Source organism: Streptosporangium sp. NPDC000509 (assembly GCF_042898365.1).
GTDB lineage: Bacteria > Actinomycetota > Actinomycetes > Streptosporangiales > Streptosporangiaceae > Streptosporangium.
Map to the genome: position 1 here is coordinate 1 of NZ_JBIAYX010000011.1, position 57,671 is coordinate 57,671.

Below are 57,671 nucleotides of genomic sequence, written 5' to 3' on the forward strand. Positions count from 1 at the left end.
CGGGGGGTCCCTGGTAACGGTGGTCCGCGGGCCGCCCCGGGGGGTGGGGGGCGGTTGTGGCCCCCCTGTGAAGGGGGTCCCCCACGGGGCGCCGGGGGGGGGGTGGGGGGGGGGGGGGGGCGCGGCCCCCCCACGGCCCGCGCCCGGTTCCGGGCGCGGGCCGTGGACGTCCGGGTGGACGAGGGCCGTACGGTACGGGCAGCGCGGCCCCTGCCGATGCGGGGCCGCCTCCGGGTGGACGAGGGCCGTACGGGCCGCTCGGTGGGCGCGGGCCGTGCCCGCTTCTCGGTAGGTTGGACGCCGTGAGCACGCCGAGCCTTCCCGCCGCGCCCAAGCCCCTGCCAGCAGAGGTGTTCGACAGCCACTGCCACCTGGACATCATGGTGGGCAACCGCCAGGCGTCCTCCGGTGACCCGGTGGCCCAGGCCGCGCAGGCGGCTCGGGCGAGCGTCGAGGGCATCCTCGACGAGGCCCGCGCCGTCGGCGTGACGCGGCTCGTCACCATCGGCTACGACCTGCCGTCCTCGCGCTGGAACGCCGAGACGGCCGCCCTCCACGCGGACGTCTACGCCGGGGTGGCCATCCACCCCAACGAGGCGCACGCCTCGACGCCGGAGACCCTCGCGGAGATCGAGCGGTTGGCCCGCCTGCCGCACGTCAGGGCGGTGGGGGAGACCGGGCTCGACTACTACCGAGACTGGGCGTCAAAGGAGGACCAGCACGCCAGCTTCCGCGCGCACATCGAGATCGCCAAGCGGACCGGCAAGGCCCTGGTGATCCACGATCGCGAGGCCCACGACGACGTGCTGCGGGTGCTGGCCGAGGAGAGCGCTCCCGAGGTCGTGGTGTTCCACAGCTTCTCCGGTGACGCCGGGATGGCGAAGCAGTGCGTCGATGCCGGATATTTCATGTCTTTTTCCGGTCCGGTGACCTACAAGAACGCGGCCTACCTCCGTGAGGCCGCGCGGGTCGCACCGCGAGAGCTGATCCTCGTCGAGACCGACGCGCCCTATCTGCCGCCCACCCCTCACCGGGGCAAACCCAACGCTCCCTACCTCATACCGCTCACGCTGCGCTGCCTCGCCGAGGTGAAGGGGGCCGACCTCGCCGAGCTGGCCACCGCCGTCAGCGCCAACGGGGAGACCGTCTTCGGCTCCTGGTGACCAAGGCTCGGACCCCGCCGACAGCGGGTTCGGAACCTGCCCTTTCCCGGCCCGGGGCGGGCCCGTAACCCTTGTGCTCTTCCTCGCGGGTCCGGAACCCGTCCGTTCCCGGCTGAGGGCGGGTGCGGAACCCGTCCGCACCGGGTCCTCACGGGTCCCGAGCACGTTCCTCCCGGCCGCCGGAGACGGGCCCGAGCCCGCCTGCTTCGGCCCACGGGGCGCCCGAGCCGGGAGTCTCAGCCCACGGAGGCGCCGAAGTCGACGGAGGCGGCACCTTCGAGGGCCGGAATCCCGCCGGTGCCCGGCGAGAGCGGGACTCCCTCGGTGTCGTTGCGGCCCAGCAGGACGACCGCTCCCGCGCCTCCCCTGTCGGGCGCCCCCGCGACCAGCCTGTTTCCGCTGAACCCGACCGACCAGCCGAAGTGGTCACCCGCCCCGTTCTGGGTGATCAGCCTGCCCGGTCCCTGTTCGCCCATCGTGATCAGACGCACGCCACCCTGGCCGTCGGCGTCGAAGGGTACGCCGACCGCGAGCCTGACCTCCCCGCCGCCTCCCTCGCCGGTGAACGCGAGCGAGAATCCGTAGCCCTCGCCCGGAGCCCCTTCCGAACCCTGGTGAAGGGTGGCGAGAGGGGTGATCGCCTGGGTGCCCGATGACTGGAACAGCTGGACGAGGCCGGAGTCCTTCACCGCCCCGCCGTCGCCGAGCGGTGCGCTCACCGCGAGGTAGCCGACGTCGTCCCGCTCGGCGTAGGCCATCGCGTAGCCGAACCGGTCGCCCGTCTCGGACCTGGCCACCTCACGAAGGTCCCACTTCCTGCTTCCGTACTCGTCCTTGGGCTCCCGCACGTCGTAGATCACCGTGATCGACCCCGAGTCTCGTTTGCCCGCGTCGACCTGGCGGCCCGCCCCGTCGTCGTTCTCGTACGGCACCCCGACCGCGAGATCCGGCTCGTCCGCGGCGCCGCCGAGCCTGCCGATCGCGAGTGACCAGCCGAACATGTCGCCGGCCTCGCCGTTGCCCGTCACGCCCTCGGTCTCCTGGGAGATCCGCCGGCCCGTGCCGAGCGTCGCGGTGTCGAAGAGGTAGACCGCGCCGGAGTCGGCCGTACCGTCGGCGTCCTCGTGCGGGGCCCCGACCGCCACCATCGTCCCGCCGGAGGTGAGGGACCAGCCGAAGTGGGCGTCGGCCTCCGGCTTGGGAGCGACCAGGCGGACTGTCCTGCCCCCTGGGCCGCCGTACACCACGTAGACCGCGCCCGCGTCCTCGACGCCCGCCACGTCCGCGTACGGGGCGCCGACGAGCAGGTCCGCGCAGCCGTCACCGTCGATCTTGGCCAGCCGCACCGACCACCCGAAGCCGTCTCCGGCCTTCGTCTCGGGGACGGTCACGATCTTCCCGCTCTCTCCCCGGCCGAAGAGCACGTGGGCGGCCCCCGCCCCGGCCAGCCCGCCGGGGTTGGCGAACAGATCGCCGACCGCCACGTCCTCCAGGCCGTCGCCGTTGAAGTCGCTCACGCCCGCCCCGGCGCAGTCGGCGGGCGAGGCGGCGGCGGATCCGGTCGCGAGGATCCCGCCGGGCGCGGTGAGCGCCTCGGCGGCCCCAGCGGAGGCGGCCCCAGCGGAGGCGGCCCCAGCGGAGGCGGCCCCAGCGGAGGCGGCCCCAGCGGAGGCGAGCCCGGTGGAGGCGAGCCCGGTGGAGGCGAGCGCGATCGCGGCCGTCGCCGCGAAGGGGAGCAGCAGTCTCACGACAACCTCACCTCGATGTTCCTGCCTCCCTTGATCACCACACCGGTCAGCTTCGCGGGCTTGCGGGCCGGTGGCAGGTCGAAGACGAGGACGCCGTCCACTTTCGCCCCGGGGGCCAGGGCGGCGGGCACGGCCGTCGACGTCTCCTCGGAGGTGTGCGTCGCGCCGCGATCGTCGACCAGCGTGACCGGGGTGCCGTCGAGCTGGACAGACTCCCCACCGGTGTTGATCAGTGTGAACGGGATCGTGCAGAACCGGCCGCGCGCCGGGGTGGCGCCCCGGTACGAGGTGAGCCCGCAGGTCGGGGTCCGCGGGATGATCAGCCGCGGGTCCTCGATGAGGGAGCCGGTCGTGATCATGCGGCCCACGTCGGTGTCGCCGGTGCCCGCGAGGTCACCGGTGTCGCCGGTCTCGCCGGTGGCGCCCTGCGACGCCCGCCCCGCGCCGTTGGTCGCGTTTCCCCCACCGGTGTTCAGCAGGACGACGACCGTGACGGCGAGCGCCGCGAGCACGGCCAGTCCGGCGAACAACCAGCGCCGCCGGGGGGCCGACCGCCCGGTGTCCGGCTCGCCCGATTCCGGTGGGGTCTGGAAGCCGGTGGAGGGCGACGGCGGCGACGAGGGCAGGGCGACGGCGGGTGCCTGTCCCGGCGTCCGGTCCGGTGCGGCGCCCGGTTCCGGCCCGGACGGCCGGGCCTGAAGCGGGCTGGTGAACGGGGGCGACGGCGATGTCGTGGACTCGGTCCGCATGGGGTACGGGAGCGGATTCGACTCCGGTGCCGTCCGGGAGTCCGGTGACGCGGTCGCCGCCGTGCGGGGCGCCGGTGTCGTCCGGGACCCGGGCGCCGGCGGTGTCGCGGACGGATCGGCCGCGGTGAACGGACCGGACGCCGAGGCTCCCGGTGCCTCCGGGGGCGCCGAGGGGAAAGCCGCGCCGGGCGCGGACGGGGCCGATCCCGGGAACGGGTCCGCGGGACGCCGGGCGGGAATCGGGCCGGGGATGGGAGTCGGTGCCGTCGCCGGGTCGGCGAACCCCGTCCCCAGGTTCAGCGCGCCGAGGGTCTGGGTGGAGTCGGGTTCCACGTTGGAAGGCGGCTCCCACGACTCGTTCAGCAGGTCGGTCGCGATCAGCGTGGGCGGGTCGGCCCGCACGGGCGCGGGAGCGGACGGTGCCGCGATCCCGCCGCCGACCAGGGCGATCAGCAGGTCCTGGGCGCTGGGCCGCTGGTAGGGGTCCATCTCGGTCGCGCGGCGGACCAGGTCGTTCAGCGGGGCGGGAAGCGCGCCCAGGTCGGGTGGGGTGGTGAGCAGCCGGGTCGCCATGGTCATCATGTCGCCCCGCCCGTAGGGGTGGCGGCCGTTGCCCGCGTACGCGACCATGCAGCCCCAGGCGAAGACGTCGGCGGCCGGGGTGATCTCCAGGCCGCGCACCTGCTCGGGGGCCCACCAGCCGGGGCTGCCGAGCACCTCGCCCGAGCGGGTGAAGCTGTGCGTGGAGTCGAGGGCTCTGGCGATGCCGAAGTCGATCACGCGGGGTCCCGACATGGACAGGATCACGTTGGCGGGCTTGAGGTCCCGGTGTACGAGACCGGCGACGTGGATCGCGGCCAGAGCGGCCGCCACCCCCAGGGCCACGCCGTGCAGGGTTCCCTGTTCCAGGGCGCCGTGCTCGATGATCTGGCGGGACAGCGGCGTGCCCGCGATGTACTCGGTGACCATGTAGGGGCGGCCGTCGTCGTCGTTGCCGTTGTCCAGCACCTGCGCGGTGCAGAACGAGGCCACCCTGCGGGCGTTCTCGACCTCCGTGTGAAACCTCGCCGCGAAGCCGTCCTCGATCGCGAACTCCGCCTTCACCACCTTGAGCGCGACCGGCCGTCCCGTCGGTGCCAGCGCCAGATACACGGTTCCCATCCCGCCCTCGCCGAGACGTCCGAGCAGGCGGTAACTCCCGATCCGCTCGGGGTCGGCGGGGCGCAGCCCTTCGACACCGGGCTGGTTCACGTCCTCTTCACCGGGAAGATTCCCTTTCTCACCGTCGGGCCCCCGTACGGCAACGTTATCCACAACGGAACCTCTCGCGCTTCAACGAACGTCCTCGCATCGCCTTCTGTGCGGGAAACTGGTCGGATGGCATGGGAGAACAACCTTGAGTAATCGCGGCGAACGGGCCAAAGACCCCAGCGGGCCGATGGGTGCCGGCCGTGAGCGGGCGTACGGGGAACCAGCATGAGCCTTCTCGGTCCAGCGGAAATACGTATTTTGGCGAACAAGCTCAACATTCGTCCCACGAAGAAGCTCGGCCAGAACTTCGTGATCGACGGGGGTACGGTCCGCAAGATCGTGCGGGTGGCCGGGCTTGAGCCGGACGACGTCGTCATCGAGGTCGGTCCGGGGCTGGGATCGCTCACGCTCGCGCTGCTTCCCGAGGTCCGCCGCGTGATCGCCGTGGAGATCGACCCCGTCCTCGCGGCCCAGCTGCCGCTCACCGTCGCCGAGCACGCCCCCGAGCTCGCCGACCGCCTCACCGTGGTGCTCGCCGACGCCATGCGCGTCCTGCCCGCGGACCTGCCCGAGGAGAGGCCGACCGCGCTGGTGGCGAACCTCCCCTACAACGTGTCCGTGCCGGTGGTGCTGCACCTGCTGGAGACGCAGCCGTCGCTGGGCAAGGTCCTGATCATGGTGCAGGCCGAGGTCGCCGACCGGCTCGCCGCCGCCCCCGGTTCCAAGGTGTACGGCATCCCCTCGGTCAAGGCCGCCTGGTACGCCGACGTCCGCCGGGCGGGTCCCGTCGGCCGCACGGTCTTCTGGCCGGCCCCCAACGTCGACTCCGGCCTGGTCGCGATGGTCAGGCGGGAGCCGCCCACGACCGTGGCGACCCGCGAGGAGGTCTTCGCGGTGGTGGACGCCGCCTTCGCCCAGCGTCGCAAGACCCTCCGCGCAGCCCTCGCCTCCTGGGCGGGTACGGCCTCCGCCGCCGAGCGGGCGCTGCGGGCCGCGGGGATCGACCCCTCCGAGCGCGGCGAGCAGCTCACCGTCGAGGACTTCGCGCGGATCGCCGAGCACCGTACGAAGGAAAGCGGACAGGAAGGCGGGGTGGAGAGCGGTGCGTGACGTGATTCGCCGGTCCGTTCGTGTGCACCGCGCAGGGAGCCCGTTACCATCTGACGTCGTGACCAGTGAGCGAGCTCTTGAGGGGGACACATGGACTCCGTGACCGTCCGCGTGCCCGCGAAGGTCAACCTGCAGCTCGCCGTGGGGCCGCTGCGGGATGACGGCTACCACGACCTCGTCAACGTCTTCCACGCCGTCTCGATCTTCGACGAGGTCACGGCCACCGCGAAGGTGGGGATGAGCGTCCGGGTGGAGGGCGAGTCCGCCGACCAGGTGCCCGAGGACGGCGAGAACCTCGCGATCAAGGCCGCCTTCGCGCTGGCCGGGCACGCGGGCCGCTCGTACGGCGTGAACCTGCTCATCCGCAAGTCGATCCCGGTGGCGGGCGGCATGGCGGGCGGCAGCGCCGACGCCGCGGCGGCCCTGGTCGCCTGCAACGAGCTGTGGGGTCTCGGCCTGCCGCTCGAGGATCTGATGGAGATCGCCGCCGACATCGGCAGCGACGTGCCGTTCGCGCTGCTCGGCGGTACGGCCGTCGGCACCGGCAGGGGCGAGCGGCTCACCCCGCTGAAGGTCGAGGGCGACTTCCACTGGGTGTTCGCGCTCGCCGACGGCGGCCTGTCCACGGCCACGGTCTACGCCGAGTGCGACCGCCTCCGCGAGGCGACCGGCGAGCGGGTCGCCTGGCCCCGGGCCGCCGAGCCGCTGCTCGCCGCGCTCCGTGAGGGGGACGCGGAGACCCTCGGCGCCGAGCTCCGCAACGACCTGCAGCCCGCCGCCGTGATGCTGCGCGGATCCCTGGCCCGCACCCTGAAGGCCGGCCGCGAGCACGGGGCCCTCGGCTCGCTGGTCTCCGGTTCGGGGCCCACCTGCGCCTTCCTGGCCCGTTCCGAGTCCCACGCGGGTGAGCTGGCCGCCTCCCTGAAGGACGCCGGGGTGGCGCGCGACGTCATCACCGCCCACGGCCCCGTCCCGGGCCCCGTGATCGTGTAACCGCTCCCGGTCACGAGGTGGCGTGACCGTCGAGGAAGGCGGCGCGACAGCCGAGGGCAGCCGAGGACAGCCGAGGACAGCCGAGGACAGCCGAGGACAGGGTCCGCTTCTCGGCGACGGTCGTGCGGGCGGAAGCCGTCTGACGCCGACGACGCCGCCGTCACCGTGGCCTACGCGACGGCCGCGCGGGCGGGAGCCGTTTTCCCCGCGGGGGTCGCGCCGGCTGGGAGCGGATACGCTTGTCTGGCGATGAATCTGGTCAATCTTGAGTCGGTCTCCCACTCCTACGGTCCCAAGCCCCTGCTCAGCGATGTCTCCCTCGGCATCGAGGCGGGCGACCGCATCGGCGTGGTCGGCCGCAACGGCGGCGGCAAGACCACCCTCATCTCGGTGATAGCCGGCGATCTCAAGCCGAACAGCGGACGGGTCACCCACAACCGAGGGCTCCAGGTGGGGTCGCTGTCGCAGGGCGACGACCTCGACCCGGCGCGCTCGGTGAGCGAGATCGTCCTGGGCGGCAGGTCCGAGCACGAGTGGGCGGGTGACGCGGGCATCCGCGAGATCCTCGCCAACCTGCTCGGCGACATCGACCTGACGGCTCCCGCGGGCAGCCTGTCGGGCGGTGAGCGGCGCCGTACGGCCCTGGCCAAGCTGCTCATCGACGAGCACGACCTGATCATCCTGGACGAGCCCACCAACCACCTCGACATCGAGGCGATCGACTGGCTCGCCAGGCACCTGGCGGGCCGCAGGACCGCGCTGGTGGTCGTGACCCACGACCGGTGGTTCCTGGACGCGGTCTCCACCAGGACGTGGGAGGTCGTGGACGGCGCGGTCGAGCGCTACGAGGGCGGTTACGCCGCGTACGTGCTGGCCAAGGCCGAGCGCGCCCGGATCGCCGCCTCCGCCGAGGCCCGCCGTCAGAACCTGATGCGCAAGGAGATCGCCTGGCTCCGCCGGGGCCCGCCCGCGCGCACCTCAAAGCCCAAGTTCCGCATCGACGCCGCCCAGGCGCTGATCGCCGACGAGCCTCCCGCCAGGGAGAGCGTCGAGCTGGTCAAGTTCGCCGCCGCCCGGCTGGGCCGTACGGTCTACGACCTTGAGGACGTCACCCTGCACGCCGGAGGTCCCGGCCAGGGCCCGATGGTCCTCGACCACACGACCTGGCAGTTCGGTCCCGGCGACCGGATCGGCCTGATCGGCGTGAACGGGTCGGGCAAGTCGTCGCTGCTCCGCCTGCTCGCCGGCACCGTGCACCCCGACTCGGGCAGGCTCGTACGCGGCAAGACGGTCCGCCTGGCGCACCTGTCGCAGGAGCTGGGCGAGCTCGACCCCGCGCGCAGGGTGCTGGAGACCGTCGAGGAGGTCCGCAAGTTCATCCAGGTCGGCAAGAAGGAGTGGACCGCCTCCCAGCTGCTTGAGCGCCTCGGCTTCAAGGGCGACGCGCAGTGGAAGGTCGTCGGCGACCTGTCCGGTGGCGAGCGCCGCCGCCTGCAGCTGCTCCGCCTCCTCATGGACGACCCCAACGTGCTGCTGCTGGACGAGCCGACCAACGACCTCGACATCGAGACGCTCAACGAGCTTGAGGACCTGCTCGACGGCTGGCCGGGCACGCTGATCCTGGTCAGCCACGACCGCTACTTCCTGGAGCGGGTCACCGACAGGACCGTCGCCCTGCTCGGCGACCACAAGCTGTCGATGCTCCCCGGTGGCGTGGACGAATACCTGGCCCGCCGGGCCTCGGGGGCGGCCCTGTCCGCGCGGGCGGCCTCCGGCGCGGTGTCGGGTACGGCCTCGGCGACCTCGTCCACCGGCGCGAAGGAGACGCCTCCCGGCCTGTCGGCGAAGGACGAGCGCGACCTCCGCAAGGAGCTCTCCAGGATGGAGCGCCAGCTCGACAAGCTGAGTGGCCGCGAGGCGAAGCTGCACGCGTCCATGGCCGACGCCGCCGCCGACTACGAGCGGCTCGCCTCGCTCGACGCGCAGCTGAAGGAGATCCTCGCGGAGAAGGAGTCGATCGAGGGCGAGTGGCTGGAGCTGGCCGACCGCCTGGGCGATTAGGCACGGCCGCCGTTCCGAGGTGATGGAGGCGGACGATCGCCCGATCGGTCGTTTCCGCGAGCCACACGAGCTACGCCCGGTCTGCCTACATCCGGGTCCGTGCGTACGCCTGCAGTGCGTCGCGGACGAACGTCGCCCCCGCCTCGTCGTCGTACATGGCGACGAAGCGGGGGTCGTCGACGAACATATCCCCGATACCGTTCACCATCTCGATCGAGCGCTCCCGGTCGCCCTCGGCGGTGGGGGTGCCCGGGATCTGACTCAGCCACCGGACGTGCCGGGCGGCCAGCGACTGAGCGTGTTCCGACGTCGGCGAATCCCCGGCCTTCACTGCGGCGACCCATGCGGCGACGAGGTCCTCCGCGGCCTGCTTCCAGGCCCGCTGCTGGTCAATGGTCTTGCCGTGCCACCAGTCGTTGCTCACCTGGAAGGCACGCTCGCCCCAGCGTGAGATCACCTCGTCCTTGTAGTGGTCGTTGAACCCCGCCAACATGACGTCCATCTGCGGTTCCGCCCCCGCCAGCAGGGCTTCGAGCGTGTGACGCACAGACCGGATCTGCCGTTCGACGCGGTCCCGTTCCTCTTCCAGCGCGGCGATGTGGCCGCGGAGCCCGTCGAGCGTGTCCACCTCCTCGGCCAGGACATCGGCGATGGCCGGCAGGCCCATGCCGAGCCGGCGCATGAGCAGGATCCGCTGTAACCGGGCGACCGCGGTGGGGTCGTAGTAGCGGTACCCGTTCGCACCGACCCGGGACGGGGCCAGGAGTCCGACGCGGTCGTAGTGCCGCAGGGTGCGGCTGGTGATGCCGGCCCTCGCCGCGAGTTCCTGGATCGTCCACTCCATCAGTTCCTCCCGAGGGGGCCGTCGTCTTCGGGCGACGGGGGAATCGGGAGCGGGAGGGCCGCCCAGGCCCGAGCGTATGGCGGAGGAGTCACCGTTCCAGTGTTACCCGTGGCGCAGTGTGGTTGCGATGATCTCCGAGGCGTCGGCGTGCAGGGCCTGCGCCGCCGTCTGTCCGGTCGCCGCCAGGTAGGTGTCGACCAGCCGGTTGCCCGCGGCGTACCCCGCGCCCATCGGCAGTCCCACCGGGGTGAGGCCGAAGCGCTCGGCGCTGGGGTCGCCGTGCACCCACGCGGTGAAGTTCTGCATGCCCGTCACGTCGAGCCCGGTGAGCACCTTGCCGAAGACCTCGTCGTCGCGCAGGTGCGGCACGCCGATGCGGGCGGGGCCGAGCTCGTCGCCGTAGAGCTGACGGGCGAAGGCGTCGGCCAGGCCCTCGCCGACGATGTGCTCGCCGACCGTGACGGTCATCGGGTCCCACACAACCCCGCCCGGACTCCACCGCAGGTTGTGGTGCAGTTCGTGTACGGCGGTCGCCTCCAGCCGCTCCACGTTCTCGGGGAAGGGCCAGAACGTGATGGCGATGTGGCCCGAGATGCCGCCGAACCCGGTCAATCCTTTGCAGGGACCCATGAAGTGGTCGTCACCCGGATCGCCGAGCACGAACAGCACGGTGATGTCCGGGGCCTCCAGCCCTGGCGTCGCCTCCAGCAGTACGGCGAGAGCATCGTCGAGCGCGCGTTCCATCCGCTTCCAGGCCCCGGCCGCCGCCAGGGTTTCAAGCGCGTCGAGGCAACGCTCCTCGTCGCGGTCGATGGGGAACCCGGACGTTTCGCGGTGTACGGCGACCAGGTCGACCTCGCCGGGGTGGTAGCGGTACATCCCCTTGTTGGGCTCCAGCATCGAGTGCAGCAGGCCGGCGCGGTCCGTGACCGGGGCCAGCAGAATCCGCCGCATGGCGGAGTAGGTGTCAAGAACAGTGATCGACATGGCCCCGAGACTAGAAGTTGACGCAGCGTCAAGGTCAAGCCGGCGGCGCTCACCACGTGGAAGACCTCAGGTTTGGATCTTCAACGGAGGGCAGAACGATCAACGCACTCCGGTGTCGGTGGTGTCAAAGGGGATGAGTAGCGTGCGCAGCAGGTCCGCGAGGGCCTGCTGTTCGCGTTTTCCCAGGCTCGACAGGAGATCGCGCTCGCGGCGCAGCAGGTCGGCGAAGGCTCCGTCCACCCGCGTCCGCCCGGCGTCGGTCAGGGAGACCAGGACGCCGCGCCGGTCCTCGGGGTCGGGGCGCCGCTTGACCAGCCCGGCCGCGGCCAGACGGTCGATCCGGTTGGTCATCGTCCCGGATGTCACCAGCGTCGCGCGGAGCAGGGCACCCGGGCTCATCTCGTACGGCTCCCCGGCCCGGCGCAGGGCGGTGAGCACGTCGAACTCCCAGGTCTCCAGGTCGTGCTCCGCGAAGGAGGCCCGGCGGGCGCGGTCGAGGTGGCGGGCGAGCCGAGAGACCCGGCTGAGCACCTGGAGCGGCTCCACGTCGAGGTCGGGGCGTTCCTGGCGCCAGGCGGCGACCAGCAGGTCGACCTCGTCCTTCTCAGGGTCCTTGTCGAGGTCCTTCTCGGGATCCTGACCGAGGTCTCGGTCACGGTTTCGGCCGGAGTCCGGGGTGGGATCCTGGCCGAGGTCCGTGTCAGGATCCCGGGCGAGGTTCCTGTCGGGGTCCTGGTCGGGATCCGCGGCCGCCGCGTCGGCCGCGACGGTCTCGTCCTTCGCGACGGAGGGACGCCCGGAGCCGTGGTCCGAGTGGTGCTGGGTCATGGCGCGAGTCTATCTGTCTTGACATCGAGATATCTTGCCGGATATCACTTGTCTTGATGTCAAGAGATATGTGGGATCCCCGGGTTTACGGCCGCTACGCCGACGAGCGTTCGCGGCCGTTCTTCGATCTTGTTTCCAGGATAGCCGTGGAGCGCCCCGATTACGTGGTCGACGCGGGCTGCGGCACCGGTGAGCTCACCGCCGAGCTCGCGAAGCGGTGGCCGGGTGCCCGCGTCCATGGCTTCGACTCCTCGCCCGCCATGATCGAGAAGGCCCCCGCAGGCGGTTCGCTGAGCTTCTCCGTCGACGACGTCACGACGTGGCGCCCCGAGCTCCTGGTCGACGTGATCGTGTCCAACGCCGTCCTGCAGTGGGTGCCGGAGCACCGCGAGCTGCTGCCGCGCTGGGTGGAGGCCCTCGCCCCCGGTGGCCGGCTCGCCTTCCAGGTCCCCGGCAACTTCGACGCCCCCAGTCACGCCCTGGTCCGCGAGCTGTGCCGCACCACGTGGCGCGACCGGCTGGGCGACCTGGTCAGGCCCTCCCCGGTCGACGACCCGGCCGCCTACCTCGGCCTGCTCACCGGCCTCGGCTGCCGGGTGGACGCCTGGGAGACCACCTACCTGCACGTCCTGCCCGGTGACGACGCCGTGCTCACCTGGATCACCGGCACCGCCCTGCGCCCCATGCTCGACCGTCTGTATCCCGCCGAGGCCACCGCCTTCCTCGCCGACTGCGCCGCCGCCCTCCGCGAGGCCTACCCGCCCGAGCCGTACGGCACGGTCTTCCCCTTCCGCCGGATCTTCGCGGTTGCTCAGAAGTGATCGTTGGAATGTAGCCCGGACAGCGGTGGTGTCCTGGTCACGGCGCTGGCCGGGGTTCCTGGACGGATAACAGGGCATCAATAAATACTGCGAAGAGACGGTAGATATCTGGGCAAATCTGGGGATGACCTGTGGGAATAGAGATCGAGGACAAGTTCGACGTGCCGGTGGACTACCGGCTGCCGGACCTTACCGGCCTGCCGGGTTCGACCGGGGTGGTGGGGCCGAAAACCCACCAGCTGGTCGCCCTCTACTTCGACACGCCCGATCTGAGGCTCGCCGCGCGGGGGATCACCCTGCGCAGGCGCAGGGGCGGCACCGATCCTGGCTGGCACCTCAAACTTCCCAAGGCCAAGGGCGTCCGGCAGGAGATCACCCACCCGCTGACCCGGAGCGCCAAGATCGTCCCGGCCGAGCTGGCAGACCTCGTGCTCGCCTACACCCGGGGCGCCCCGCTCGCGCCCATCGCCGAGCTGGACACCCGCCGCTCCGTCACCACCCTGGTCAACGGCGCCGGGGTGGGGCTGGTCGAGATCGCCGACGACCGGGTCAAGGGCACCGTGTTCGGTGACGAACCCCACGTCGAGCGCTGGCGCGAGGTGGAGGCGGAGCTGCTCCAGGGTGAGGAGAAGCTCCTGAAGAAGGTCGGCAAGCGGCTGGGCAAGGCGGGGGCCGTCCCCGCCGACTCGGCGAGCAAGCTCGCGCGCCTGCTCGGCGGCGCCGGAGCGGTCTCGGAGCATCCGCGCGCCGAGACCGCTCCCGGGTCGGCGGGCGAGGTCGTCCTCGACTACCTCACCTCCCAGGTCGGTGCGCTGCTCGCCCAGGACCCCCGGGTCAGGAAGGCGGAGGAGGACGCCGTACACCAGATGCGCGTCGCCGCCCGGCGGCTCCGCAGCGCGCTGAAGTCGTTCAAGGCGGTCGTCGAGGGGACCGACGACCTCAGGAAGGAGCTCAAGTGGCTGGGCGCGGTCCTCGGTGAGGCACGTGACCTGGAGGTCATCCGTGAGCGGTTCGCGCGCAGGCTCGACAGCCTGGACGACGCGCTGATCGTGGGCCCGGTGCGGGCGAGGCTCAGCTCCGACCTGCTGGACGACGAGCACGAGGCCCTCGACCGGATCAGGGACCTCATGGGCGGGGAACGCTACTTCGCCCTGCTCGACGCCCTCGACGACCTGACCGGCACCCCGGTGCTCACCAAGGCCGCGAAGAAGCCCGCCGAGACACTGGAGGTCGTCGCCGCCAAGAGCTGGCGCCGGGTCACCAGGATCTACGACACCGCCCAGGCCGTCGAGGACGAGTCCGAGCGCGAGGTCGCGATGCACGAGGTGCGCAAGGCGGCCAAACGGGCCCGCTACACCGCCGAGGTGATCGGCATGAAGAAGCTGGCCAAGCGGGCGGAGGACGTCCAGGAGGTGCTGGGCAGTCACATGGACGGAGTCGTCGCGCAGGAGCGGCTCGCGGCCGAGGCCGGAAACGCCCGCCTGGTCGGGGAGGACACGTTCACCTACGGCGTGCTGACCGGCGTGGAGCGGGCCGCGGCCGCGCGCGCGTGGGAGGAGTTCCCCCGGATCTGGGAGGAGACGAGGGCCGCCGTCGCGAAAATCCTCTGACGGGACGGCCGGGTGGGGACGACCCCACCCGGCGTCTCGGCCACGGTGAGCTCCGGCGGCACGAGGTCCCTCATGCTCCGGCGGCACGAGGTCCTTCACGAAGGGACGGCCGACGTCCTCGGCGTGCCGTCAGACGTCGTAGGCGTCCACGGCCACGACGTCGCCGCCCGTGTGGTGCAGCACCATGAACGCGCCCTTGGCCAGCCGGGTGTCACCCGCCCGTTCGTCGAGCCCGGCGATCAGCTCGGGCAGGACCTTGCCGTGGCTGCAGAGCGCGACGGGCCGGTTCGAGGCCATCGCCTCCGTGGCCAGGCGCAGGGAGGCCAGGCAGTCGTAACCGTTCTCCGACAGGACGGATTCGAGCCGGATCGGCAGACCGGCCCGCTCGGCGTACGGCTCCAGGGTCTGTACGCACCGCCTGCTGGGTGAGCTGACCAGCTCCGCGGGGCGGAAGGCGCCCAGCACGCTCGCCAGCACCTCGGACTGCCCGCGCCCGCGCCCGTCGAGCGGCCGGTCGTCGTCGTCGCCCTTCCAGTCCTGCCGGTTTCCCGCCAGGGCGTGTCGTACCAGCACGAGCGGGGTGGTCGCGAGCGACGCTTCGCCGAGCGCGCGCAGCAGCCCGGCGTCCCACTCGTAGGTCAGGCGCCGTGCGGCCTCCTCCACCGGTAGCCAGGCCACGCCGTCGACCTCGTGGGTGTCGGTGCGACGGCCCTCGGAGACCATCCTGGCCAGCCAGTAGTCGACCCGCTTGGGCCGCCCGCCCTTGAGGTAGTGGCTCGACGGAAGCGACCGGCCGAACTCCACGGTGAGGCCCGTCTCCTCGGCCACCTCCCGCAGCGCGCCGGCGACGGGGTGCTCACCGCGCTTCAGCTTCCCCTTGGGGAACGACCAGTCGTCGTACTTGGGCCGGTGGACGAGCGCGACCTCCGGCGCGTCGGGGGAGCCGCGCCAGATGACCGCCCCGGCCGCGTGGATCATGTCGTCCGGACGGGGGCCGCGCTCAGTCATCGATCGCTCTCCACCTGCGGGTGCCGATCAGATAGGTCTGCAGGTCGTCGCCGGGGTGCCGGGTCCAGGTGCCGTCGGAGTTGAGCCACCAGGTCGCGGTGTCGTCGGACATGGCCCGGTCCAGCAGGTCGCTGAGATAGTTGCGCTGCTGCTGGCTGGAGACCTTGACCAGCGTCTCCACCCTGCGCTCGATGTTTCGGCGCATCATGTCACCGCTGCCGATCCAGATCTCCGGGCGCCGGCCGTGGCCGAACTCGTAGATCCGCGAGTGTTCGAGGAACCGGCCGAGCACGCTCCGCACCCTGATGTTCTCCGACAGGTCGGGGACGCCGGGGCGGAGCGTGCAGACCCCGCGCACCCACAGGTCCACCGGTACGCCGGCCTGTGACGCCCGGTAGAGGGCGTCGATGATGGGCTCGTCCACCAGGGAGTTCGTCTTCATCCTGATCCTGGCCGGCCGTCCCGCCTCCTGATGGGAGATCTCCCGCTCGATCCTGGCCAGCAGCCCGCCGCGCAGCGAGTGCGGGGCGACGAGCAGCCGCCGGTAGGCCGAGTGGTTGGAGTAGCCGGTGAGGTGGATGAACAGGTCCGTGACGTCCTCGCCGACCAGCCGGTCGGCGGTGAGCAGGCCGAGGTCCTCGTACAGCCTGGCGGTCTTGGGGTTGTAGTTCCCCGTGCCGATGTGGCAGTAGCTGCGCAGTTCGCCCGAGGGCTCCTGGCGCACGACCAGGGCGAGCTTGCAGTGGGTCTTCAGGCCCACGACGCCGTAGACCACGTGGCATCCGGCCCGCTCCAGCTTGCGAGCCCAGGTGATGTTGGCGTGCTCGTCGAACCTGGCCTTGATCTCCACGACCACGACGACCTGCTTGCCCGCCTCGGCGGCGTCGATCAGCGCGTCCACGATCGGCGAGTCGCCGCTGGTGCGGTAGAGCGTCTGCTTGATGGCGAGCACGGCCGGGTCGGCCGCGGCCTGCTCGATGAAGCGCTGCACGCTCGTGGAGAACGAGTCGTACGGGTGGTGCAGCAGCACGTCCCGCTCGCGCAGCACCGCGAAGATGTCGTCCTCGACGTGCACGACCTCGGCGGGCACGAACGGGCGGAAGCTCAGCTCGCCCCGGTCCAGGTCGGCGATCGCGTGCAGCCCGGTCAGGTCCAGCGGCCCCGGCAGCCGGTAGATCTCGTGCTCGGCGACCCCCAGCTCGTCCACCAGCAGGTCGAGCACCTCGGGCGTGATGGTGTCCTCGACCTCCAGCCGGACCGGGGGGCCGAAGCGGCGCTTGAGCAGCTCGCGCTCCAGCGCCTGCATGAGGTTCTCCGTGACGTCCTCGTCGACGTCGAGGTCCTCGTTGCGGGTCACCCGGAAGACGTGGTGCTCGACGATCTCCATGCCCTTGAACAGCTGTCCGAGGTGGGCGGCGATCACGTCCTCCAGCGGGACGAAGCGGTCCCTGGAGGCCGTGACGAAGCGGGGGAGCTGGCTGGGCACCTTCACCCTGGCGAAGACCGTGTTGCCCGTCGAGGGGTTGCGGACGGTGACGGCCAGGTTCAGGGACAGACCCGAGATGTACGGAAAAGGATGGGCGGGGTCGACGGCGAGCGGCGTCAGTACCGGCCTGATCCGCTCCCTGAAGAGCTTGCGCATCTCGCTGCGCTCGTCGCGGCCCAGATCGTCCCAGCGCACGATCTCGATGCCCTCGGCGCCCAGCTGCGGGCAGATCCGCTCGTGGAAGCAGGCCGACTGCCGCTGCGCGAGGTCGTTGGCGATGGCCGCGATCCTCGCCAGCTCCTCACGCGGTTTCAGCCCGCTCTTCGTGCGGAGCAGCAGGCCGGTGGCCATCCGTCGTTTCAACCCGGCCACCCGCACGCGGAAGAACTCGTCGAGGTTGCTGGCGAAGATGGCGAGGAACCGCACCCGTTCGAGCAGGGGCAGCGACGGATCCTCCGCCAGCTCCAGAACCCGTTGGTTGAACTGGAGCCAGCTCTCCTCCCGGTTGAGGAAGCGTTCCTGGGGTAGGGAGATCCCATCGGGGGCCGGGCGAACGAGTTCAGCGGACATATGACCAGAATGCCCGCTTTGATTGAACGGAACGTTAACTTCGTCTCAACGAGCGCTGTTGCTTACTCACTTGGTTCAAGCTTTTCCCGCCCCGCGTCGACGGAGCTCGCGTGCCTGCGGCCGTCCCCGGCGGCCCTGGCCTCCTTGAGCCGCGCCTTCTCCAGATCTCGCAGCTCGCGCTCGCGGGCCTTCTCCTGCTCCCGCAGCAGTCGCTGCTGCTCCCGATACTCGCGCTCGCGCACCTTCTCCAGCTCCCGCTGCTCGCGGAGCCGGATCTTCTCCAGGTCCTTGGCGAGCTTCTCGGCCTCGCGCCGCTCGCGCTCGCGGGCCTTCTCCTGCTCCTTGAGCTCGCGCTCGCGCAGCTTCTCCTGGTTCTTCAGCTCGCGCTCGCGGGCCTTCTCCAGCTCCCGGATCTCCTTCTCCGTCAGGGGCGGCGACTCCTCCGGGGGAGGTTCCGGCTCCTCCGGCTCCTTCTGCTCCGGCCCGGTGGCGCGCGGCCGGGGGCCGGAGGGGTGGGGTTCTGACGGGCGCGGCTGTGGATGGGCGAGCCGGTGCTCCAGGCCGCGCGAGGCCGCGGTCAGCCGGGGGTTGGGATCCAGGCCGGTCAGACCGTTCCAGGCCAGGTTGACCAGGTGGGCGGCGACCTCCTCGCGCGCCGGTCTGCGCACGTCGAGCCACCACTGGCCGGTCAGCGCCACCATGCCGACCAGCATCTGGGCGTACATGGGAGCCAGTTGGGGGTCGTAGCCCCGCTCGACGAACTCGTCGACCATGACGTCCTCGACCTGGCTGGCGATGTCGTTGATCAGGCTGGCGAACGTGCCGGTCCCCGAGGCGGCGTGCGAGTCACGGACGAGGATGCGGAAACCCTCGCTGTTCTCCTCCACGTAGGCCAGCAGGGCGAGGGCCGCCCTCTCCAGCTTGATCAGCGAGTGCGAGGCGGACAGAGCCTCGGTCACCAGGCCCAGTAACTTCTGCATCTCGCGGTCGATGACGACCGCGTACACGCCCTCCTTACCGCCGAAGTGCTCGTAGACCACCGGTTTGGAGACGTTCGCGGTCGCCGCGATCTCCTCGACCGATGTGCCGTCGAACCCTTTCTCCGCGAACAGGGTCCTGCTGATCTGGATCAGCTGTTCCCGGCGTTCCTTACCTGACATGCGCCGTCGGGGTTCGCTCACGTCTCTAATAATGGCGTTCCCCTGCTCTCGGACGGGACCCGAACCCCGGGTCAGGCGGCGATGCGCTTGGCGGCGAGGCGCTCGGGCGTCGGCCAGCGCACGTCGTAGGCCCATCCGGCCTTCTCGAACCAGCGGATGACGCCCGCGCTGAGATCGATCTGCCCCTTCAGCACGCCGTGCCGGGCGCAGGTCGGGTCGGAGTGGTGCAGGTTGTGCCAGGACTCGCCGAAGGAGGGGATGGCGAGCCACCACACGTTGCGCGACTTGTCGCGCGACTCGAAGGCCTCCTCGCCGAAGACGTGGCAGATGGAGTTGATCGACCAGGTCACGTGGTGCAGCAGGCCGATCCTGACCAGCGTGCCCCAGAAGAAGCCGGTCGCCATGCCCCACCACGACCAGGTCAGCAGGCCGCCCAGCAGGGCGGGCATCACCATCGTGGTGATCGCCAGGACGGGGAAGAGCTTGTGCAGCTTGATGATGTCCGGGTCCTTGACCAGGTCGGGCGCGTACTTCTCGCGGTTGGCCCTGTCGGCCTCGAAGAGCCAGCCCATGTGTGCCCAGAGCAGGCCCTTGGCCACGGCCACGAACCCCGTGCCGAAGCGCCACGGCGAGTGCGGGTCGCCCTCCTTGTCGGAGAACTTGTGGTGCTTGCGGTGGGTGGCCACCCAGTCGAGCACCGACATCTCCATGGAGAGGCTGCCGGCGATGCCCAACGCGATCTTCAGCGGGCGCTTGGCCTTGAACGAGCCGTGCGTGAAGTGGCGGTGCAGGCCGACGGTGACGCCCAGTCCGGTGACCACGTAGAAGACGCTCGCGATGATGACGTCGGACCAGCCGAGTCCCCACCCCCAGGCGAACGGGATGGCCACGACCAGCGCGATCAGCGGGGCGCCGACCACCACTCCGAAGGTGATGATCTCGGGCAGGGTCTTCCGCTCGGGGTCGATGTCAGGTTTTGGGCCCTGAGCAGGGCGCTCTTCGATGAGGGTCATGCGCTACCTCGCGGTGGCTCGGAAAAGGCAAGGACTCATGTCCGGCTACGCAACCGTAACCTACGCAATCGTAAGTTAGGAACACCTAAGCGCCTAATGTCAGGAACATGACTCTCTGGGATTCACTCCGTAGCGGGTCCATCACTTGTTCTACCCCCGGCTGACCTGCTAAACGAGGATCCCGCGCGCGCCCGCCCGTGAGGCCGGGGTGACGCCCGGGGGATCCGTGCCCCCCGGGGCGTCCGGGATGCCCGGGGGGTGGGCGACCGGGCGCGCCCGGTCGCACGGGCCCCGGGGGCGGGTCGCGGAAGCGGGTGCGGAAACGGGGCGCGTTCGGCGGTGCGGGCTCTGTATCGTAGGGGTGCCGGGCGTACGGGTTCCGTCCCGATCGCCCGACCGGTCCGGCATTGGGTAATTGGCAGCCCGCAAGGTTTTGGTCCTTGTTGTCCAGGTTCGAGTCCTGGTGCCGGAGCAATCCACTTTTGTCTGTTTTATTCGCTCGGCTGGTCGGCTGGGTGGCTCCCCGAGGGGGAAGGTATCCTCACGGTGTCGAGCAGGTGAGAACGCCGCCCCCCGGGGTAGCCGTTCGTCACCACGCTTCGCCATGTCTCAGTCGCGACGCCGAGGGAGCCTCGTCCGTGAGTGTGCCGCGCCCGGCAGCCGTCATCGTCCTCGCCGCAGGCGAGGGCACCCGGATGAAGTCGAGAACACCGAAGATCCTCCATGAGCTGTGCGGCCGCGCCCTGGTCGACCACGTGCTCGCCGCCGCCAGGGACCTCGAACCCGAGCGGCTCGTCGTCGTCATCGGCCACGAGAGGGAGCGGGTCCGGACGCACCTGACCGGGACCGATCCCGACGCGCGGACCGTCGTCCAGACCGAGCAGAAGGGCACCGGCCACGCCGTCAGGACCGCACTGGAGGCGACCGGCACCATCGACGGCACCGTCCTGGTGACGTACGGCGACACGCCGCTGCTGCGCGCCGAGACCCTCGCCGCCCTGCTCGAACGGCACGGACAGGACGGCAACGCCGTCACCGTGCTGACGGCCGAGGTCCCCGATCCACGCGGCTACGGCCGGATCGTCCGCGACGCCTCGGGAGCGGTCCTGGAGATCGTCGAGGAGAAGGACGCGAACCCCGCGCAGCGGGCGATCAAGGAGATGAACTCCGGCGTCTACGCCTTCGACGGACTCCTGCTCGCCGACGCGGTCAAGCGGGTGTCCACCTCCAACGCCCAGGGCGAGGAGTACCTCACCGACGTCCTCGCGATCCTGCGGGAGGACGGCCACCGGGTCGGCGCGCACATCGCGGCCGACTACGTGGAGGTGGAGGGCGTCAACGACCGCGTACAGCTGGCGTTCGCCCGCAAGGTGCTCAACGCGCGCCTGCTGGAGGCCCACATGCGGGCCGGGGTGACCGTGATCGACCCGGCCACCACATGGGTCGACGCCGACGTCATCCTCGAGGCGGACGTGGTGATCCACCCCGGGACCCAGCTGCACGGCTGCACGACGGTCGCCGAGGGCGCGGAGATCGGCCCCGCCAGCACCCTGACCGACACGATCGTCGGAGAGGGCGCGCTGGTGCGCAACGCCGTCTGCGTCGACGCCGTGATCGGCCCCGAGGCCCTGGTCGGGCCGTACGCCTACCTGCGCCCCGGTACGGTCCTGGCGCGCAAGGCGAAGGCGGGGACGTACGTTGAGATGAAGAACGCGCAGGTCGGTGAGGGTGCCAAGGTGCCACACCTGAGCTACGTGGGCGACGCCACGATCGGTGCGGGCGCCAACATCGGCGCTTCGGCGATCTTCGTCAACTACGACGGGGTCAACAAGCACCACACGACGGTGGGAGAGAACGCCTTCGTCGGGTGCGACACCATGCTCGTCGCGCCGGTCACGATCGGCGACGGCGCGTACACGGCCGCGGGCTCGGTCATCGACGGAGACGTCCCCCCGGGAGCGATCGGGGTGGCGCGCGCGCGGCAGCGCAACATCGAAGGGTGGGTCGCGCGCAGGCGCGCGGGCACCAGATCGGCCGAGGCGGCGCTACGGGCCGCCGAGGCCGGGGAACAGCAGGGGAGCCAGACGTGAGTGAGCGAAGCGAGCGGCCCGGCGAGCGACCCGATGGGCGGTCCGGCGGGCGCGGCGGCGTCGCGCGGGTATCGGCGGGCTCTCAGGCGAGGGGGACGGCATGAGCGGCATCAAGAAGACCGGTGAGAAGAACCTGATGTTCTTCTCCGGGCGCGCGCACCCGGAGCTGGCGGACGCGGTGGCGAGCCACCTCGGGGTCGACGCGGCGCCGACAACGCTGCGCGACTTCGCCAACGGGGAGATCTACGCCCGTTACCAGGAGTCGGTCCGCGGCTGCGACGCGTTCGTCATGCAGAGCCACACCTGGCCGATCAACCAGTGGATCATGGAACAGCTGATCATGGTGGACGCGCTCAAGCGCGCCTCCGCCAAGCGGATCACCGTGATCATGCCGTTCTACGGCTACGCCCGCCAGGACAAGAAGGGCAAGGGCCGCGAGCCCATCACCGCCCGCCTCATGGCCGACATGTTCAAGACGGCCGGTGCCGACCGGCTGATGTCGATCGACCTGCACACCTCCCAGATCCAGGGCTTCTTCGACGGCCCGGTGGACCACCTGTTCGCGATGCCCGTCCTGGTCAACTACCTCAAGGACAAGCTCGACCTCGCCAGCACCACGGTCGTCTCGCCCGACACCGGCCGGGTGCGGCTCTCGGAGCGCTGGGCCGACACGCTGGGCACCCCGCTCGCCTTCATCCACAAGCGCCGCGACCTCGACGTGGCCAACCAGGTGAAGGTGAACGAGGTCGTCGGCCGGGTGAGGGGCCGGACCTGTGTGCTGATCGACGACATGATCGACACCGCGGGGACGATCTGCAAGGCGGCCGACGCGCTGTACGAGCAGGGCGCGACCAACGTGGTCGTGGCCGCCACCCACGCGGTGTTCTCCGACCCCGCGGTCGACCGGCTGAAGAACTCCGGGATCTCCGAGGTCATCGTCACCGACACGGTGCCGCTGCCCGAGGAGAAGAGGTTCGACAAGCTCACCGTGCTGTCGATCGCCCCCCTGATCGCCCGCGCCATCAACGAGGTCTTCAGCGACGGCTCGGTGACGAGCCTCTTCGAGGGCGACAGCTGACACCCCGTCCCGTCCCCGGGAAACCGTCGTGCACGCGTTCCCGGGGACGGCCCTCCTTCCCGTTCCCGGAGCGCGGTGAGGCCCCTTCCGGAGCTGTCCGAGGGCGTTCGGGACCGCGACGCGTTCGGCGTCACCGTTGACACGGTAGGGTTGTGGGATTGCGTGCGCTCGTAACGCCTTCCGCTAGGGCGGGTGAGGGGGAGCGCACCTTTCCGATTCCCGAGATCCCTAGGAGATCAGCCATGTCCGAAGTGGTCATCACCACCGAACTCCGTGACAAGTTCGGCAAGGGCGCCGCCCGCAAGATCCGTCGCGAGGACAAGGTCCCCGTCGTCCTCTACGGGCACGGCACCGAGCCCCAGCACCTGTCCCTGCCGGGTCACGAGCTGCTGCTCGCCCTGCGTACGCCGAACGTGCTGATCCGCCTTGAGGGCGCCGTGACCGAGCTGGCCCTGCCCAAGGGCGTCCAGCGCGACCCGATCAAGGGCTTCCTGGAGCACGTCGACCTCATCCTCGTCCGTCGCGGCGAGAAGGTCACCGTCGACATCCCCGTCACCGTGGTGGGCGACGTCGCCGACGGCATCCTCGACCAGCAGCTCGTCTCCGTCTCCGTCGAGACCGAGGCCACCCACATCCCCGGGGGCGTCGAGGTCGACGTCGAGGGCCTGGAGGTCGGCACCCAGATCACCGCCGCCGACCTGAAGCTGCCCAAGGGCACGACCCTCGCCGCCGACCCCGAGGCGCTCGTCCTCATCGTCGCCGCGACCCCGGTCGCCGAGCCGGAGGGCGAGGCCGCCGAGACGGCCGAGGCCGCTCCGGCCGCCGAGGGCGAGAGCGCCGAGTAGTTTTCTCTGCTAGATCTGTCAGGGCGGCCCGGGACCGGGCCGCCCTGACGCGTGTGAAGGGATGCCGATCGTGGACCGCTGGTTGGTCGTGGGCCTGGGAAACCCCGGGCCGGAGTACGCCGGGAACCGGCACAACGCGGGGTTCATGGTCCTGGACGAGCTCGCCGCGCGAGCCGGGGGACGGTTCAAGGCGCACAGGTCGCGGGCGGAGGTCCTGGAGGGCCGCCTGGCGGGTGTCCCCGCCGTGCTGGCCAAGCCGCTGTCCTTCATGAACCTCTCCGGCGGGCCGGTCAAGGCCCTGGCCGACTTCTACAAGGTCGACCCGGCCAGGGTGGTCGTGGTCCACGACGAGCTGGACATTCCCTACGGCGCGTTGAGGGCGAAGCTGGGCGGCGGCGACAACGGCCACAACGGGCTGAAGTCGATCACCAAGTCGCTCGCGACCAAGGAGTACCTGCGGGTGAGGTTCGGCATCGGCCGCCCGCCGGGCCGGATGGACGCCGCGGCCTACGTCCTGCGCGACTTCGCCACCGCCGAACGCAAGGATCTCGCCTTCCTCGTCGACCGCGCCTCCGACGTGGTGGAGTCGCTGATCAAGGTCGGCCTGGAGTCGACCCAGAACGCCTTCCACGCCGGAGACCTGAACATCTCCGGCCCGCCCAGATAGCCGGCTCAGCCGGTTGGCCTCAGGAGGTCGGCCTCAGGAGGTCGGCCCGCCCGCCTGCCCGTGGACGGACGGACCCTCGGACGCTCGGAGCACCCGGACGGCCGGCCCGTCCGGGGAGCCGGCCCGTCCGGACATTCGGCCCGCCCGGGAAGCCGGGGTGTTCGTGCCGTGCTCCCCGTGACCGATGTCAGCGGAGGTCGAACGCCATCAGATTCTGCAGCAGCTCGGCCTGCTCGATCGCGTCGTCAAGCGCGTTGTGGGTGTGCGGACGCCGGGACCGCAGGTGCTCGGGCATCTGCCGCTTGGTCGCCCAGCCGATCGGTACGCCCGCCTTGGCCGCGTACAGCGTCTTGAGGTCGATGCACCGCGAGTGCCCGAACGGCGAGGCGCCGGTGAAGCGCATGAAATACCAGTAAATCCACATCCAGTCGTAGGAGAGCGGATAGGCCGCCAGCACCGGCGAGCTGTTCCCGCACACCTCGCGGATCCACGCGGCGGCCTCCCGCATCGCCTCGGCCGGGTCGCGGCCCTCGCGGATCAGCGCCTCCCGGTCGAGCCCGCTCACGGCGAGCGCCTCGGGCACGTGGTTGTCGCTGATCGGCCGCAACTCCGCGTAGAGCGTGAGGGTCTGTGGATCCACCGGCTCGAAGACCTTTCCGGTCATCCGCCCGGCCACGGCCATACCCATGCTGATCATTGAATACGGCCCCGGAATGGGGCCATCGGCCTCGACATCCACAGAGATGTATGTTTCGGTCTTCAACCTTCTGGTCTCTCCCGCCACCGCTAGCATTCCATGACTGTCTGTCCGTGAACGGTTACGCAGGGGGAGCGCGTGCGCGACGTGACCGCATTCCAGGCCGCACAACAGAGCGGGTCGGGAGCCGTCCAGGCCACGTGGGAAGCCGAGGGGAAGGCCGTGCCGGTCGTGCGGGAAGGTGAGGCGAAAGCCGTCCCGCACACACGCGAAGCCGGAGCCGTCCCGGACACGCGGGAAGCCGGGGCCATGCGGGAAAGCGGGGCCGTGCGGGAAGGCGGGTCCGGGGCCGTGCGGGAGGCAGGGGCCGTTCCGGTCGCGCGGCGGCGCACGCCGGGCTGGGTGCGGAAGCACCGCGCGACGGCCGTCGCCACCGACACCGTCTGCGCCGCCCTGGCCGGAGCCCTCGCGCTGTTCGTTCGATTCGGCGAGGTTACCGCCTACGTCTTCCCGTACGTCGTGCTGAGCGCCGCCCTGCCCGTCGTCTGGGTCTGCGTGGTCGCGCTGAACCGCGCCTACGAGCCCCGGCTCATCGGCCTGGGTTCCGAGGAGTTCCAGCGGATCCTGCAGTGCGGCTTCATGCTCACCGCCGCCCTCGCCGTCTGCGCCTACCTCACCAAGATCGAAGTGGCCCGGGGTTACGTGGTGCTGGCGCTCCCACTGACGACACTGCTCACCCTTCTCGCCAGGTACGCCCTGCGCCGTTCCCTGCACCGCAGGCGGGCGCGGGGCGGGTGCATGCGGCGGGTCGTGGCGGTGGGGCACCGGGCGGCGATCACCGAGTTGGTCCGCAGGTTCCGCCGGGAGCGCTACCACGGCATGGAGGTCGTGGCGGCGTGCATCCCGCGCGGCGGGATGCACGATGTGGAGAGCGTGCCGGTCGTCTCGCGCGGCGGGATGGGCGACGTGGCGGGCGTGCCCGTCCTGGGCGACCTCTCCGAGGTCGCGCTCGCGGTCGGGCGGGTCTCGGCCGACACCGTGGCCGTGCTCGCCTGCCCGGAGATGGACGGGGTGGCGCTGCGGCGGCTGGCCTGGCGGCTGGAGAAGACCCACACGGACCTGATCGTCGCCCCCGCCCTGATGGAGGTGGCCGGGCCGCGGATCACCATCCGCCCGGCGGCGGGACTGCCGCTGCTGCACGTGGACCACCCGGAGATCTCCGGCCTGCGCCAGGTGCTCAAGAACCTGTTCGACCGGGTGGGGGCCGGGCTGCTGCTGACGGCGCTGCTGCCCCTGCTGGCGGGGGTGGCGGTGGCCGTACGGGCCTCGGGGCCGGGACCGGTGTTCTTCCGGCAGACGAGGGTGGGGCGCGACGGCGCCGAGTTCACGATCTACAAGTTCCGGACGATGCGCGCCGACGCCGAGCACCGGAAGATCGCCCTGTCCAGCGACGGTCCCGGCCTGCTCTTCAAGATCCGTAATGATCCGAGGGTGACGCCGCTGGGCGCCCGGCTGCGCCGCCACTCACTGGACGAACTGCCGCAATTGATTAACGTGGTTCTGGGGCATATGTCGCTGGTCGGCCCCCGGCCGCCACTACCCGAGGAGGTCGCGAGGTACGGTGACGACGTCCGCCGTCGATTACTGGTCAAGCCAGGCATGACCGGCCTCTGGCAGGTGAGTGGCCGCTCTGACCTCTCCTGGGAGGAATCCGTACGATTGGACCTGCGTTACGTGGAGAGCTGGTCCCTCATGCTGGACCTGCAGATCCTGTGGAAGACTTGGTCGGCTGTCGCGCGAGGAGCTGGAGCATACTGATGACCGTTCGCGACGATCACGAGCTCGCCGCCGAACTGGCGACGACGGCCGGTGAGAAGCTGGCGGCGCTGCGCGCGGAGCGCGGCTTCGGCGACCCGTCCGAGCTTCGCAAGGAGGGAGACGCCTCCTCCCACGTGTTTCTCATGGAGGCCCTGTCCCGGTTGCGTCCGGGTGACAGTGTGCTGTCCGAGGAGGCGACCAGCGAGGAGCGTCTCGACTCGCGCAGGCTGCGCGCCGAGCGGGTCTGGATCATCGACCCGCTGGACGGCACCCGCGAGTTCGCCGAGGAGGGCCGCTCCGACTGGGCGGTCCACGTGGCACTCTGGGAGCGCGGCACGCTGACCGCCGGAGCCGTCGCACTGCCCGCCCAGGGCCGTACGCTCTCCACCCTCGAACCCCCCGTGCCGCCCGCCCCCGAGGCGGGCGCGAGGCCCAGGATCGCGGTCAGCAGGACCCGCCCGCCGGAGTTCGTGCAGAACCTGGCCCGTCTCGCCGGCGCCGACCTGGTGCCGATCGGTTCGGCGGGCGCCAAGATCTCCGCCGTGCTCACCGGCGAGGTCGAGGCCTACGTGCACGCCGGCGGCCAGTACGAGTGGGACTCCGCCGCGCCCGTCGCGGTGGCCCTCGCCTCAGGGGTCCACGCGAGCCGTATCGACGGCTCGCCGCTGGTCTACAACCAGCCCGACCCCTCACTGCCGGATATTCTTGTTTCCCTACCGGGACTGGCGCCAACGTTGCTCGCTGGAATCCGGGATCTGCACCGCTAATCCCCGCTAGGAGAGTCTGATGCTTCAGCGCGACTACACCACGTCGCAGCTCGATGTCCTCGAGGCAGAGGCTATTCACATCATGCGTGAGGTCGCGGCGGAGTTCGAGCGTCCCTGTCTGCTCTTCTCCGGGGGCAAGGACTCCATCGTCATGCTCCGCATCGCGGAGAAGGCGTTCTGGCCCGCGCCGATTCCCTTCCCCCTGATGCACGTCGACACCGGGCACAACTTCACCGAGGTCATCGAGTTCCGTGACCGCCGAGCCGCCGAGCTGGGTGCCCGCCTCGTCGTCGCGAGCGTCCAGGACTCCATCGACGCCGGACGCGTCGTCGAGGAGACCGGTCGCAGGGCCTCGCGCAACCGGCTCCAGACCACGACGCTGCTGGACGCGATCGAGGAGAACGAGTACGACGCGGTGTTCGGCGGCGCCCGCCGCGACGAGGAGAAGGCCCGCGCCAAGGAGCGCGTGTTCTCCTTCCGCGACGACTTCGGCCAGTGGGACCCCAAGAACCAGCGTCCCGAGCTGTGGAACCTCTACAACGCGAGGATCCGCAAGGGCGAGCACATCCGGGTGTTCCCGCTGTCCAACTGGACCGAGCTCGACATCTGGGACTACATCCGGCGCGAGGAGATCGAGATTCCGTCGATCTACTTCGCCCACACCCGCAAGGTGTTCGAGCGCGACGGCATGCTGCTCGCCGACAGCGAGTTCATCACCCGTGACGAGGAAGAGTCGCTCCTGGAGATGACGGTCCGCTACCGGACGGTCGGTGACGTGACCTGCACCGGCGCCGTCCAGTCGGGTGCCGCGACGGTCGAGGAGATCATCGAGGAGATCGCGGTGACCCGGATCACCGAGCGCGGCGCCACCCGCGCCGACGACCGGGCCTCCGAGGCGTCCATGGAGGACCGCAAGAAGGAGGGCTACTTCTAGTGAGAGTCCGAATCTTCGACGCCCCGTGCGCCCCGTGCGACCTGGCCCACCCGGTCCACCCGGCGCACCGCGAGTCCCTTCCCGCGCGGTCCGGCCGCGCACGCCGTACGACCTCTGGAGAGCAGCGCTAATGGACATTCTTCGCTTCGCCACGGCGGGAAGTGTCGACGACGGAAAGTCGACCCTCATCGGGCGGCTGCTCTTCGACTCCAAGGCGATCTTCGAGGACCAGCTGGAGGCCGTCGAGCGTACCTCCCGCGACCGCGGCACCGAGTACACCGACCTGTCGCTCCTCACCGACGGCCTGCGGGCCGAGCGGGAGCAGGGCATCACGATCGACGTCGCCTACCGCTACTTCGCCACTCCCAGGCGCAAGTTCATCATCGCCGACACCCCCGGGCACATCCAGTACACCCGGAACATGGTCACCGGCGCGTCCACCGCGGACCTGGCGATCGTCCTGATCGACGCCCGCAAGGGCGTGCTCGAACAGTCGCGGCGGCACGCCTTCCTCACCACCCTGCTGCGGGTGCCGCACCTCGTCCTCGCCGTCAACAAGATGGACCTGGTCGACTACTCCCAGGAGCGGTTCGAGGAGATCCGTGAGGAGTTCACCGCGTTCGCCTCCAAGCTGAACGCGCCGGACCTCACGTTCATCCCGATCTCGGCGCTGCACGGCGACAACGTGGTGTCCCGTTCGGAGAACACGCCCTGGTACAACGGGTCCTCCCTGCTCCACCACCTGGAGCACGTGCACATCGCCTCCGACCGCAACCTGGTCGACGTGCGCTTCCCCGTGCAGTACGTCATCCGCCCGCAGCGGGCCACCGACCCCTCACTCCACGACTACCGCGGCTACGCGGGCCAGGTCGCCGGAGGGGTGCTGAAGCCGGGCGACGAGGTCATGCACCTGCCCTCGGGGCTGGCCACGCGCATCGTGTCGATCGACACCTTCGACGGGCCGCTCGACGAGGCGTTCCCCCCGATGTCGGTCACCCTGCGACTGGAGGACGACATCGACATCTCGCGCGGCGACATGATCTGCCGTCCGAACAACCAGCCGCACGTCTCCCAGGAGCTGGAGGCGATGATCTGCTGGATGGCCGACACCACCAAGCTCGCCCCGCGTGCCAAGCTGACCATCAAGCACACCACCCGCACGGCCCGTGCCCTGGTCAAGGACCTGCACTACCGGCTGGACGTCAACACCCTGCACCGGGACGAGACGGCACAGTCGCTCGGCCTCAACGAGATCGGCCGGGTCTCGCTCCGCGTCACCCGGCCGCTGTTCGTGGACGACTACGCCCGCAACCGCCTCACCGGCGGCTTCATCCTGGTGGACGAGTCCACCAACAACACCGTCGGCGCCGGGATGATCGTCGACGCCAAGTAGGCGCACCCCGCCGCCCGTGGCCCGCGCCACGGCCCCCTCCCGTACGCGAAGGGAGGGGGCCGTGGCGCGGGGCCGCGGGCGGTTCGTCGTTTTAGGGGACCGGCCGTGGGTCCGCCCGGCGTCGGATCGCGAGGCCGCGGTCCTCCCCTTCTCCGATCTCCCTGGCCGGTCGCGAGGCCGCGGTCCCTTCCCTGTCCGATCTCCCTGCTCGGTCGCGAGGTCGCGGTTCTTCCCCGCTCGATCTCCCTGTCGGTCGCGACGCCGTGGCCACCTCCCCGTTCGGTGGACGTGATTCAGGGGACGGGAGGCGTCGCACCCGTTGGGTAGATCCTTTGTCCGTTCTCCGACCTCTCTGTTACGCTCCGCGCTAGCCTCGACACGTTCCGTATCCGCCGGGTAAGGATTCGTGCCTGTGTCTGATAGTCCGTCACCTGCTCGGGTGGTATTCCTGGGCGGCCTCGGCCGTAGCGGGACCACACTGCTGGAGCGCCTGCTGGGGGAGATCCCGGGCATCGTTCCGCTCGGTGAGGTCGTCCACCTCTGGGCGAGGAGCGCGCTCGCGGACGAGGCATGCGGGTGCGGCGAGCCCTTCGGATCGTGCCCCTTCTGGGAGAAGGTCGGCGAGCGCGCGTTCGGCGGCTGGTCAGAGGGCCTCGCCCACCGGATGATCGCGCTCAGGTCCCGCGTGGACCGCACCCGGCGCATCCCCACGCTGGCGAGGCTCCTCGCCGAGGAGCAGACGGGCACCGGCCGATGGCCGACGCCCGGCACCGCGGAGCTGGACGAGTACGTCGCGATCCACCGTGACCTGTACGACGCGGCGGGCGAGGTCGCCGACTGCCCGGTCGTGATCGACTCCAGCAAGCACGCCTCGCTCGCCTTCTGCCTCGCGGCGGCCGGAGTCGACGTCCAGGTCGTCCATATGGTCCGCGACCCCCGAGCGGTCGCCCACTCCTGGCGGAGGAGGGTCGCCCGTCCCGAGGACGGGCGCCCGATGACCCACTGGTCGCCCTCCCGCACCTCGCTGCACTGGCTGAGCGAGAACCTCGGACTCGAACTCCTCGCCCGCAGGGGCGTCCCGGTCACGCGGGTCCGCTACGAGGACCTGCTCGACACCCCCGCCGACACGCTCAGGCGGGTGGTCGCCAGGATCGGGCTCCCCTGCCGTCTCGACTTCCTCTCGGGCAGGTGGGCGGAGCTCTCGACGGCGCACACGGCCTCAGGCAACCCCGTGCGCTTCACGGTCGGTCGCACGGAGCTGACCAGGGACGACAGCTGGCGTGACGTCGCGTCGTCCCGGCAGTCGCGCCTGGTCACCGCGCTGACCTGGCCCCTCATGATCAAATACGGCTATTACCGGAGAATCGCGTGAACACATCGGTGGGTGTCGTCATCCCCACCCGGGGACACCGGCCCGACCAGCTGCGCGCGGCCACGCTCGCCGTGCTCGGCCAGGACCATCCAGGACCCGTCGAGGTCGTCGTCGTCGTGGACGGTGGCGATCCCGCCTGGGTCGCCGACCAGGTGGCCGACCTCCTCGCCAGCCGGGCGGTGACACCCGGCCGGCACGGGCCGTCCTCGCGCGGCGTGCGGGTGATGGCCAACCGGTTCACCCCCGGCCTGCCCGGCGCCCGCAACACCGGCATCGCCGCGCTCGGCACCGACCTGGTCGCCTTCTGCGACGACGACGACCAGTGGCTGCCAGGAAAGATCGAGGCCCAGGTCGCCGCGCTGGAGGCGGAGCCGGAGGCGCGTTTCTCCAGCTGCGCCATCGAGGTCGAGTACGGATCGCGGCGCATCGCCCGGCTGGCCGGGACCAGTCGCGTCACCTACCGCCACCTGGTGCGCTCGCGGATGGTGATGGTGCACTCCTCGACGTTCCTGTTCCGGCGCGGCGGCCTCTGGGCGGACGAGAGCGCCCCCGGGGGACAGAACGAGGACTGGGACCTGGCACTGCGCGCCGCGGCCCAGCACCCCATCGTGCACGTCGACCGGCCCCTGGTCCGGGTGCGCTGGGGCGGTTCCTCGTACGTGGCCCGCTGGGCCGACCGGATCGCCGGGCTGCAGTGGATGCTCGCCCGGCACCCTGATCTGGCCGTGGATCCGCGCGGCGCGGCGCGGGTCTACGGTCAGCTCGCCTTCCACCACGCGGCCCTCGGCCAGCGCAGGGAGGCGGGCCGCTGGGCCTGGCGGGCCTTCACCGCCCGCCACGGCGAACCCCGGGCGCCCATCGCGCTCGCGGTGGCGACGGGCCTGATCCCCGCGCGGATCCTGCTCAGCGTCCTGCACCACCGGGGACACGGCATCTGATGGCGCCCGTCACCCGGCATCCGCGGGTCGTGCTCCGCCACGGCGCCTTGATCGTTCCGCCCGTGACGGGCCAGGCCGCCGCCGAGCGCCACGACCCACCGTTCGCCCCGTTCCTGACGGTGAAGGCCGTCGAGCGCTCGACGGTGCCTCCCTCCCCGCCCCGCACCGACCACCGGCCCGCGACCACCGGTCACGACTCGGCGCCCGGCCTGCCCGCCGTCGCAGGGCAGGCCGGGACGCCGGTCACCGGGCGGGAGGCTCCCCCGGCCGTCTCCCGCCGCAGGCCCCGACCCGACAAGGCCACCCGCAGGCGTCTGCGCAGGCGCGTGCGGGTGGCGGGGGTCGCGATCGACCCGATGACCGAGGGCGAGGTCGTCGAGCACGTGGTCGCGGCTCTGAAACGCGGAGAGGGTGGCCACCTCGTCACCCCGAACGTCGACATCAGCCGGACCGTCGCCCGCGATCCCCGGGCCCGCCGACTCGTCGAGCGCGCCGATCTCGCGGTGGCGGACGGCATGCCGTTGGTGTGGGCGGCGAGGCTGCTCGGCACCCCTCTCCCCGGCCGGGTCACCGGCGCCGACCTGATCTGGTCCCTGTCGGAGGCCGCCGCCTTCTACCGCCATCCCGTGTATCTCCTGGGCGGTCCCCAGGGCACGGCCGCGCAGGCGGCCCGCGAGCTGGTGGGCCGCCATCCGGAGCTGGTGATCGCCGGGGTCGGCACCCCGCCCTACGGATTCGAGAACGATCCGAAGAGCTACGCCCGGGTACGCGACGACGTGATCGCCGCCGCGCCTCGGCTGGTCTTCGTCGGGCTCGGCTTTCCCAGACAGGAGCGCCTCATCGCCTCACTCCGCCGTGACCTGCCGGGCACCTGGTTCGTCGGCTGCGGCTCGGCGATCGCCTTCGCCGCGGGCACCGTGCGGCGGGCACCGGCGTGGATGCGCCGCGGCGGCCTGGAGTGGGTCTTCCGGCTGACGCGGGAGCCGGGCAGGCTCGCCCGCCGCTATCTGGTCGACGACCTGCCGTACGCGCTTCGGCTCCTCACGGTCTCCCTCGTACGCGGCCTCTTCTCCTGAAGCCGTGTCGCCTCGAAGCCGTGGGGGCGTGGTGCCGTAGAGCTATGGGCCGTGGGGCTGTGTTCTCGTGAGATCGTGACCCTGTGAGGTCACGCACCGTGAAGGCATGGGAGTCGTGAAGTTCCGGAGCGCCGGAGCCTCACGACTCCACGGTGTTTCCCGCGCGGACCTCAACGTTCCGCCGAGGCGAGTCTCCTGACCCGGAGGGCCTCCTGCGGGCTCAGCCGAGCGTCGGCCTCGGCGAGGGCGCGGCGCGAGTCCATCGGCCGGTAGGCCGTGCGGGACAGGCCGCTCCAGGCGAAGCCGCCAACGCCTCTCTCCGATGTGCCTGTGCCTGCGCTCATGCCCTCTGATGTGCCCGTGCCCGTGCCCGTGCTTAACGCCTCCGTGCTTGACGCCCTGGTGCCTGACGCGTCCGTGCACGCGCGGCGGATACGCGCCTCGGCGCGGGCCGTCCAGGTCAGGCCCGCCCACTCGTACAGGCGGCGAAAGCCCGCCAGGGGCTCGCGGGCCAGGTCCTCGTAGCGGGCGAGCATGATCCCTGGGTGCCGTTCCGCCAGGTCGGCGGCGGTGGTCCCGGCCGCCCGCCACAGGGCCACGGCCTTGGCGACACGGTCCTGGGAGCCGACCAGCGGGCGCAACGCCTCCAGGTGGGGCTGGTCGCGCATCAGCAGCGGCTGTTCGAGCAACTCGTGAAAGTAGACCGTCCAGCCGAGCCGCTGCCAGCTGCCGACGAACGCCACCGGATCGCGCAGCAGAACGATCACCCGGCAGCCGAGCCGGTCGGCGAACCACCCGGCGGAGAACAGCGCGAACGGGTCGTCCAGCAGCGCCCGGCGCCCGCCCAGCCGCCCCAGCGTGAACGCGGTGCCGTACCGGACCATCCTCGCCAGGTCGTACGGTGACCGGTTGCGGCGCAGTTCGGCGAGGAACCCGTAGCGCAGCGCGACCGTGCGGGTGAAGGCGGGCAGCCAGGCCCGCTCGTTGTCCGGGCAGATGTACTGGAACCGGTGGCCGACCACGGCGTCGAGGACACCGGGGGAGTGGCCCGGCGGGTGCTCGGGGTTGAGCGGCTCGTTGACGTAGACCAGCTCCCCGCCCGCCGCGAGCATCCTGCCCGTCCAGCTCGTCCCGGTCCTGGGCAGCCCGGTGACCAGTACGGGTGTCACGGTGCCCATCACGTGTCCAGGCTCTCCGGAACACCCGGGTCGCACGGTCATGGCGTCCACCTCGCGTTCGGGGCCGTAGGGGGCGGGGAAGGAAGGGAGGTCATGCCGCCCGCCGGGCGGCCGGGCTGCCGGCGCCGAAGGGCCGCAGGCCGTACCGGCGGTGGATGTGCCAGAGCGGCAGCAGGTTCTTGACCACCGTGCCCCCCGCCCAGCCGAGGGCGGCACCGAGCGAGCCCAGCGACGGGATGAGCAGCAGGTCCAGCGCCACCACCGTCGCGACGGCGGCGACCAGGTTGGCCAGGCTGGAGCCGGTGTGCCCGGCGGAGGTCAGCACCATGTCGGCCATACCGCACGCCGTGGCGAGCATCATCGTCGCGGCCAGCACGAACGCCACCGGCGCACCGCCGGCGTAACCGTCACCGAAGACGGCGCCGAGCAACCACGGCGCGAACGCGGCGTACCCCAGCCAGACCGGCCAGGTGAGCAGGACCAGCCAGCGAGTGGCCGACTGGTACAGCTCCCCGGCGCGCGGCAGGTCGCCCTCGGCGAGGGCCCGGACCAGCCTCGGCTGCATGGCCTGCGCGAGTCCCTGACCGGCCAGCTGACCCACGATCTTGAAACGGGTGGCGGCGGTGTAGACGGCGGCCTCGGCCGGGCCGGCGAGCAGCGCCACGATCACGACGTCCAGCCGCTGGAACACCGCCTGGATCCCGGCAGCCAGCGACCGTGGCCAGGTGTGACGCCACAGCTCGTGCGCGGCGCCCGGCGGCAGGGGCGTCCCGGGCAGCCGCCGCCGCAGCCAGATCGAGGCGAGCAACAGGACCGGCAGGTACGGCAGTGCCCAGGCCGCGGCGAGCAGGGGCACGGAGTCGTGGCCCGCGAGCACCACCGCCCCGACCAGAAGCGACTGGGACACCGGCTGCAGCACCCCGTCCAGCAGCACGGTCGGCCGCATCGAGCCGAACCCGCGGGTCGCGCTCACCACGACGCCCGAGCACGTCACCGCGGGCAGGGCGACCGCGAGCACCCGCAGCGCCGGGTCGGAGACGGTGAGGACGACCGCCGCGCCGGCCGCCAGCGAGAGCGCCGCGACCGGGACGAGCGCCGCGCGGACGTAGCCGGAGGTGTGGCGGTGGTCGAGGGACCGGGACCTGGCGATGAAGTGGACCAGTCCGTTCCCCGCGTCCAGCCGCAGGACAGTGGCGACCGTGAGGCACAGGGCGGTCGCCGAGAAGAAGAGACCGGCCGCCTCCTGCTCCACCCCCCTGGTGACCAGCACGACCGTGAGGAACTGCGCGACGGCCCCCGCCCCCGCTCCCGCGAGCCCCGCCACCCCGCCCCGCGCGGCCCCGGTCAGGCCCGCCAGGCGGGTGGGGATCAGCGGCGCCACGAGGGCTCCGCGCCCAGCCACGAGGTCAGCAGGGTGTCCTGCTCCTCGAAGTGAGCCCTCAGCTCGCGACGGAGCTTGCGGGGCATGGGACCCGGCCTGGCCCGGCCGTTGTGCCGTTCGAACACCGGGTCACCGAGGTGCGGCAACCCGAGGAACGCCAGTACGCGGTCGTAGGCGAGATCGGGTTCGGCGAAGAACCGGCCGCTGTCGATGACGAGCAGCCGGTCGCGGCCGACCAGCGGCTCCAGCCGGGCGAGTTGCTCGGCGTATCGGCCCCTGGCGAGATAGGCGTGGTGACGGTGGGCGAGATTCGTCGAGTACGGCGAGGCGCGCAGCCGCTCCTCCGCCCCGGCGAGCCGCTCCTCCTCCAGCCGCACGGCCCTGGCGAAGGAGCGCTCCGTCTCGAAGCCCCTCGCCAGCTCGTGGGCGTGCGCGGAGAAGGCCCGCTCGACGGGGTCGCGGACCAGCACGATCAGCTTGGCGCCCGGCAGGTCGCGGGCGATCCTGGGACCGGCCAGCGGGTGGAACAGGTAGTAGGGCGACGACTCGAAGGCCTGGGCGGGGAAGCCGTACCTGCGGGCCGGCCGGGAGGCCGACACCCGCAGCGGGAAGTGCGCCCGGTACCAGGACAGGTCCCGGTCGTAGGCCATGTCGAAGTAGTGGACGCCCTTGCGCAGGACGGGCTTCAGGATGAGCGGGTGCTGGGACAGGACGCGGTACAGCGAGGTGGTGCCGCAGCGCTGTGCCCCGACGATGAGGAAGGAGGGCAGCACCCGGCTGCGGGAGGTGAGGCGCCCTATCGCCCACGAGGCCGTGTGGACCGAACGCTTCAGCGCGGGCTTCACAGCCTTCACAGCAGGGTCTCCTGGGAGTCGGCGAGGGGGGTGAGCCAGAGCTCCGGTGGTCCGAGGGGCGCGTGGCCGTCGGCGGCGTGGCGGTCGGCGAGGACGATCAGGTAGCGGAGCGCGGTGAGCCGGGACTCGGCGGCCGAGAGCCCGAACGGGGCCAGGATCCGCAGGGACCGCGCCACGCAGGCCCTCGCCGCGGTGGCCGGATCGGCGCGGCGCAGGGCCCGCTGGAAGAAGTGGTGGACGGCGTCGAAGCCCAGCGGGACCCCGGTGCCGAACCGTTCCCAGTCCCAGACCAGCAACCGTCCGTCGGGGCCGCGCGAGATGTTCCACGGCGTCAGGTCACCGTGCCAGGAGAACGACCGCTCTTCGAGCCCTCCGCTTTCAGGAGCCGGGCTTCCTCCGGCGGGGACGCCGAGGAGGGCGTGGCCGGCACGGGCGGGTTTTCCGGGAAGCGGGTCTCCCGAAGCCGGGGCTCCCGCGACGGGATCGCCGAGGGAGGGCCGGCCCGCGCGGGCGGTTTTCCCGGGAAGGTGGTCTCCCGAAGCCGGGTCCGAAGCGGCGGGGGCGCGATCCGGGACGTCGCCCCCGGGGATACGGGCGATCTCGTCGATCGCGTCGACGAGGACGTCACCCGGTATCCGCCCCCGCCGTACGGGGAGCGGGGTGAGCGCCAGCACGGACAGGCCGCGCCAGGTTCCGTGGTGCAGCACGGCGGGCGGGACGACGGTCTTGAGCGGTACGCCGGCGAGCAGGCCGAGGGTCCGCGCCTCGTGGGAGACGAGCTCCCGGGTCAGGTCGGTGTCGCCGATCTTCACGAAGGCGATCGGCCCGTCGGCGGCGCGCGCCTCCAGGATCGGCTTGCGGTTGGCCCGGCGGGCCGGGCGCACCCGCAGCGTGACACGGACGGCGGTGCCGAACACCTCGCTCAGGTGGCTCTCGATGCCGTCCCGGCCCGAGGACACCGTGACCCTCCCGCCGGGGTGCCACCAGGCGCGGGGGACCAGCCTGCGGGGGAGCAGCCGGTGGGGGAGCAGGGTGTAGGGGCTCGGGTCGCCGGGGCCGGGGAACAGCAGGTCGAGGGTCTGGTCCAGGTAGCGCAGACGGGCGCGGGCGTCGTTCATGAGGCCGTGCTCGCCATCGAGTTTCTCCAGAGCAGTGCGAACGAGACGAGGTACAGGCTGAGCGGTGTGACCAGCCCGTCGTAGACGAACATGTAGAGGAGGGTGAGGATCATCACGAGGACCCCCGCGACGCCGATCGGGCTCCGGTCACGCCAGTGGCGGCGGACGGCCCCGGCGAAGAAAGCCACGTAGAGCGCGGCCCCGGTGAAACCCTGCGTGATCATCAGGTGCCAGAGCTGGCCGTCCCCGCCCAGAGGCGGATGGCCGCAGGTGGGGCACCAGCCGCTCTTGCCGGTGGTGATCGTCCGGTGGTTGCCTGTGGCGTTGCGGGTGTTGCCGTACCCGATGAGCGGCGCGGTGCTCGCGGCGGCGAGGGTCGCCGAGACGGTGAAGGCGCGGATGCCGTTGCTGTGCGGGTTGTCGAGCCGCTGGGCCACCATCGCCTGCAGGGGGCTGAGGGCGAACACCAGGGCCCCCGCGGTCAGGGCCGCGCAGGTCGCGACGCGGGCCCGCGTGCCCAGCCGCAGCAGGACGTACGCGGCGGCGACGCCGAGCCCGATCCACAGCCCTCGGTTGAGCGAGTAGACGACGGGGATCGCGGCGAGCGCGACGAGCGGGACGACGGCGAGGCGTCTGCGCGGCCCGCCGTACACCCACCAGCCGACCACGAACCAGACGAGCAGCACCGAGAGGTTGCCACCCCAGGCGTTGGCCCATTCGAACGGCGCCTCGGGGCGCGGCGAGGAGTGGCCGAGGACCTTCTGCATCTGGGCGGCGGTGGGGTGGATCAGGTTGTGGACGAAGGGGTTGCCGCTGATCCAGTCGGGGAGGACCGTCTCGACCGGTGAGGTGAACTCCACGCGCGGGGCGAACACGCCCAGCAGGCCGCCCGCGACGGTCGTGAGGAACAGCGCGCCGAGCATCCGCACGAGGGTGAGCTGCGGCAGCTCCTCCTCCGTCAGGTTGCCCAGATAGAGCACCATGACCAGCAGCGAGACGTACAGGAACAGGCGCATCAGATAGCCGAGGAGCCGCCCGGCGCCGAACTCGCCGTAGGTGCCCGGAGGCATCTCGCCGAGCATGAGCGCGCTGATCAGGTAACCCGCGAGGAGCAGCAGCCAGAGCCCGAAACCGCGCGGCGCCCTGATCGGCCGCCTCCGCCACAGGACCAGCGCCATCGCCGGGGCCACCACGATCACCGACAGGCCTCCGAAACCGAGCGCCCACCAGATGGGATAGCCCACCAGGAGGGCGGCGATCGGCCAGGCGGCCGGACGCGGACACCTCACAGCCTGCGCCCCCTCCGGCCATCGGCCGTCTGCCCGGTGGTTGGAACGTTCCCGTTGGCCCCGAGCGCGAGCGGCACCTCCGGCCCGTCGGCGGGTCCGCGCGCCCCGTCCCTGTTCGCCCCGGGGGTGAGCCACGACTCCGCCCTCTCGGCCGCCCCGCGTGTGCCGTTCCCGTGCCCTCCGGACGCCTTCGGCGCCTCCGGTCTTTCCGCCGCCCGGTGTGCGCCGTTCCCGTACGCCCTGGGCGCATGCCGCGCCTCCGGTGTGCCGGGGGGTCCGTGCGCTCCCGACCTGGCGGGTGCCTCCAGGCTCTCGCCCGGCGCTCCGAGCAGGGCGGGTCCGCCCGCCAGGCCGGCCAGAGGCCGGTCGGCCCTTCGCCGGGCGCCCTCGCGGCTCCACCCTCCTCCGGCCCGCGGCGCGGACGCGACCTGCGGGACGTACGGCCCCTGCGGTGTCGGTCCCTGCGGTGTCGGTCCCTGTGACGCGTACGGTCCCTGTGGAGCGCGCGCCGCGTGAGAGCCCCGCCCGGCGGGGAGCGAGGGGACGTCGTCGCCGATGACGAACGTGCCGACCACGGGGATCCCGCGATCGTTCAGCGCCCGTACGGCGTGCTTGACCTCGCGCGGGGAGGTGCCGGGTGTCGCGACCACGAGCACCGCGCCCGCCGGGCCGTGCGCCCGGACACCGTCGAGGGTGTCCAGGCCGGTGAGGCGGCCGACGGCTGCGGGGGGCCGCCGGGCGGTGTCGAGGCGGTCGCGGAGCCAGGCGGCGCCGACCCCGCAGATCAGCCCCGCCATGAGGCCGCTGCCCAGGTAGAGAGGAGGGCGGGGGGTGGTGGGTTCGGCCGGCGCCGTCGCCTGGCTGATCACGGAGCCGGGGGTGACGGCGACGGTCTTGAGCGCGTCGTATTTGGAGGTGAGGCTGTGAACCTGCCTGGCGAGGACGTTCTGCCGCTGGAGGGCGAGGGCCCGCTCGGTGGTCCCCCTGCCGAGGCCGGGAAGCTCGGTGGCGACCCTGGTGAGACCCGCGTTGGTCTGCCTCAGCTTGACCAGCACGGCCCTGGTCTGGGCCGCGAGCGTCTGGGCGGAGGACTCGCGGCGCTGGGCGAGGTAGGCGAGGGCGTAGGCGCTCGCTCCCGAGGCCGCGGTCGCCGGGTCGGCGGCGCTGCAGGAGATCTCCAGGACCGAGGTGTTGGGCGGCACCGAGACCTCGGCGGGGCAGGAGAGGCCGTCGAACAACCGCCTCGCCTTCGCCTCGACCACCGCGGACCTGGCCACCTGGGCCTCGGTGTCGAGGTTGAGCGGTTCGCGCTGACGGCTGGTGACCTGGTTGGTCTGTTCCTGCGCTCCGGTAGCGGTCACCAGGACCTGCCCGGAGGCGGTGTAGGAGGGCGGGGTGAGCCACATCAGGGCGATGCCGCCACCGGCTCCGGTGAGGAACAGGGAGAGGACGATCAGCCACCGGCGGCGGAGAAGCGACGCGTAGTCCGCCAGATCCTCGCCTCCGCGGCGGACGGGGGCGTCCGGTGACGGGCTCATGTGTCGCTGGTGCCTCTCCGGCGAACAGACGCTGGGAACCCTTGGAACTATAGGTCGGCTTTTCGTTTCCCCGAACCGATACGCAAGATTTTCTTTGCGTTGGCCGCGCCAATCACAGGGAGATAACAGTGGTTTATCCGATATTTCCTATCGTCCGCGAGGGAGCTGTGGCACGGACCGGCAAAGTCAGGGACGAGGCACGTCCGGGCGATGGGAAGGTGTTCCCCCGTGACGGTCGAGGACGGCCCACGAATGCGTACGCGCGACGGCTGTGAGGAAACGGTGCATCAGACAAATGCTCCTATAGACGTAATTCCGCGAGTGGTAAGAATCGCCGGTTCCGGCCTCGTGCTGGCGCTGGGTCTGGGCACCCTCGCGCTGGGAATCGCCGGGCTGAGCGGAGGCGGCAGGACCTCCAACGCCGCGGACGCCCCGGGTACCGCCGACACGGGGGAGGCCCGTGCCGCGGCGGGCGCCGTCGGCGCCCCGGGAGCCCGCGAAGGGCGCTCCCGGGCCGCCTGCGAGGTCGGTGCCAAGCTCGTGCCCTCCTGCGGCGCCTGGTGGGGCATCGCACCCGAGATCTTCACGGGACGGCCGCAGAAGCGGGCCCTGGAGAGGGCCGAGAGACGCATGGGCCGGCCGGCCGACATCATGCACGTCTACCACCGGGGCGACGAGCTCTTCCCGACCCCCGCGGAACGCGCCATCGCCCGTGACCCGGCCGGCCGCAGGCTCCTGCTGATCAACTGGAAGCCGTCCCTCGACCACACCTGGGGGCAGATCGCCCGTGGGGCGCTGGACGAGCGGATCGACCGGCTGGCCGCCCACATCGTGCGAACCTTCCCCGAGCGGTTCTTCCTCACCGTCCACCACGAGCCGGAGGACGACGTACGGGAGGCCCGCGGCAGGGGAATGACGGCGGCCGACTACGCCGCGATGTTCCGCCACGTGGTCAAGCGCCTGCGGCAGGGGGGCGTGACCAACGCGGTCACGGTGATGACCTACATGGGAGCGCCCAACTGGGCGTCGGAACCCTGGTTCGAGAAGCTCTACCCCGGTGACGACGTGGTCGACTGGGTGGCGATGGACCCCTACGTCGACCACAGGGTCCACAGTTTCGACGGGCTGGTGAACAAGACCCGCCCCGAGTTCCCCCGCTGGTCGGGGTTCTACCGCTGGATGGGGGAACGCTTCCCCGACAAGCCCGTCATGCTCGCCGAGTGGGGCGTTTTCGAGCGTCATGACCGGCCGGGGTTCAAGGAGGTGTTCTTCGACTCGGTACGCGGGGAGATCGGCGAATACCCGCGGATCAAGGCTCTGATCTACTTCGACTCGCCGCGCGCCCCCCGTGGCGACACCCGCTTCGACACCACGCCCGGCGGCCGGAGGGCCTTCGGCGAACTCGCCCGCGACCCACGCCTCGACGCCGTCGTCCCCGCCCGCTGACGGCGGCTACCGGGGCGTCCGGCGGGGGCTTCCGGGCCTGGGTGTCGGGTCGGGATCAGCGGATCCAGCCGCCCTGGATCAACGGATCGAGCACCTGGTGCACCGCCCGGTCCACGCTGATGCCGGTGGTGTCGATCTCCAGGTCGGCGTCGTCCGGCTCCTCGTACGGGTCGGAGACGCCGGTGAACTCGGGGATGATCCCCGCGCGGGCCTTGGCGTAGAGGCCCTTGCGGTCGCGGCGCTCGCACTCCTCCAGGGGGGTGGAGACGTGGACGAGCAGGAAGTCGGCGCCGACGGCCTCGACCATCTCCCGTACCTCCTCGCGGGTGGCGGCGTACGGCGCGATGGGCGCGCAGATCGCCAGACCGCCGTGCCTGGCGGCCTCGGCGGCGACGAAACCGATGCGGCGGATGTTGAGGTCGCGATCCTCCTTGGAGAAGGTGAGCCCCGCGGAGAGCAGATGGCGGACCACATCGCCGTCGAGGTAGGTCACCGTGCGGCTGCCGCGCTCCAGCAGCGCGTCACGCAGCCCTCGGGCGACGGTCGACTTGCCGGAGCCGGACAGGCCGGTGAAGAAGACCACCAGCCCCCGGCGGTGCGGGGGACCGGGAAGCGTCACGGGCTCGGGACCCGCCAGGTGCTCGGTCGCGCCGTAGGCCTCGGCCACGCGCTCGCGCAGCTCCAGGTCGATGGCCGGCTCCCTGGGCGCGAGCGGCACCACCGCGACGAGCGTGCCCTCCGGCAGCCCCTCACGGGCCTTGAGCGCGGCGCGGACCACCGCGGGCCCGCCCTCGCCGTACGCGAGCGGGAGCAGCAGGATCGACGCCTCCAGCTCCCGTGCGGTCGCCGTGATCTCGCCGAGATCGCCGAGCGGCCCGCGCATGGTGACGGCGAGGACCGACTCCTGCCCGTTCAGCTGCTCGCGGACCCGTGCCGGGGTGAGGCGGAGCCGGGCGAACGGCCCGTGCTCGGGGGCGTCCAGCGCCTCGACAGGCCCGGCGACGAAGCCGTCCTCACGCTCGGTGACGGTGAGCACGGCGAGTGCCGCGCCCTCGGGGTCGCGCAGGGTGATCCGGTCACCGGGGGCGGCCGGGTGGTCGTCGGGAAGGGTGAGGGTGACCGGCGCGGGCCACGGGGTGCCGTCGGCGAGCGCGCCGTGCTCGTCCACGGCGTGCGCGTCGGCCGAGCTCAGGAAGCCCTCCAGCGGCCTGAAGGCGCCGGAGAGCAGCAGCTCAAGGTCGGCCAGCTCGCGGGCGTCTGGGGTCCACTCGAAAGGCGCCGTCATCTGCTCCACCATCGCGGTCGTCGGAACTTTCCTGCTCCGCCCGCTCACGATGGACGACCCCGTCCGGCGAGCCTGGGATCCGGCCGCCCGGTGAAATCCCAGGTGCCTCGACCCGGTGGATCTCAGATCAACCGGGCGAAGTGACTCTGGGGCTTGCGGATCACCAAAGTTATCTCGTCGTGAGACGCGGGCCGGCTCCCCCTGGAGAGGGTCTCCACCACCGAGCAGGTGGCGCGGGCAAGCTTACCGAGAGGTCCGCGGAGCGCGGGACCACTGGCGGTGGAGATGTCCTCGGTCACCATCAGCCCGCGCACGAGGCAGAACGAGTGCATCCCCTCGCGCGAGGCGATCTGCTCGTAGACGGCGGGCAGCGGGCCCACGGTCCCGGCGGGGACGAACCTGCGCCACAGCCATCGCCGCAGCCCCGTCGGCGTGAGCCGGTCGCACGCCCCGTACGCCGAAGCCCGGTCGCGCATCCTCACCAGCAGCAGCCCGCCGGGCCGCAACCCGGTGAGCAGCCGGTCGAGCACCAGCTCGGCGTGCTCGATCCGCTCCAGCAGGAACGGCACGTAGACGACGTCGAACGCCCGCGGGGGCACCGGCACGGAGCGCAGGTCGCCCAGCGCCCAGGAGTCCAGGTCCTTGCGCGCGGACGTGCTCGTACGCAACACGGGCAGGTCCTCGTCGATCCCGATGACCCTGGACTCCGTCTGCGCGAGATCGAGCGGCTCAGGCCATCCGCACCCGGCGATCAGGATGTCGAGCCGCCGGCCGAGCTGGCTGCTCCACTGCTCCTTGATCCGCTGACTCAACAGGTCGTCCTGATCGACGACCGACCTCACCTCTGCCATGTAACCGAGAGTAGTCAAGCCAGCACGATTCAGCTACATGGCGACGCTGCGCGTCGCGGTGAGGCCGCTCTTACCCGGCTCCTTCCTTCGTCGAGGAAGATCGCTCGTTCCTCGCGACCTTCCTCTCCTCAGTCCAGTCCCCGGCGCGGCCTCACGGGTAGTCCCGCCACTGGAGACGCTGGGGCATCGCGGTGAGGCCACTTTTGTCTGGCTCGTTTTGTTGGTGACGCTGGGGTGTTGCGGTTTGGCTGCTCTTGTCCGGCTCCTTCCTTCGTCGAGGAAGATCGCTCGTTCCTCGCGACCTTCCTTTTCTCGGTCCAGTCGTCGGCGCGGCCTCACGGGTTGGTCCCGCGTATCCGAAGGCCGGAGCACCGGCCTGCGATTCGGTAGCCTTGGGCGGGTACCCCCCGTGTTCTCTCGGCTCGGGGTTGTCGTGTTGCCGTCGTGGGGCTGTGGGCGAATCTGATGAGTCTTTCCGGACTTCTGGACCTTGTCGCCGGGGAGCCTGAGCTGGCTTCCCTTCTTCAGGACGTGCGCGGGGGCGACTCGTCCGACGTGTCGCTGGTCGCGCCGCCCGCGTTGCGACCCTTCGCGGTGGCGGCGTTGGCCAGGGAGGGGGCCAAGGGGAAGGCGAGGACCGTCCTGGCGGTGACCGCGACCGGGCGCGAGGCCGAGGATCTCGCCTCGGCCCTCACCAGCCTCCTGGACGAGAGCACCGTCGCGGTCTTCCCCGCGTGGGAGACGCTTCCGCACGAGCGCCTGTCGCCGCGCAGCGACACCGTGGGGCAGCGTCTGGCGGTGCTGCGCAGGCTCGCCCATCCGGTCGAGGGCGACCACTCGGCGGGGCCGCTGCACGTGGTCGTCGCGCCGATCAGGGCGCTGCTCCAGCCGATCGTCCGGGGGCTGGGCGACCTGCGGCCGGTGCGGCTGCGCGCAGGGGACGACGCCGACCTCGACACCGTCGTCCACAGTCTCGTGGAGAACGGCTACCACCGGGTCGACATGGTGGAGAAGCGCGGCGAGGTCGCGGTGCGGGGCGGCCTGCTCGACGTCTTCCCGCCCACGGAGGAGCACCCGCTCCGGCTGGAGTTCTGGGGCGACACCGTCGAGGAGATCCGCTGGTTCAAGGTCGCCGACCAGCGCTCGCTGGAGGTGGCCGAGGACGGGCTGTTCGCCGCCCCCTGCCGCGAGCTGCTGCTGACCGACGACGTCAGGCAGCGGGCGAGGGAGCTCGCCGAGGCGCATCCCTCGCTGGTGGAGACGCTGGAGCAGCTGGCCGAGGGCGTGCCGGTGGAGGGCATGGAGGCGTTCGCGCCCGTGCTCGCCGGGGAGATGGACCTGCTCATCGACCACCTGCCGAGCCAGTCGGCGATCTTCGTGTGCGACCCGGAGCGGATCCGGGGGCGTGCCGACGAGCTGGTGCGGACGAGTCAGGAGTTCCTGGAGGCGTCCTGGATCAACGCCGCGTCCGGCGGCGAGGCGCCGATCGACCTGGGTGCGGCGGCCTTTCGCGACCTGGAGGAGGTCCGCGACCACGCGCGGCGGCTCGGTCGGCCCTGGTGGTCGCTCGCGCCGTTCGGTGCCGGCGCCGACGGTGACGCCGCCGAGGGCCTCGGCGGGGGTACGGCGCTGCGGGCGCACGAGGTCGAGTCCTACCGTGGCGACACCCAGCGGGCGCTGTCCGACATCAAGGGCTGGCTCGACTCCGATCGGGTCGTCGTCCTGCTGAGCGAGGGCCACGGCCCCGCCGAGCGCATGGTCGAGCTGCTCAAGGGCGTCGACCTGCCCGCCCGCCTGGAGCCGGGCCTCGACGCCGTGCCGGACAGAAAGGTCGTCCACGTCACCACGGGCCTGGTCGAGCACGGGTTCGTGACCCCGGCGCTCGCCGTGCTGACCCACCTGGACCTGGTGGGCCAGAAGGCGTCGACCAAGGACATGCGGCGGCTGCCCTCCCGGCGCCGCAACATGGTCGACCCGCTCCAGCTCAAGGTCGGCGACCACGTCGTGCACGAGCAGCACGGCGTGGGCCGCTACATCGAGATGGTGCAGCGGACCGTGCAGGGCGCCACCCGCGAATACCTGGTGATCGAGTACGCCAAGGGCGACCGGCTCTACGTGCCGACCGACCAGCTCGACGAGGTCACCCGCTACGTCGGCGGCGAGTCACCCACGCTCAACCGGATGGGCGGCGCCGACTGGGCCAAGGCCAAGACCAAGGCGAAGAAGGCGGTCAAGGAGATCGCCGGAGAGCTGATCCGCCTGTACTCCGCCCGGATGGCCTCGCCGGGACACGCCTTCGCGCCCGACAGCCCCTGGCAGCGGGAGATGGAGGACGCCTTTCCCTACGCCGAGACGGGCGACCAGCTGGAGGCGATCGACGAGGTCAAGCGTGACATGGAGCGCCCGATCCCGATGGACCGGCTGATCTGCGGCGATGTGGGCTACGGCAAGACGGAGATCGCGGTGCGGGCGGCGTTCAAGGCCGTGCAGGACGGCAAGCAGGTGGCGGTCCTGGTGCCGACCACGCTGCTGGTGCAGCAGCACATGTCGACCTTCGCCGAGCGGTTCTCCGGGTTCCCGCTGAACGTCAGGCCGCTGTCGCGGTTCCAGAGCGACGGCGAGGTCTCCGCGACCATGGAGGGTCTGCGGGAAGGCTCGGTCGACGTGGTGATCGGTACGCACCGGCTGTTCTCGCCGGAGGTCAGGTTCAAGCAGCTCGGCCTGATCATCATCGACGAGGAGCAGCGGTTCGGCGTCGAGCACAAGGAGGCGATGAAGCACCTGCGCACCCAGGTCGACGTGCTGGCCATGTCAGCCACCCCGATCCCCCGCACGCTGGAGATGGGCCTCACCGGCATCAGGGAGATGTCCACGATCCTCACCCCGCCCGAGGAGCGGCACCCGATCCTCACCTTCGTCGGCCCGTACGACGAGAAGCAGATCGGCGCCGCGATCCGGCGCGAGCTGATGCGCGACGGCCAGGTCTTCTTCGTCCACAACCGCGTGGCCAGCATCAACAAGGTCGCGGCCATGCTGCGCGAGCTCGTGCCCGAGGCGCGGGTCGCCGTCGCGCACGGCCAGATGCAGGAGCACCAGCTGGAGAAGATCATGGTGGGCTTCTGGGAGCGCGACTTCGACGTGCTCGTCTGCACCACGATCGTCGAGTCGGGCCTGGACGTGCCCAACGCCAACACCCTCATCGTCGACCGGGCCGACAACTACGGCCTGTCCCAGCTCCACCAGCTGCGCGGCCGGGTCGGCCGGGGCCGCGAGCGCGGTTACGCCTACTTCCTCTACCCGCCGGAGAAGCCGCTCACCGAGACCGCCCACGAACGCCTCGCCACGATCTCCCAGCACACCGAGATGGGCGCGGGCATGTACGTGGCGATGAAGGACCTGGAGATCCGCGGCGCGGGCAACATCCTGGGCGCCGAGCAGTCGGGCTTCATCGCGGGCGTCGGCTTCGATCTGTACGTGCGCATGATGGCCGAGGCGGTGCAGGAGCAGAAGGCGAAGCTGGCGGGCACCTACCAGGAGGAGGAGCGGCCCGACGTCAAGGTCGAGCTGCCGATCAACGCCCACATCCCGCACGACTACGTCACCTCGGAGCGGCTGCGGCTGGAGGCGTACAAGCGGATCGCCGCGATCGGCTCGGACTCCGACATCGGCGCGGTGCGCGACGAGCTCGTCGACCGGTACGGACGGCCGCCCCAGCCGGTGGAGAACCTGCTGGAGGTCGCCCGTTTCCGCGTCCGCGCCCGCCGCGCCGGGCTCACCGACGTCACCCTGCAGGGGCAGAACATCAGGTTCGCGCCGGTGGACCTGAAGGACTCCCAGCAGGTCAGGCTGCAAAGGCTCTACCCGAAGGCGCTGCTGAAGCAGGCGGCCGGTACGTTGCTGGTGCCGGTGCCCAAGACCAGGCCCCTCGGCGGCCAGCCGCTGCGCGACCTGGATCTGCTCAAGTGGTGCGGTGATCTTGTCGAGGCGATGTTCCTCGAAACCGTGCGGGTAGAGTAAGCGGCGTTTGTCGTGAAGGGAACGCATGTGAAGTCGACTCGAATCCGCGTCATCCTGGCGGTCGTCGCCGCCGGTGTCGCGCTGACCGCCTGCTCTCCGAACCAGGCCGGTGCCGCGGCCATCGTGGGCGGGGAGCGCATCAGCTCGGGCGAGCTGGACAGGAACGTGCGGGAGTACGAGGCGGCGCTGGCCAAGGCCGGCCTGTCCGCCTCGCAGCTGCAGTTCCAGGACAGCGTCCCGCAGCTCGTGCTCTTCCAGCTGGCCAACGCCAAGCAGTACGCGCAGGTCGCGACGAGCAAGGGCATCACGGTCACCGAGGGCGAGGTCGACCAGGTGATCGCGGGCCAGGGAGGCCAGGAGAAGTTCGAGCAGCAGATGCTCCAGCAGGCCGTGGCGCCCTCGCAGGCACGCGAGTTCCTGAAGTCGCAGGTGATGGTCAGCAAGCTCGTCGCCAAGTACGGCGGCGGTACGGACGAGGCCGCCATCCAGCGCGGCCAGCAGCAGGCGATCAAGGACCTGCAGGCGATGCCGATCACCTGGAACCCCCGGTACGGCAAGCTGAACGAGGAGCGGAGCGAGCAGCAGCCGGGCGTCTTCGCCGACGCCGGCCGTTTCGGCACCGTCGGCGCTCCCGGCCCCGCCGACGCGCCGCCCGCGCCGCCGCAGCAGTAGCTCGGCATGTCGCTGATCGTCGTCACCACCTCGCCCCGGGTCGCTCCCGGGCTGCTCAGCCGCCGCGCGTGGCAGGTCCTTGAGGAGGGCCCGGTGCGCACCGGGTCCGCCGACCACCCGCACCTGCCCTACCTGGCGGAGGCGGGGGTCGAGGTCGAGGTGGTCGTCTGCGACCCGGCCGCGCTGGTCCGCGAGGCCGTCTCGGGGACCGTCGTGTGGCTGGAGGCCGACGAGGCGCTGATGCGCTCCATCGGCCACGCCGCGGTGGTGCTGGACGACCCGCCGGTGATCGAGGTCGTGCCGGGCTCGTACGACCTGCCGGGCGCGCGACTGCTCGACCTGGTCTCGGTGATGGACCGGCTCCGAGTCGAATGCCCGTGGGACGCCCGCCAGACCCACGAGTCCCTCGCCCCGTACCTCATCGAGGAGGCCTACGAGGTCCTGGAGACGATCGAGGAGGGCGACCGCGCGGCGCTGCGCGAGGAACTGGGCGACCTGCTCCTGCAGGTCGCCTTCCACGCGCGGGTCGCAGCGGAGGGGGCGGAGGGGTTCGAGGGGTTCGACATCGACGACGTGGCCGAGGGCATCGTCGCCAAACTCGTCCGCCGGCACCCGCACGTCTTCGCCGACACCCGGGTCGAGGGCGCCGGAGAGGTCAGCGCCAACTGGGAGACCATCAAGGCCGCCGAGCGCGCGGCCAAGAACGGCGGCGACCCCGGTTCGGTCGTCGACGGCGTCCCGATGGGCCAGCCGGCGCTCTCCCTCGTCGCGCAGCTCCTGCGCCGCGCCGAGGGTGTCGGAGCCCCGACGACCCTTCCCGAGGGGGTTCCCGCCGAAGGTGTGGGCGCGAGGCTCTTCGAGCTCGTACGGCAGGCTCAGGCGGCCGGACTCGACCCTGAGGCGGAACTGCGGGCCGTGGCTCGTGCCTATAAGCGACGCTTCGCGTCGCGGTGAGGCGGGTGATTTGCGACGCTTCGCGTCGCGGTGAGGCGGGTGATTTGCGACGCTTCGCGTCGCGGTGAGGCGGGTGATTTGCGACGCTTCGCGTCGCGGTGAGGCCGCTCTTACCCGGCTCCTTCCCTCGTCGAGGGAGATCGTTCGTTCCTCACGACCTTCCTCTCCTCAGTCCAGTCGCCGGCGCGGCCTCACGGATAGTCCCGCGAGGAAAGGCGGGTTGGGCATGTCTTCGGGGGCCTTGGGGGTGTTCCCGGGGCTTCTGGGGATGTGGCGGTGAGCCATTCGGCGGCGGTTGCCCCGATCGAGTCAGGCGTGTTCTTGGGGCGGTTCTTGGCGAGGGGGAGATGGGTGGGGCCTGAGGTGGGGGTGGGGTGTGTTGGGAGGTTTGTATGGAAATTGCGCGAACATTGTTCGGCGGTGGCCCGGTCGCCGTGTCGGTATGGGGATCTCGATAGGCTTCCGAGGCAAACTGTCCTGCGACTTTAGGAGCGCTTCGTGGCTTCCATCGAGGGCGTTACCGCCCGAGAGATCCTTGACTCCCGGGGCAACCCGACGGTTGAGGTCGACATCCTCCTGGACGACGGCAGCCAGGGGCGCGCCGCGGTTCCCAGCGGCGCGTCCACCGGCCAGTTCGAGGCCGTCGAGCTGCGTGACGGCGACGAGCGCTACGGCGGCAAGGGTGTCGAGAAGGCCGTTCTCGGTGTGACCGACGAGATCGCCGACGAGATCCTCGGGTTCGACGCCGCCGAGCAGCGCAGCATCGACCAGGTGATGATCGACCTCGACGGCACGCCCAACAAGGCCCGTCTGGGCGCCAACGCGATCCTGGGTGTCTCGCTCGCCGCGGCCAAGGCCGCCGCGGAGAGCGCCGAGCTGCCGCTCTTCCGCTACCTCGGTGGTCCGAACGCGCACGTGCTGCCGGTGCCGATGATGAACATCCTGAACGGCGGCGCGCACGCCGACAGCAACGTCGACATCCAGGAGTTCATGATCGCCCCGATCGGGGCGGAGACGTTCCGCGAGGCCGTGCGGATGGGCACCGAGGTCTACCACGCCCTCAAGTCCGTCCTCAAGGAGAAGGGGTACGCCACCGGCCTCGGCGACGAGGGCGGCTTCGCGCCGAGCCTGCCCTCCAACCGTGACGCGCTCGACCTGATCCTGGTCGCCATCGAGAAGGCCGGATACGTCGCGGGCGAGGACATCGGGCTCGCCCTGGACGTGGCCGCCTCCGAGTTCCACTCGGACGGCGTCTACACCATCGACGGCAAGGGCCTGTCGGCGACCGAGCTGATCGCCTTCTACGAGGACCTGGTCGCCAACTACCCGCTGGTCTCCATCGAGGACCCGCTGGACGAGAGCGACTGGGAGGGCTGGAACGCCATCACCCGCGCCCTGGGGGACAAGGTCCAGCTGGTCGGCGACGACCTGTTCGTGACGAACCCCGAGCGTCTGGGCCGCGGCATCGCCGAGGGCACCGCGAACGCGCTGCTGGTCAAGGTCAACCAGATCGGCACGCTGACCGAGACCCTCGACGCCGTGGACCTGGCCCACCGCAGCGGTTACCGCTGCATGATGAGCCACCGTTCGGGCGAGACCGAGGACACCACGATCGCCGACCTCGCGGTGGCCACCAACTGCGGCCAGATCAAGACCGGCGCCCCGGCCCGTTCCGACCGGGTGGCCAAGTACAACCAGTTGCTCCGTATCGAGGAGCTTCTGGACGACGCGGCCCGTTACGCGGGTCGCGCCGCGTTCCCGCGCTTCCGGCGGTAGTTTTTTGCTGGCGGCTCGCGCCCGGATCCGGGCGCGAGCCACACCGCGGACGAGCGTCGATACGGAGCGTGGAGACGGAGGGGGACGCATGGCGGCACGACCACAGTTGACGGGACGGGCCGCGGTGCTCGCGATCGTGGTGTGCGCGATCGCGATGAGTCTCGCCTACCCCATCAGGGAGTACGTCGCCCAGCGCCGCCAGATCGCCCAGCTGGAGCAGGAGAAGGCGAGAGTGATCGCCGAGATCAAGGCCCTTGACGACCGCTCCAAGCAGAACCTCGACCCCGGCTTCATCAAGCGGCTGGGCAGGGAGCGTCTCTTCTACTGCGATCCCGGGCAGAAGTGCTACGTCGTCATGGGGGACTCGCCCTCGCCGGGGAAGGGCACGACCGGCGAGCGCAAGGCCGTCGCCAGGCCCCCGTGGTACGAGACGCTGTGGGACTCGGTGAAGGCCGCCGACAGCGGCGGGGGACAGAAGGCGGCCAAGTCCGCCGGGTGACGCCGATACCCTGGTTGTCGTCTTTCAGGGGGGTGTCCACGAATGGTTGACGACCGCGACGTGGCGGCGGTGGAGCGACAGCTCGGCCGGACGCCGCGAGGACTGCGGAGGGTGGCGCATCGCTGCCCGTGCGGGCTTCCCGACGTCGTCGAGACCGCCCCGAGGCTGCCCGACGGATCGCCCTTCCCGACCCTGTTCTACCTCACCTGCCCCAGGGCCGCCTCGGCCATCGGCAGGCTGGAGACCTCGGGGATGATGCGGGACATGCAGGCCAGGCTCGCCGAGGATCCGAAGCTGGCCGAGGCGTACCGGGCCGCGCACGACGACTATGTGGCGCGTCGTGACAGGGCGGCCGCCGAGGAGGGCCTGGAGCCGCTGCCCCGCGACATGCAGAGCACCGGGGGCATGCCGACCCGGGTCAAGTGCCTGCACGCCCTGGTCGGGCACGAACTCGCGGTGCCGGGCGGCAACCCCTTCGGCCGCGAGGCCCTCGACGCGCTCGGCGACTGGTGGTCCGCCGGGCCGTGCGTCGACCAATCCGTAGCCCCGTGTGCCGAGGCCGTGGCACCGACCTCGAAGGAGACCGAGTGATCCGCGTCGCCGCGATCGACTGTGGCACCAACTCCGTCCGTCTGCTCGTCGCCGACGTCGGCAGGGACAGGCTGATCGACCTGGAGCGCCGGATGGAGATCGTCCGGTTGGGGCAGGGGGTCGACAGGACCGGCAGGCTGGCGCCGGAGGCCCTGGAGCGTACGTTCGCCGCCATGCGCGGCTACGCGGGCCTCATCGACGGGCTCGGGGCCTCCTCGGTCCGCGTGGTCGCCACCAGCGCGACGAGGGACGCCGCCAACCGGCAGGACTTCGTGGACGGCGTACGCGACATCTTCGGCGTGGAGCCCGAGGTGATCACCGGTGCGGAGGAGGCGGAGCTGTCGTTCGCCGGGGCGACCCGCGATCTGGTGCGCTTCTCCGAGGAGACGGGCCTGCCCGCCCCCGAGGGCACCCGCCCGCCGTACCTCGTGGTCGACATCGGTGGCGGCTCGACCGAGTTCGTGCTCGGCTCGACGCACGTGGAGGCCGCGCTCTCGGTCGACATCGGGTGCGTCCGGCTGACCGAGCGCCACCTGCGCGACGCGGGCGACCCTCCGTCGGCGGAGGCGGTCGAGGCGATGACCGCCGACATCGACGACGCGCTCGACCGGGTCGCGGCCGAGGTGCCCGTGGAGCGGGCGCTGACGATGGTCGGGCTCGCGGGATCCGTGACCACCGTCGCGGGAATAGCGCTTGAGCTGCCGACATACGATCCGAAGAAAATCCACCACTCGCGAATTTCCGCAGGTCAGGTGCATGACGTAGCCAAGCGCTTGCTTGGAATGACCGTTGAACAGCGAGCGGCGATTCCCCTCATGCACCCGGGAAGGGTCGACGTGATCGGGGCGGGCGCCCTCATCCTGGACCGAATAGTGACCCGTTACGGCTTCGGCGATGTGGTCGCGAGCGAGCACGACATCCTCGATGGCATCGCGTGGTCGATCGCTGACTCGTAACGAGACCTAGACAATTAACCCGTTTAGGGAGTATTGAGGAAAGCTTACCGTTTATGGTTAGGTAAAGAAGCTTTAGTGAGGCTTTGCCGTAGTGCCAGACACAGCTGTTGTCGGGGCGGCAACCGTCTCCCGAGCAATCTTGCTTCCCAACGAACGGAGCATCCCCTCATGAAGTCCGGACTAGCCACCAAGCTAGCCGCAGCAGGAGCCAGCGCGGCCATGCTGGCGACGATGGCAGTAGGCATGCTGGCCACGCCCGCAGCGGCGGCCAGTGGTTCGAGCCAGGCGGGTACGGTGGCCTCGGCCGCCGGCAAGCCGAAGCCGGCCGTCTCTGTCGGAACCCCCAAGGCATCGCCCTCGAAGTACAAGGGTGAGTGCCCCGTCGGCGTGACCTTCTCCTCGAAGATCAAGGTGAAGGCCGTCAAGAGCAAGACCACGGTCGCCTACCGGTGGCTGCACGGTGACGGCTCGAAGAGCAAGGTGAAGTCCTTCACCTTCCGCGGCAAGGGCGTCAAGAGCTTCACGGTCAAGGAGAAGTCCACCTTCAAGGGCAACGTCAAGGGCTGGCAGGCCATCCAGGTCCTGTCCCCGCGTGGCGCCACCTCCTCGAAGGGCCACTTCTCGGTCACCTGTGGCTCCAACGGCGACAAGGAAGAGGTCGTCGTTCCTCGCCGCGTCGACGCCGACGCGTGGGTCGACGAGGGCAACTGCCAGGCTGCCCTGATCGGTCGCATCACCGCCACCGGTACCCGCTGGGTGCACTACCGCTGGGTCGTCAACGGCGAGGTCGTCGAGCGTGACGCCATCCGCGTCAACGGCTCGCGCAAGGTCGTCCACGTGATCAAGCCCGGTGAGAACTTCAGGGGCTGGGCCGTGCTGCAGGTCGTCGGCCCGGTGAAGGCGTCCTCTAACCGCGTCCACTTCAAGATCTGGTGCAAGGACACGTCGCCGAAGGTCTGGGCGTCCGTGGACGGTCCGTCCTTCTACGCGGGCACCTGCCCGACGACCCGCACCTTCACCGGCACGATCGGCGCGAGCGGCCGCACCACCGTGAGGTACCGCTGGATCAGCGACGGTGTGGCGGGCGACTGGAAGTACGCCCACTTCAGCGGCTACGGCTCGCAGAGCCAGAGCGTGTCCGACAGCTGGACCGCCTCTGCCTCCGGTGAGTCCAAGCGTGCGATCGAGATCTCCGGTGGCCCGACCACCGGCACCGCGGTCGGCAAGGTCTTCTGCAAGCACCCGCCGAAGCCGACCCCGACCCCGACGCCGACCCCCACCGTGACCCCCACTCCCACCCCGGCCGTCACCGAGACCGCTGGTTGAGAACGTTGAGGACACGGTAGGTCGAGGTAGCGCGCCCGGCGGTTGACGCCGGGCCGCGTCCCGAGTGAAACAGGCGGCGCCCGCACCCAGCGGGCGCCGCTTCTCGTTTCCCGCGCCGTCTTCCGGCTTCCCCGAGGCGGGAGGTGGGCCGGGCGCTCCCGCGCGGGCGTGAATCGAGTGCTCCCGTGCCGGACGCCGTGAGGGCGTGAACCGGGTGGTCTCGCGCGCCGGGCATCGCGAGCGTGGACCCGGTGCTCTCGCGTGTCGGGCACCATCGAGGACATGAGCTACGTTTCTCCCGGATCCGGCTGGCCCGGTGATCCCGCCCAGCCCGGCACCCCCGTCGCCCACGACCCCGCCGAAGTGCGGAAACTCGCGGGGGAGAGCCGTACCCTCGCGGAACTCACGGCCGCGCAGTCGGTCTGCAGGGCCTGCCCGCGCCTGGTGGAGTGGCGCGAGGAGGTGGCGACGGTGCGAAGGCGGGCGTTCGCGGAGGAGACCTACTGGGGCCGGCCCATCGCGGGATGGGGTGACGAGAGGCCCGAGGTCCTCATCGTCGGGCTCGCCCCGGCGGCGCACGGCGGCAACAGGACCGGAAGGATCTTCACCGGAGACCGCAGCGGCGACTGGCTGTTCGCCTCGCTGTACCGGACGGGCCTGGCCGTACAGGAGACGAGCCTTCGCGCGGACGATGGCCAGCGGCTCGTCGGCGCGCGGATGGTGGCCGCGGTCCGGTGCGCACCGCCCGCCAACAAGCCCGAGCCCGCCGAGCGGGCCGCCTGCCTGCCCTGGCTCTCCCGCGAGGTCGCCCTGGTCTCGGCGGAGGTACGGGTGGTCGTCGCGCTGGGTGGTTTCGCCTGGCAGGCGATCTGGCCCGCGCTGAGGGACGCCGGGTACGCCCTGCCGCGGCCGAGACCGCCCTTCGGGCACGGCGCCGAGGTGGAGATCACCTCTCCCCAGGGAAATCCCGCGCACCTTCTCGGCTGCTATCACCCCAGTCAGCAGAACACCTTCACCGGCAGGGTGACCGCACAGATGCTCGACGATCTCTTCAGCAGGGCGAACGCGCTACGGGGCTTGTGAAGTCGATCACAAAGAGAAGATTGATCGGAATTCTCGCGAGAAGAGTGATGTTTCTAGCTGATGACGGAAATTAGAGCCAGCTTGCCAGGTAGGCGGCTGGTGCGACGGGAAGCGTGAGCGTATCCTTGTGAAAGGTTTCACAAGCCTCGAAGCTAAGGACAGTGTCGAAGTGAACCGCAACTCCAAGCACATCGTGGTCGTGGGTGGAGGCTATGTCGGCCTCTACACCGTGCTGCGCCTGCAGCACACCCTCCGCAGGGAGCTCCGCGATGGAAGCGTGCGCATCACCGTCCTGACCCCCGAATCCCACATGACCTACCAGCCGTTCCTCCCCGAGGCCGCCGCGGGAAACCTCTCGCCCCGGCACGTCGTCGTCCCGCTCCGCCGCGTGCTCTCGAAGGCGACGATCCTCAACGGCAAGGTCTCCAAGGTCAACCACGCGGCCAAGACCGTCACCTTCGCCCCCAACGTCGGCACTCCGCACGAGATCGACTACGACATCGTGGTGATGGCCGCCGGATCGATCTCCCGTACGCTCCCCATCCCCGGCCTGGCCGACGCCGCGATCGGTTTCAAGACGGTCGGCGAGGCGATCGCGCTGCGCAACCGGGTGCTCGAACTCCTCGACCGGGCCGAGAGCGACGACGACGAGGCCCTGCGCAGGCGCGCCCTGACGTTCGTCGTGGTCGGCGGGGGTTTCGCCGGCGTCGAGGCGCTGGCCGAGCTGGAGGACATGGCGGTGGACGCCATCCGCTACTACCGCAACATCTCCCGCGAGGACATGCGCTGGATCCTCGTCGAGGCCACCGATCGCATCCTCCCCGAGGTGGGCCCCGAGATGGGCGCGTGGACCGCCGAGCAGCTGCGTGAGCGCGGCATCGAGGTCAAGATGAACACCCGCCTCGATTCCTGCGAGGGCGGCCTGGTCAAGCTCTCCGACGGCGACGAGTTCGAGTCGGCCACCATCGTGTGGACCGCCGGGGTGAAGCCGAGTCCGGTCGTCAACGCCGGAGACCTGCCCCTCGACGAGCGAGGCAGGATCAAGACGACCGCCCGTCTCACCGTGGTCGGCGTCGAGGACGCCTACTCGGCGGGAGACGTGGCCGGGGTGCCCGACCTGACCAACCCCGGCCAGTACTGCGCGCCCAACGCGCAGCACGCCGTACGGCAGGCCAAGGTCCTCGCGGACAACATCACCCGGAGCCTGCACGGGCAGGAGCTGGTCGACTACCGGCACAGGTACGTCGGCTCCGTCGCCGGGCTCGGCCTGCACAAGGGGGTCGCCAACGTCTACGGGATCAAGCTGCGCGGGCTCGCCGCGTGGTTCATGCACCGCACCTACCACCTGTCGCGGGTTCCCACCTTCAACCGCAAGGTCCGGGTGACGGCCGACTGGACCCTGGCGCTCTTCTTCAAGCGCGAGACCGTCTCTCTCGGAGAGATCGAGGAACCGCGCACGGAGTTCCGCGCCGCGGCGAGCCACTGAACGCCCGAAGAGCGAACAGACTCCGAGTGTGAACCGGACGTCCGAACCCGGAGAGTGAACCGAACTCCCGAACCCGGAGGTGGCCGACGAGGCCCACCTCCGGGTTCGCCGTTCCCGGCGATGTGCTATTCCTTGACCGGGTCCCCCGAAGGCGGGACGATCCATAAGATTCTCAGCGGAAGTGATGCGACGGTTGCCTTGAGCAGTTACGCATGAGTGGTCCGTTACGTATGATTACGGCGCCCCCGTAGCCCAATGGCAGAGGCAAACCCCTTAAAAGGGTTCGAGTGAGGG

46 protein-coding genes and 2 tRNA genes (1 of these 48 running past the window's edge) are annotated in these 57,671 nt (G+C 70.9%); 30 read left to right on the forward strand and 18 right to left on the reverse strand.

Annotation, left to right across the window (positions count from 1 at the left end; all coding sequences use genetic code 11):
- The first annotated feature begins 302 nt into the window (after positions 1 to 302).
- Positions 303 to 1,163, forward strand: coding sequence for a TatD family hydrolase (locus ACFY3D_RS20725; protein WP_389981456.1), 861 nt, complete (start codon positions 303 to 305; stop codon positions 1,161 to 1,163).
- Positions 1,164 to 1,399: 236 nt separating this feature from the next.
- Here the strand turns inward: ACFY3D_RS20725 and ACFY3D_RS20730 are convergent, their stop codons facing one another.
- Together ACFY3D_RS20730 and ACFY3D_RS20735 are read right to left on the reverse strand one after the other, a co-directional pair.
- Complete coding sequence (locus ACFY3D_RS20730) at positions 1,400 to 2,911, reverse strand: FG-GAP-like repeat-containing protein (protein ID WP_389981458.1); 1,512 nt, start codon at positions 2,909 to 2,911, stop codon at positions 1,400 to 1,402.
- Positions 2,908 to 4,911 carry a protein kinase gene (locus tag ACFY3D_RS20735; protein WP_389981460.1) on the reverse strand — a complete coding sequence of 668 codons (2,004 nt, stop codon included), beginning with the start codon at positions 4,909 to 4,911 and terminating at the stop codon, positions 2,908 to 2,910. The genes ACFY3D_RS20730 and ACFY3D_RS20735 overlap by 4 nt, the downstream gene beginning before the upstream one ends.
- Positions 4,912 to 5,136: 225 nt before the next feature.
- On the opposite strand from ACFY3D_RS20735, the gene rsmA reads away from it, so the two are divergent.
- From rsmA to ACFY3D_RS20750, 3 genes are all read left to right on the forward strand, one after another.
- The gene (gene rsmA / locus ACFY3D_RS20740; RefSeq protein WP_389981462.1) at positions 5,137 to 6,021 is read left to right on the forward strand and encodes a 16S rRNA (adenine(1518)-N(6)/adenine(1519)-N(6))-dimethyltransferase RsmA; all 885 of its coding nucleotides are present in this window, start codon (positions 5,137 to 5,139) and stop codon (positions 6,019 to 6,021) included.
- Positions 6,022 to 6,111: 90 nt separating this feature from the next.
- Positions 6,112 to 7,014, forward strand: a complete 903-nt coding sequence (locus ACFY3D_RS20745; protein WP_389981464.1) for a 4-(cytidine 5'-diphospho)-2-C-methyl-D-erythritol kinase — start codon at positions 6,112 to 6,114, stop codon at positions 7,012 to 7,014.
- 249 nt (positions 7,015 to 7,263) lie between these two features.
- The gene (locus ACFY3D_RS20750; protein ID WP_389981467.1) at positions 7,264 to 9,075 is read left to right on the forward strand and encodes an ABC-F family ATP-binding cassette domain-containing protein; all 1,812 of its coding nucleotides are present in this window, start codon (positions 7,264 to 7,266) and stop codon (positions 9,073 to 9,075) included.
- Positions 9,076 to 9,160: 85 nt separating this feature from the next.
- On the opposite strand, the gene ACFY3D_RS20755 is transcribed toward ACFY3D_RS20750, so the two are convergent.
- From ACFY3D_RS20755 to ACFY3D_RS20765, 3 genes are all read right to left on the reverse strand, one after another.
- Positions 9,161 to 9,919, reverse strand: coding sequence for a MerR family transcriptional regulator (locus tag ACFY3D_RS20755; RefSeq protein WP_389981469.1), 759 nt, complete (start codon positions 9,917 to 9,919; stop codon positions 9,161 to 9,163).
- A 102-nt stretch (positions 9,920 to 10,021) separates the two neighbouring features.
- A complete protein-coding gene (locus ACFY3D_RS20760; protein ID WP_389981471.1) occupies positions 10,022 to 10,906 on the reverse strand; it encodes a DUF2268 domain-containing protein in 885 nt (294 codons plus the stop codon).
- A 99-nt stretch (positions 10,907 to 11,005) separates the two neighbouring features.
- Complete coding sequence (locus tag ACFY3D_RS20765) at positions 11,006 to 11,494, reverse strand: MarR family transcriptional regulator (RefSeq protein WP_362899192.1); 489 nt, start codon at positions 11,492 to 11,494, stop codon at positions 11,006 to 11,008.
- A gap of 308 nt (positions 11,495 to 11,802) precedes the next feature.
- On the opposite strand from ACFY3D_RS20765, the gene ACFY3D_RS20770 reads away from it, so the two are divergent.
- Positions 11,803 to 12,555: a trans-aconitate 2-methyltransferase gene (locus ACFY3D_RS20770; protein ID WP_389981872.1), complete on the forward strand. Its 753-nt coding sequence runs from the start codon at positions 11,803 to 11,805 to the stop codon at positions 12,553 to 12,555.
- Between the two features lie 131 nt (positions 12,556 to 12,686).
- On the forward strand, positions 12,687 to 14,165 hold the full coding sequence (locus ACFY3D_RS20775; RefSeq protein WP_389981473.1) for a CHAD domain-containing protein: 1,479 nt from the start codon (positions 12,687 to 12,689) through the stop codon (positions 14,163 to 14,165).
- 129 nt (positions 14,166 to 14,294) lie between these two features.
- On the opposite strand, the gene ACFY3D_RS20780 is transcribed toward ACFY3D_RS20775, so the two are convergent.
- The 4 genes from ACFY3D_RS20780 to ACFY3D_RS20795 form a co-directional block, all read right to left on the reverse strand.
- A complete protein-coding gene (locus ACFY3D_RS20780) occupies positions 14,295 to 15,173 on the reverse strand; it encodes an NUDIX domain-containing protein (protein WP_389981475.1) in 879 nt (292 codons plus the stop codon).
- The gene (locus ACFY3D_RS20785) at positions 15,166 to 17,229 is read right to left on the reverse strand and encodes an RNA degradosome polyphosphate kinase (RefSeq protein WP_389981477.1); all 2,064 of its coding nucleotides are present in this window, start codon (positions 17,227 to 17,229) and stop codon (positions 15,166 to 15,168) included. Before ACFY3D_RS20785 ends, ACFY3D_RS20780 begins: the two co-directional genes overlap by 8 nt.
- 62 nt (positions 17,230 to 17,291) lie before the next feature.
- On the reverse strand, positions 17,292 to 18,410 hold the full coding sequence (locus ACFY3D_RS20790; RefSeq protein ID WP_389981479.1) for a TetR family transcriptional regulator: 1,119 nt from the start codon (positions 18,408 to 18,410) through the stop codon (positions 17,292 to 17,294).
- A 50-nt stretch (positions 18,411 to 18,460) separates the two neighbouring features.
- Entirely contained in the window at positions 18,461 to 19,402 is a 942-nt protein-coding gene (locus ACFY3D_RS20795; protein WP_362509326.1) for a fatty acid desaturase, read from the reverse strand.
- Between the two features lie 400 nt (positions 19,403 to 19,802).
- On the opposite strand from ACFY3D_RS20795, the gene ACFY3D_RS20800 reads away from it, so the two are divergent.
- The 5 genes from ACFY3D_RS20800 to pth all read left to right on the forward strand — a co-directional run bounded on the left by ACFY3D_RS20800 (position 19,803) and on the right by pth (position 24,082).
- Positions 19,803 to 19,874: transfer RNA gene (locus ACFY3D_RS20800), tRNA-Gln, on the forward strand.
- Between the two features lie 166 nt (positions 19,875 to 20,040).
- Positions 20,041 to 21,492, forward strand: a complete 1,452-nt coding sequence (glmU, locus tag ACFY3D_RS20805; RefSeq protein ID WP_389981482.1) for a bifunctional UDP-N-acetylglucosamine diphosphorylase/glucosamine-1-phosphate N-acetyltransferase GlmU — start codon at positions 20,041 to 20,043, stop codon at positions 21,490 to 21,492.
- A gap of 100 nt (positions 21,493 to 21,592) precedes the next feature.
- The gene (locus ACFY3D_RS20810; protein ID WP_389981484.1) at positions 21,593 to 22,570 is read left to right on the forward strand and encodes a ribose-phosphate diphosphokinase; all 978 of its coding nucleotides are present in this window, start codon (positions 21,593 to 21,595) and stop codon (positions 22,568 to 22,570) included.
- A 242-nt stretch (positions 22,571 to 22,812) separates the two neighbouring features.
- Positions 22,813 to 23,415, forward strand: coding sequence for a 50S ribosomal protein L25/general stress protein Ctc (locus tag ACFY3D_RS20815; protein ID WP_389981486.1), 603 nt, complete (start codon positions 22,813 to 22,815; stop codon positions 23,413 to 23,415).
- Between the two features lie 61 nt (positions 23,416 to 23,476).
- Positions 23,477 to 24,082 carry an aminoacyl-tRNA hydrolase gene (pth, locus tag ACFY3D_RS20820; RefSeq protein ID WP_389981488.1) on the forward strand — a complete coding sequence of 202 codons (606 nt, stop codon included), beginning with the start codon at positions 23,477 to 23,479 and terminating at the stop codon, positions 24,080 to 24,082.
- A 187-nt stretch (positions 24,083 to 24,269) separates the two neighbouring features.
- On the opposite strand, the gene ACFY3D_RS20825 is transcribed toward pth, so the two are convergent.
- A complete protein-coding gene (locus ACFY3D_RS20825; protein WP_389981490.1) occupies positions 24,270 to 24,770 on the reverse strand; it encodes a 3'-5' exoribonuclease domain-containing protein in 501 nt (166 codons plus the stop codon).
- 318 nt (positions 24,771 to 25,088) lie between these two features.
- Between ACFY3D_RS20825 and ACFY3D_RS20830 the strand changes: the two genes are divergently transcribed.
- From ACFY3D_RS20830 to ACFY3D_RS20860, 7 genes are all read left to right on the forward strand, one after another.
- Positions 25,089 to 26,597 carry a sugar transferase gene (locus ACFY3D_RS20830; protein ID WP_389981874.1) on the forward strand — a complete coding sequence of 503 codons (1,509 nt, stop codon included), beginning with the start codon at positions 25,089 to 25,091 and terminating at the stop codon, positions 26,595 to 26,597.
- On the forward strand, positions 26,597 to 27,364 hold the full coding sequence (locus ACFY3D_RS20835; RefSeq protein ID WP_362898812.1) for a 3'(2'),5'-bisphosphate nucleotidase CysQ: 768 nt from the start codon (positions 26,597 to 26,599) through the stop codon (positions 27,362 to 27,364). The genes ACFY3D_RS20830 and ACFY3D_RS20835 overlap by 1 nt, the downstream gene beginning before the upstream one ends.
- Positions 27,365 to 27,383: 19 nt before the next feature.
- Positions 27,384 to 28,298, forward strand: coding sequence for a sulfate adenylyltransferase subunit CysD (gene cysD, locus ACFY3D_RS20840; protein WP_389981492.1), 915 nt, complete (start codon positions 27,384 to 27,386; stop codon positions 28,296 to 28,298).
- Between the two features lie 130 nt (positions 28,299 to 28,428).
- Positions 28,429 to 29,691: a sulfate adenylyltransferase subunit CysN gene (gene cysN / locus ACFY3D_RS20845; RefSeq protein WP_389981494.1), complete on the forward strand. Its 1,263-nt coding sequence runs from the start codon at positions 28,429 to 28,431 to the stop codon at positions 29,689 to 29,691.
- A gap of 439 nt (positions 29,692 to 30,130) precedes the next feature.
- Positions 30,131 to 31,063, forward strand: a complete 933-nt coding sequence (locus ACFY3D_RS20850) for a sulfotransferase (RefSeq protein ID WP_389981495.1) — start codon at positions 30,131 to 30,133, stop codon at positions 31,061 to 31,063.
- Positions 31,060 to 32,001, forward strand: coding sequence for a glycosyltransferase (locus ACFY3D_RS20855; protein WP_389981497.1), 942 nt, complete (start codon positions 31,060 to 31,062; stop codon positions 31,999 to 32,001). The genes ACFY3D_RS20850 and ACFY3D_RS20855 overlap by 4 nt, the downstream gene beginning before the upstream one ends.
- A gap of 62 nt (positions 32,002 to 32,063) precedes the next feature.
- Positions 32,064 to 33,077: a WecB/TagA/CpsF family glycosyltransferase gene (locus tag ACFY3D_RS20860; RefSeq protein ID WP_389981499.1), complete on the forward strand. Its 1,014-nt coding sequence runs from the start codon at positions 32,064 to 32,066 to the stop codon at positions 33,075 to 33,077.
- A 170-nt stretch (positions 33,078 to 33,247) separates the two neighbouring features.
- Here the strand turns inward: ACFY3D_RS20860 and ACFY3D_RS20865 are convergent, their stop codons facing one another.
- The 6 genes from ACFY3D_RS20865 to ACFY3D_RS20890 are packed head-to-tail and all read right to left on the reverse strand — an operon-like array spanning position 33,248 to position 40,435.
- Positions 33,248 to 34,297 (reverse strand): sulfotransferase, encoded by a 1,050-nt coding sequence (locus ACFY3D_RS20865; RefSeq protein WP_389981501.1) that lies wholly within the window; start codon positions 34,295 to 34,297, stop codon positions 33,248 to 33,250.
- A gap of 49 nt (positions 34,298 to 34,346) precedes the next feature.
- A complete protein-coding gene (locus ACFY3D_RS20870; protein WP_389981503.1) occupies positions 34,347 to 35,636 on the reverse strand; it encodes a lipopolysaccharide biosynthesis protein in 1,290 nt (429 codons plus the stop codon).
- Positions 35,624 to 36,481, reverse strand: a complete 858-nt coding sequence (locus ACFY3D_RS20875; protein ID WP_389981876.1) for a sulfotransferase family protein — start codon at positions 36,479 to 36,481, stop codon at positions 35,624 to 35,626. Before ACFY3D_RS20875 ends, ACFY3D_RS20870 begins: the two co-directional genes overlap by 13 nt.
- Positions 36,482 to 36,486: 5 nt before the next feature.
- Positions 36,487 to 37,608: a hypothetical protein gene (locus ACFY3D_RS20880; RefSeq protein WP_389981505.1), complete on the reverse strand. Its 1,122-nt coding sequence runs from the start codon at positions 37,606 to 37,608 to the stop codon at positions 36,487 to 36,489.
- Positions 37,605 to 38,897, reverse strand: coding sequence for a hypothetical protein (locus ACFY3D_RS20885; protein ID WP_389981507.1), 1,293 nt, complete (start codon positions 38,895 to 38,897; stop codon positions 37,605 to 37,607). The genes ACFY3D_RS20880 and ACFY3D_RS20885 overlap by 4 nt, the downstream gene beginning before the upstream one ends.
- On the reverse strand, positions 38,894 to 40,435 hold the full coding sequence (locus tag ACFY3D_RS20890) for a Wzz/FepE/Etk N-terminal domain-containing protein (RefSeq protein ID WP_389981509.1): 1,542 nt from the start codon (positions 40,433 to 40,435) through the stop codon (positions 38,894 to 38,896). The genes ACFY3D_RS20885 and ACFY3D_RS20890 overlap by 4 nt, the downstream gene beginning before the upstream one ends.
- Before the next feature lie 321 nt (positions 40,436 to 40,756).
- Here ACFY3D_RS20890 and ACFY3D_RS20895 point away from each other — a divergent pair, with 321 nt between their 5' ends.
- Positions 40,757 to 41,881 carry a glycoside hydrolase family 26 protein gene (locus ACFY3D_RS20895; protein WP_389981511.1) on the forward strand — a complete coding sequence of 375 codons (1,125 nt, stop codon included), beginning with the start codon at positions 40,757 to 40,759 and terminating at the stop codon, positions 41,879 to 41,881.
- Between the two features lie 55 nt (positions 41,882 to 41,936).
- Here the strand turns inward: ACFY3D_RS20895 and cysC are convergent, their stop codons facing one another.
- Positions 41,937 to 43,166 (reverse strand): adenylyl-sulfate kinase, encoded by a 1,230-nt coding sequence (gene cysC, locus ACFY3D_RS20900; protein WP_389981513.1) that lies wholly within the window; start codon positions 43,164 to 43,166, stop codon positions 41,937 to 41,939.
- Positions 43,167 to 43,288: 122 nt separating this feature from the next.
- Positions 43,289 to 44,017, reverse strand: a complete 729-nt coding sequence (locus ACFY3D_RS20905; RefSeq protein WP_389981515.1) for a class I SAM-dependent methyltransferase — start codon at positions 44,015 to 44,017, stop codon at positions 43,289 to 43,291.
- 465 nt (positions 44,018 to 44,482) lie between these two features.
- Between ACFY3D_RS20905 and mfd the strand changes: the two genes are divergently transcribed.
- From mfd to ACFY3D_RS20960, 11 genes are all read left to right on the forward strand, one after another.
- Positions 44,483 to 48,034 (forward strand): transcription-repair coupling factor, encoded by a 3,552-nt coding sequence (mfd, locus tag ACFY3D_RS20910; RefSeq protein ID WP_362898838.1) that lies wholly within the window; start codon positions 44,483 to 44,485, stop codon positions 48,032 to 48,034.
- 27 nt (positions 48,035 to 48,061) lie between these two features.
- The gene (locus tag ACFY3D_RS20915; protein ID WP_362898840.1) at positions 48,062 to 48,706 is read left to right on the forward strand and encodes a SurA N-terminal domain-containing protein; all 645 of its coding nucleotides are present in this window, start codon (positions 48,062 to 48,064) and stop codon (positions 48,704 to 48,706) included.
- A 6-nt stretch (positions 48,707 to 48,712) separates the two neighbouring features.
- The gene (locus ACFY3D_RS20920; RefSeq protein WP_389981517.1) at positions 48,713 to 49,660 is read left to right on the forward strand and encodes a MazG family protein; all 948 of its coding nucleotides are present in this window, start codon (positions 48,713 to 48,715) and stop codon (positions 49,658 to 49,660) included.
- Between the two features lie 498 nt (positions 49,661 to 50,158).
- Positions 50,159 to 51,436, forward strand: coding sequence for a phosphopyruvate hydratase (gene eno, locus ACFY3D_RS20925; protein ID WP_350950000.1), 1,278 nt, complete (start codon positions 50,159 to 50,161; stop codon positions 51,434 to 51,436).
- Between the two features lie 88 nt (positions 51,437 to 51,524).
- On the forward strand, positions 51,525 to 51,935 hold the full coding sequence (locus ACFY3D_RS20930) for a septum formation initiator family protein (RefSeq protein WP_389981519.1): 411 nt from the start codon (positions 51,525 to 51,527) through the stop codon (positions 51,933 to 51,935).
- A 42-nt stretch (positions 51,936 to 51,977) separates the two neighbouring features.
- Complete coding sequence (locus ACFY3D_RS20935; protein WP_350949998.1) at positions 51,978 to 52,526, forward strand: DUF501 domain-containing protein; 549 nt, start codon at positions 51,978 to 51,980, stop codon at positions 52,524 to 52,526.
- Complete coding sequence (locus tag ACFY3D_RS20940; RefSeq protein ID WP_389981521.1) at positions 52,523 to 53,482, forward strand: exopolyphosphatase; 960 nt, start codon at positions 52,523 to 52,525, stop codon at positions 53,480 to 53,482. The genes ACFY3D_RS20935 and ACFY3D_RS20940 overlap by 4 nt, the downstream gene beginning before the upstream one ends.
- Positions 53,483 to 53,650: 168 nt before the next feature.
- On the forward strand, positions 53,651 to 54,808 hold the full coding sequence (locus tag ACFY3D_RS20945) for a hypothetical protein (protein WP_389981523.1): 1,158 nt from the start codon (positions 53,651 to 53,653) through the stop codon (positions 54,806 to 54,808).
- Between the two features lie 282 nt (positions 54,809 to 55,090).
- The gene (locus tag ACFY3D_RS20950; RefSeq protein ID WP_389981525.1) at positions 55,091 to 55,891 is read left to right on the forward strand and encodes a uracil-DNA glycosylase; all 801 of its coding nucleotides are present in this window, start codon (positions 55,091 to 55,093) and stop codon (positions 55,889 to 55,891) included.
- Between the two features lie 169 nt (positions 55,892 to 56,060).
- Positions 56,061 to 57,377 carry an NAD(P)/FAD-dependent oxidoreductase gene (locus ACFY3D_RS20955; protein ID WP_389981527.1) on the forward strand — a complete coding sequence of 439 codons (1,317 nt, stop codon included), beginning with the start codon at positions 56,061 to 56,063 and terminating at the stop codon, positions 57,375 to 57,377.
- Between the two features lie 241 nt (positions 57,378 to 57,618).
- A tRNA-Leu gene (locus ACFY3D_RS20960) sits at positions 57,619 to 57,671 on the forward strand; it runs 20 nt beyond the window's last position.

Excerpts from the sequence above, each read along its gene's own strand:
- ACFY3D_RS20810 (WP_389981484.1), top strand. The coding sequence starts at position 21,593 with ATGAGCGGCATCAAGAAGACCGGTGAGAAGAACCTGATGTTCTTCTCC.
- ACFY3D_RS20830 (WP_389981874.1), top strand. The coding sequence starts at position 25,089 with ATGCGGGAAAGCGGGGCCGTGCGGGAAGGCGGGTCCGGGGCCGTGCGG.
- ACFY3D_RS20930 (WP_389981519.1), top strand. The coding sequence starts at position 51,525 with ATGGCGGCACGACCACAGTTGACGGGACGGGCCGCGGTGCTCGCGATC.
- ACFY3D_RS20795 (WP_362509326.1), bottom strand. The coding sequence starts at position 19,402 with ATGACCCTCATCGAAGAGCGCCCTGCTCAGGGCCCAAAACCTGACATC.
- ACFY3D_RS20935 (WP_350949998.1), top strand. The coding sequence starts at position 51,978 with ATGGTTGACGACCGCGACGTGGCGGCGGTGGAGCGACAGCTCGGCCGG.
- ACFY3D_RS20770 (WP_389981872.1), top strand. The coding sequence starts at position 11,803 with ATGTGGGATCCCCGGGTTTACGGCCGCTACGCCGACGAGCGTTCGCGG.
- ACFY3D_RS20780 (WP_389981475.1), bottom strand. The coding sequence starts at position 15,173 with ATGACTGAGCGCGGCCCCCGTCCGGACGACATGATCCACGCGGCCGGG.
- ACFY3D_RS20945 (WP_389981523.1), top strand. The coding sequence starts at position 53,651 with ATGAAGTCCGGACTAGCCACCAAGCTAGCCGCAGCAGGAGCCAGCGCG.
- ACFY3D_RS20825 (WP_389981490.1), bottom strand. The coding sequence starts at position 24,770 with ATGGGTATGGCCGTGGCCGGGCGGATGACCGGAAAGGTCTTCGAGCCG.
- mfd (WP_362898838.1), top strand. The coding sequence starts at position 44,483 with ATGAGTCTTTCCGGACTTCTGGACCTTGTCGCCGGGGAGCCTGAGCTG.
- pth (WP_389981488.1), top strand. The coding sequence starts at position 23,477 with ATGCCGATCGTGGACCGCTGGTTGGTCGTGGGCCTGGGAAACCCCGGG.
- rsmA (WP_389981462.1), top strand. The coding sequence starts at position 5,137 with ATGAGCCTTCTCGGTCCAGCGGAAATACGTATTTTGGCGAACAAGCTC.
- ACFY3D_RS20750 (WP_389981467.1), top strand. The coding sequence starts at position 7,264 with ATGAATCTGGTCAATCTTGAGTCGGTCTCCCACTCCTACGGTCCCAAG.
- ACFY3D_RS20815 (WP_389981486.1), top strand. The coding sequence starts at position 22,813 with ATGTCCGAAGTGGTCATCACCACCGAACTCCGTGACAAGTTCGGCAAG.
- ACFY3D_RS20920 (WP_389981517.1), top strand. The coding sequence starts at position 48,713 with ATGTCGCTGATCGTCGTCACCACCTCGCCCCGGGTCGCTCCCGGGCTG.
- ACFY3D_RS20905 (WP_389981515.1), bottom strand. The coding sequence starts at position 44,017 with ATGGCAGAGGTGAGGTCGGTCGTCGATCAGGACGACCTGTTGAGTCAG.
- ACFY3D_RS20865 (WP_389981501.1), bottom strand. The coding sequence starts at position 34,297 with ATGACCGTGCGACCCGGGTGTTCCGGAGAGCCTGGACACGTGATGGGC.
- ACFY3D_RS20745 (WP_389981464.1), top strand. The coding sequence starts at position 6,112 with ATGGACTCCGTGACCGTCCGCGTGCCCGCGAAGGTCAACCTGCAGCTC.
- ACFY3D_RS20755 (WP_389981469.1), bottom strand. The coding sequence starts at position 9,919 with ATGGAGTGGACGATCCAGGAACTCGCGGCGAGGGCCGGCATCACCAGC.
- ACFY3D_RS20760 (WP_389981471.1), bottom strand. The coding sequence starts at position 10,906 with ATGTCGATCACTGTTCTTGACACCTACTCCGCCATGCGGCGGATTCTG.
- ACFY3D_RS20890 (WP_389981509.1), bottom strand. The coding sequence starts at position 40,435 with ATGAGCCCGTCACCGGACGCCCCCGTCCGCCGCGGAGGCGAGGATCTG.
- cysD (WP_389981492.1), top strand. The coding sequence starts at position 27,384 with ATGCTTCAGCGCGACTACACCACGTCGCAGCTCGATGTCCTCGAGGCA.
- ACFY3D_RS20835 (WP_362898812.1), top strand. The coding sequence starts at position 26,597 with ATGACCGTTCGCGACGATCACGAGCTCGCCGCCGAACTGGCGACGACG.
- cysC (WP_389981513.1), bottom strand. The coding sequence starts at position 43,166 with ATGACGGCGCCTTTCGAGTGGACCCCAGACGCCCGCGAGCTGGCCGAC.
- cysN (WP_389981494.1), top strand. The coding sequence starts at position 28,429 with ATGGACATTCTTCGCTTCGCCACGGCGGGAAGTGTCGACGACGGAAAG.
- ACFY3D_RS20880 (WP_389981505.1), bottom strand. The coding sequence starts at position 37,608 with ATGAACGACGCCCGCGCCCGTCTGCGCTACCTGGACCAGACCCTCGAC.
- ACFY3D_RS20785 (WP_389981477.1), bottom strand. The coding sequence starts at position 17,229 with ATGTCCGCTGAACTCGTTCGCCCGGCCCCCGATGGGATCTCCCTACCC.
- ACFY3D_RS20950 (WP_389981525.1), top strand. The coding sequence starts at position 55,091 with ATGAGCTACGTTTCTCCCGGATCCGGCTGGCCCGGTGATCCCGCCCAG.